General features: G+C 63.0%; 46 protein-coding genes, 1 tRNA gene and 1 pseudogene (1 of these 48 running past the window's edge). 21 read left to right on the top strand and 27 right to left on the bottom strand.

Going from position 1 to position 57,671, the window contains the following annotated elements:
• Both A477_RS22305 and A477_RS0112460 read left to right on the top strand, forming a co-directional pair.
• Positions 1-1,547: the 3' portion of a glycoside hydrolase family 32 protein gene (locus tag A477_RS22305; RefSeq protein ID WP_017199320.1), read on the top strand. The gene continues 76 nt to the left of window position 1, outside the view; only the last 1,547 of its 1,623 coding nucleotides appear in the window; the start codon falls outside the window, past its left edge; its stop codon occupies positions 1,545-1,547.
• Between the two features lie 102 nt (positions 1,548-1,649).
• Positions 1,650-3,395: a phospho-sugar mutase gene (locus A477_RS0112460; RefSeq protein WP_017199319.1), complete on the top strand. Its 1,746-nt coding sequence runs from the start codon at positions 1,650-1,652 to the stop codon at positions 3,393-3,395.
• Between the two features lie 5 nt (positions 3,396-3,400).
• On the opposite strand, the gene nirD is transcribed toward A477_RS0112460, so the two are convergent.
• Complete coding sequence (nirD, locus tag A477_RS0112455) at positions 3,401-3,763, bottom strand: nitrite reductase small subunit NirD (protein WP_017199318.1); 363 nt, start codon at positions 3,761-3,763, stop codon at positions 3,401-3,403.
• Positions 3,764-4,044: 281 nt separating this feature from the next.
• Here nirD and nirB point away from each other — a divergent pair, with 281 nt between their 5' ends.
• From nirB to A477_RS0112435, 4 genes are all read left to right on the top strand, one after another.
• Positions 4,045-6,675, top strand: coding sequence for a nitrite reductase large subunit NirB (nirB, locus tag A477_RS0112450; RefSeq protein WP_017199317.1), 2,631 nt, complete (start codon positions 4,045-4,047; stop codon positions 6,673-6,675).
• Between the two features lie 9 nt (positions 6,676-6,684).
• Entirely contained in the window at positions 6,685-7,719 is a 1,035-nt protein-coding gene (gene cobA, locus A477_RS0112445) for a uroporphyrinogen-III C-methyltransferase (protein ID WP_017199316.1), read from the top strand.
• 12 nt (positions 7,720-7,731) lie between these two features.
• A complete protein-coding gene (locus tag A477_RS0112440) occupies positions 7,732-8,889 on the top strand; it encodes a uroporphyrinogen-III synthase (protein WP_017199315.1) in 1,158 nt (385 codons plus the stop codon).
• A 260-nt stretch (positions 8,890-9,149) separates the two neighbouring features.
• Positions 9,150-9,938 carry a hypothetical protein gene (locus A477_RS0112435; protein ID WP_017199314.1) on the top strand — a complete coding sequence of 263 codons (789 nt, stop codon included), beginning with the start codon at positions 9,150-9,152 and terminating at the stop codon, positions 9,936-9,938.
• Positions 9,939-9,975: 37 nt separating this feature from the next.
• Here the strand turns inward: A477_RS0112435 and A477_RS0112430 are convergent, their stop codons facing one another.
• Both A477_RS0112430 and A477_RS0112425 read right to left on the bottom strand, forming a co-directional pair.
• Positions 9,976-11,274 carry a Y-family DNA polymerase gene (locus A477_RS0112430; protein ID WP_017199313.1) on the bottom strand — a complete coding sequence of 433 codons (1,299 nt, stop codon included), beginning with the start codon at positions 11,272-11,274 and terminating at the stop codon, positions 9,976-9,978.
• Between the two features lie 738 nt (positions 11,275-12,012).
• A complete protein-coding gene (locus A477_RS0112425) occupies positions 12,013-12,537 on the bottom strand; it encodes a barstar family protein (RefSeq protein WP_017199312.1) in 525 nt (174 codons plus the stop codon).
• 136 nt (positions 12,538-12,673) lie between these two features.
• Here A477_RS0112425 and A477_RS0112420 point away from each other — a divergent pair, with 136 nt between their 5' ends.
• The gene (locus A477_RS0112420) at positions 12,674-13,087 is read left to right on the top strand and encodes a hypothetical protein (RefSeq protein ID WP_026005582.1); all 414 of its coding nucleotides are present in this window, start codon (positions 12,674-12,676) and stop codon (positions 13,085-13,087) included.
• A 35-nt stretch (positions 13,088-13,122) separates the two neighbouring features.
• On the opposite strand, the gene A477_RS23320 is transcribed toward A477_RS0112420, so the two are convergent.
• The 4 genes from A477_RS23320 to A477_RS0112405 form a co-directional block, all read right to left on the bottom strand.
• Positions 13,123-13,347, bottom strand: a complete 225-nt coding sequence (locus A477_RS23320; protein ID WP_157367092.1) for a hypothetical protein — start codon at positions 13,345-13,347, stop codon at positions 13,123-13,125.
• A gap of 306 nt (positions 13,348-13,653) precedes the next feature.
• Positions 13,654-14,070 carry a hypothetical protein gene (locus A477_RS23315; protein ID WP_157367091.1) on the bottom strand — a complete coding sequence of 139 codons (417 nt, stop codon included), beginning with the start codon at positions 14,068-14,070 and terminating at the stop codon, positions 13,654-13,656.
• A 135-nt stretch (positions 14,071-14,205) separates the two neighbouring features.
• Entirely contained in the window at positions 14,206-14,562 is a 357-nt protein-coding gene (locus tag A477_RS0112410) for a DUF6984 family protein (RefSeq protein ID WP_017199309.1), read from the bottom strand.
• 285 nt (positions 14,563-14,847) lie between these two features.
• Complete coding sequence (locus A477_RS0112405; RefSeq protein WP_017199308.1) at positions 14,848-15,390, bottom strand: GNAT family N-acetyltransferase; 543 nt, start codon at positions 15,388-15,390, stop codon at positions 14,848-14,850.
• A gap of 119 nt (positions 15,391-15,509) precedes the next feature.
• Between A477_RS0112405 and A477_RS0112400 the strand changes: the two genes are divergently transcribed.
• A complete protein-coding gene (locus A477_RS0112400; protein WP_017199307.1) occupies positions 15,510-15,851 on the top strand; it encodes a hypothetical protein in 342 nt (113 codons plus the stop codon).
• 427 nt (positions 15,852-16,278) lie between these two features.
• Here A477_RS0112400 and A477_RS22300 read toward each other — a convergent pair whose 3' ends face one another.
• From A477_RS22300 to A477_RS0112385, 3 genes are all read right to left on the bottom strand, one after another.
• Positions 16,279-16,833 carry a site-specific integrase gene (locus tag A477_RS22300; protein WP_157367089.1) on the bottom strand — a complete coding sequence of 185 codons (555 nt, stop codon included), beginning with the start codon at positions 16,831-16,833 and terminating at the stop codon, positions 16,279-16,281.
• Positions 16,834-17,073: 240 nt separating this feature from the next.
• Entirely contained in the window at positions 17,074-17,505 is a 432-nt protein-coding gene (locus A477_RS0112390) for a LexA family protein (RefSeq protein ID WP_017199306.1), read from the bottom strand.
• Positions 17,506-17,568: 63 nt separating this feature from the next.
• Complete coding sequence (locus A477_RS0112385; protein ID WP_026005581.1) at positions 17,569-18,165, bottom strand: dihydrofolate reductase family protein; 597 nt, start codon at positions 18,163-18,165, stop codon at positions 17,569-17,571.
• Between the two features lie 189 nt (positions 18,166-18,354).
• Between A477_RS0112385 and A477_RS0112380 the strand changes: the two genes are divergently transcribed.
• The 4 genes from A477_RS0112380 (at position 18,355) to A477_RS0112365 (ending at position 21,476) form a co-directional block, all read left to right on the top strand.
• Positions 18,355-19,242 carry an FAD-dependent oxidoreductase gene (locus A477_RS0112380; protein WP_017199304.1) on the top strand — a complete coding sequence of 296 codons (888 nt, stop codon included), beginning with the start codon at positions 18,355-18,357 and terminating at the stop codon, positions 19,240-19,242.
• 115 nt (positions 19,243-19,357) lie between these two features.
• Positions 19,358-20,050, top strand: coding sequence for a deoxyribose-phosphate aldolase (gene deoC, locus A477_RS0112375; protein WP_017199303.1), 693 nt, complete (start codon positions 19,358-19,360; stop codon positions 20,048-20,050).
• 52 nt (positions 20,051-20,102) lie between these two features.
• Positions 20,103-20,330, top strand: coding sequence for a hypothetical protein (locus tag A477_RS0112370; RefSeq protein ID WP_017199302.1), 228 nt, complete (start codon positions 20,103-20,105; stop codon positions 20,328-20,330).
• A 9-nt stretch (positions 20,331-20,339) separates the two neighbouring features.
• Complete coding sequence (locus A477_RS0112365; RefSeq protein WP_017199301.1) at positions 20,340-21,476, top strand: right-handed parallel beta-helix repeat-containing protein; 1,137 nt, start codon at positions 20,340-20,342, stop codon at positions 21,474-21,476.
• Positions 21,477-21,488: 12 nt separating this feature from the next.
• Here the strand turns inward: A477_RS0112365 and A477_RS0112360 are convergent, their stop codons facing one another.
• Both A477_RS0112360 and mfd read right to left on the bottom strand, forming a co-directional pair.
• Positions 21,489-22,298, bottom strand: a complete 810-nt coding sequence (locus tag A477_RS0112360) for a metal-dependent hydrolase (protein WP_014921147.1) — start codon at positions 22,296-22,298, stop codon at positions 21,489-21,491.
• Between the two features lie 4 nt (positions 22,299-22,302).
• Positions 22,303-25,935, bottom strand: coding sequence for a transcription-repair coupling factor (gene mfd, locus A477_RS0112355; RefSeq protein WP_026005580.1), 3,633 nt, complete (start codon positions 25,933-25,935; stop codon positions 22,303-22,305).
• Between the two features lie 109 nt (positions 25,936-26,044).
• On the opposite strand from mfd, the gene A477_RS0112350 reads away from it, so the two are divergent.
• From A477_RS0112350 to nhaA, 4 genes are all read left to right on the top strand, one after another.
• On the top strand, positions 26,045-27,571 hold the full coding sequence (locus tag A477_RS0112350; RefSeq protein ID WP_026005579.1) for an SDR family oxidoreductase: 1,527 nt from the start codon (positions 26,045-26,047) through the stop codon (positions 27,569-27,571).
• 47 nt (positions 27,572-27,618) lie between these two features.
• On the top strand, positions 27,619-28,116 hold the full coding sequence (locus A477_RS0112345) for a DUF2505 domain-containing protein (RefSeq protein WP_017199299.1): 498 nt from the start codon (positions 27,619-27,621) through the stop codon (positions 28,114-28,116).
• Between the two features lies 1 nt (position 28,117).
• Positions 28,118-28,339, top strand: a complete 222-nt coding sequence (locus tag A477_RS0112340; RefSeq protein WP_017199298.1) for an SCO4848 family membrane protein — start codon at positions 28,118-28,120, stop codon at positions 28,337-28,339.
• 143 nt (positions 28,340-28,482) lie between these two features.
• Complete coding sequence (gene nhaA / locus A477_RS0112335; RefSeq protein WP_017199297.1) at positions 28,483-29,808, top strand: Na+/H+ antiporter NhaA; 1,326 nt, start codon at positions 28,483-28,485, stop codon at positions 29,806-29,808.
• A gap of 22 nt (positions 29,809-29,830) precedes the next feature.
• Here the strand turns inward: nhaA and sufU are convergent, their stop codons facing one another.
• The 10 genes from sufU to A477_RS0112285 all read right to left on the bottom strand — a co-directional run bounded on the left by sufU (position 29,831) and on the right by A477_RS0112285 (position 44,565).
• The gene (gene sufU / locus A477_RS0112330; RefSeq protein ID WP_017199296.1) at positions 29,831-30,283 is read right to left on the bottom strand and encodes a Fe-S cluster assembly sulfur transfer protein SufU; all 453 of its coding nucleotides are present in this window, start codon (positions 30,281-30,283) and stop codon (positions 29,831-29,833) included.
• A 68-nt stretch (positions 30,284-30,351) separates the two neighbouring features.
• On the bottom strand, positions 30,352-31,677 hold the full coding sequence (locus tag A477_RS0112325; protein WP_017199295.1) for a cysteine desulfurase: 1,326 nt from the start codon (positions 31,675-31,677) through the stop codon (positions 30,352-30,354).
• 79 nt (positions 31,678-31,756) lie between these two features.
• Complete coding sequence (locus A477_RS0112320; RefSeq protein ID WP_017199294.1) at positions 31,757-34,255, bottom strand: ATP-binding protein; 2,499 nt, start codon at positions 34,253-34,255, stop codon at positions 31,757-31,759.
• A gap of 472 nt (positions 34,256-34,727) precedes the next feature.
• Positions 34,728-37,379: a helix-turn-helix transcriptional regulator gene (locus tag A477_RS0112315; protein WP_017199293.1), complete on the bottom strand. Its 2,652-nt coding sequence runs from the start codon at positions 37,377-37,379 to the stop codon at positions 34,728-34,730.
• Positions 37,380-37,420: 41 nt separating this feature from the next.
• Positions 37,421-40,153, bottom strand: coding sequence for a helix-turn-helix transcriptional regulator (locus tag A477_RS0112310; RefSeq protein ID WP_026005577.1), 2,733 nt, complete (start codon positions 40,151-40,153; stop codon positions 37,421-37,423).
• 141 nt (positions 40,154-40,294) lie between these two features.
• Positions 40,295-40,879 (bottom strand): aminoacyl-tRNA hydrolase, encoded by a 585-nt coding sequence (pth, locus tag A477_RS0112305; RefSeq protein WP_017199291.1) that lies wholly within the window; start codon positions 40,877-40,879, stop codon positions 40,295-40,297.
• 120 nt (positions 40,880-40,999) lie between these two features.
• Complete coding sequence (locus A477_RS0112300) at positions 41,000-41,575, bottom strand: 50S ribosomal protein L25/general stress protein Ctc (protein WP_017199290.1); 576 nt, start codon at positions 41,573-41,575, stop codon at positions 41,000-41,002.
• 318 nt (positions 41,576-41,893) lie between these two features.
• The gene (locus A477_RS0112295) at positions 41,894-42,874 is read right to left on the bottom strand and encodes a ribose-phosphate diphosphokinase (protein ID WP_011774071.1); all 981 of its coding nucleotides are present in this window, start codon (positions 42,872-42,874) and stop codon (positions 41,894-41,896) included.
• Positions 42,871-44,370, bottom strand: coding sequence for a bifunctional UDP-N-acetylglucosamine diphosphorylase/glucosamine-1-phosphate N-acetyltransferase GlmU (gene glmU / locus A477_RS0112290; RefSeq protein ID WP_026005576.1), 1,500 nt, complete (start codon positions 44,368-44,370; stop codon positions 42,871-42,873). The genes A477_RS0112295 and glmU overlap by 4 nt, the downstream gene beginning before the upstream one ends.
• Positions 44,371-44,493: 123 nt before the next feature.
• Positions 44,494-44,565: transfer RNA gene (locus tag A477_RS0112285), tRNA-Gln, on the bottom strand.
• A 288-nt stretch (positions 44,566-44,853) separates the two neighbouring features.
• On the opposite strand from A477_RS0112285, the gene A477_RS0112280 reads away from it, so the two are divergent.
• Entirely contained in the window at positions 44,854-45,453 is a 600-nt protein-coding gene (locus A477_RS0112280) for a TetR/AcrR family transcriptional regulator (RefSeq protein ID WP_026005575.1), read from the top strand.
• A 144-nt stretch (positions 45,454-45,597) separates the two neighbouring features.
• Positions 45,598-45,995: pseudogene (locus A477_RS22295) on the top strand (VOC family protein).
• A 238-nt stretch (positions 45,996-46,233) separates the two neighbouring features.
• On the opposite strand, the gene A477_RS0112270 reads toward A477_RS22295, so the two are convergent.
• From A477_RS0112270 to A477_RS0112250, 5 genes are all read right to left on the bottom strand, one after another.
• A complete protein-coding gene (locus tag A477_RS0112270; RefSeq protein ID WP_017199287.1) occupies positions 46,234-48,066 on the bottom strand; it encodes an ABC-F family ATP-binding cassette domain-containing protein in 1,833 nt (610 codons plus the stop codon).
• 34 nt (positions 48,067-48,100) lie between these two features.
• On the bottom strand, positions 48,101-49,093 hold the full coding sequence (locus tag A477_RS0112265; RefSeq protein WP_017199286.1) for a 4-(cytidine 5'-diphospho)-2-C-methyl-D-erythritol kinase: 993 nt from the start codon (positions 49,091-49,093) through the stop codon (positions 48,101-48,103).
• Positions 49,090-49,971: a 16S rRNA (adenine(1518)-N(6)/adenine(1519)-N(6))-dimethyltransferase RsmA gene (gene rsmA, locus A477_RS0112260; protein ID WP_017199285.1), complete on the bottom strand. Its 882-nt coding sequence runs from the start codon at positions 49,969-49,971 to the stop codon at positions 49,090-49,092. Before rsmA ends, A477_RS0112265 begins: the two co-directional genes overlap by 4 nt.
• A gap of 26 nt (positions 49,972-49,997) precedes the next feature.
• On the bottom strand, positions 49,998-51,167 hold the full coding sequence (locus A477_RS0112255) for a resuscitation-promoting factor (RefSeq protein WP_017199284.1): 1,170 nt from the start codon (positions 51,165-51,167) through the stop codon (positions 49,998-50,000).
• Between the two features lie 291 nt (positions 51,168-51,458).
• Positions 51,459-52,355 carry a TatD family hydrolase gene (locus A477_RS0112250; protein WP_017199283.1) on the bottom strand — a complete coding sequence of 299 codons (897 nt, stop codon included), beginning with the start codon at positions 52,353-52,355 and terminating at the stop codon, positions 51,459-51,461.
• Between the two features lie 196 nt (positions 52,356-52,551).
• Between A477_RS0112250 and A477_RS0112245 the strand changes: the two genes are divergently transcribed.
• The 3 genes from A477_RS0112245 to A477_RS0112235 are packed head-to-tail and all read left to right on the top strand — an operon-like array spanning position 52,552 to position 57,594.
• Positions 52,552-53,640: an AAA family ATPase gene (locus tag A477_RS0112245; RefSeq protein ID WP_017199282.1), complete on the top strand. Its 1,089-nt coding sequence runs from the start codon at positions 52,552-52,554 to the stop codon at positions 53,638-53,640.
• A gap of 13 nt (positions 53,641-53,653) precedes the next feature.
• A complete protein-coding gene (locus A477_RS0112240; RefSeq protein WP_017199281.1) occupies positions 53,654-55,102 on the top strand; it encodes a DUF58 domain-containing protein in 1,449 nt (482 codons plus the stop codon).
• Positions 55,099-57,594, top strand: coding sequence for a transglutaminaseTgpA domain-containing protein (locus A477_RS0112235; RefSeq protein ID WP_017199280.1), 2,496 nt, complete (start codon positions 55,099-55,101; stop codon positions 57,592-57,594). Before A477_RS0112240 ends, A477_RS0112235 begins: the two co-directional genes overlap by 4 nt.
• Positions 57,595-57,671: the final 77 nt, after the last annotated feature.

The following is a 57,671-nucleotide window of genomic DNA, read 5'->3' as shown; positions in this document are numbered from 1 at the left end:
CCGCGTCCTGCACGCAAACTGACAGCCCGACGCCGGTTCCCGCCCCGGGCGGACACCGGCCGTCCCCTTCGGACCCATGGCGGCCCCTCGCGCATCTGACGGCTGAGAAAAACTGGCTCAACGATCCCAACGGTCTGGTCTACCACGACGGCACCTACCATGCCTTTTACCAGTACAACCCGCGCGGCAACTCGTGGGGCAACATGTCGTGGGGCCACTCCACCAGCAAGGATCTGGTGCATTGGGAGCAGCAGCCTGTGGCCATGGAGGCGAGCCCCGAAGAGGAAATCTTCTCCGGCTGCATTGTGATGGACAAGAACAACGCCTCCGGTCTCGGCTCGGCAGAGAACCCGCCCATGGTCGCCCTCTACACCAGCGCCTACGGGAAGAACGGCGCGCTGCCGCAAGGCGCCCAGGCACAATCCGTCGCGTTCAGCCTGGACAACGGGACCACGTGGCAGAAGTACCAGGGAAACCCGGTCCTGAACCTTGCACCCACCAACAACAACTTCCGCGACCCCAAAATCACCTGGTACGAACCCGGCCGCTACTGGGTGATGACCACCGTGGTGGCCGACGCCCAGGTAGTCAAGATGTTCAAGTCCACGGACCTGCTCCGCTGGGAATACTTGAGCGATTTCTCCGGCGTCGGCGCCCAAGGTGGCCTCTGGGAGGTGCCGGAACTCATCCACATGGACGTGGAGGACTCCACGGCAAAGAAGTGGGTCATGCTGCTGAGCATCAACCCCGGCGGCATTGCGGGCGGCTCGGGAATGCAGTATTTCGTGGGCGAATTCGATGGGACACGCTTTACCGCGGAAAATGCCGCAGCCCCCGGCGCCCCGCTCACCGAGTCCCAGTGGCTGGACCACGGCGCGGACTACTACGCCGCAAACTCCATCTCCGGCGCGCCCGGGGACAAGCCCGTTCTCCTGGGATGGATGGGCAACTGGGACTACGCCCAGGATGTGCCCACCACTCCATGGCGCGGCTCCATGGCAATTCCCCGCGAGCTGACCTTGGTTCGCGGTGAGAAGCGGCTTGAGCTCCGGTCTGCCATAGCCGGTGCGGCGCGGGAAACGCTGGACCGCTCCGGTGAAGTGCACAGTAAAAACCTCACCGTTGGCTCCTCGCCCCAGGACCTTGGCCAGGAGTTCAGAGGACGCACCCAGCTGATCGAACTGGACATGGACCTGAAGTCGGCGCGTGAAGCTGGTGTTCTCCTCCGCCACTCATCCTCCGCTTCCGAGACCGGACTGCGGATCTCGTATAACAGGGAAACGGGAAGTGTCAGGGTGGACCGGGCAAAAGCCGGAACCAGCAACTTCTCCGAAAAGTTCAGCCCGTTTCACGAAGTAGCCCTGCCTTCCCCCGGCAGCAAGGTCCATCTCACGATCCTCCTCGATTCGTCCTCGGTGGAAGTCTTCGCTGCGCGAGGAACTGCGGTCATTTCGGACACGTTCTTCCCTGACTGGGACAACACCGGCGCCTCGGCCTTCAGCATGGAGGGCGACACGGACTTCACTGTCACGTCCCGGGTTCTTTAAGGGCCGCCCACGCGCGGGATCTCACCCTTTACAACCGCTCTTGAGGCATGGATCTCACTCCTCGTTGCCCGGGAGGGACGCATTGAGGATAGTTTTGTCCCTATGACATCCAGCGATGCCGCATTTGAACAGCTGCTCACCGACGCCCGCCACTGGGCTTCCCAAGACCCGGACCCGGCGACGTCGGCTGCTCTCCTTGAGTTGGCCGAGCTTGCCAGCGGCGGTGATGCGGGAGCAGCCCAGGAATTGGGCGACAGCTTTAGCGGCACCCTGCAATTCGGCACAGCAGGCCTCCGCGCAGCGCTCGGCCCGGGCCCCAACCGAATGAACCGCGTTGTTGTCCGTCGGGCAGCTGCAGGCCTGGCGGCCTTCCTCACCGAATCGGTAGCCGCAGCTGCGCCGGGCACCCGGCCGCGCGCCGTCGTCGGCTTCGATGCCCGGTACAACTCGGACATCTTCGCCCAGGAAACCGCTGCGATCTTTACGGCAGCGGGCATCGAAACCTTCCTGATGCCGGCAGCCCTTCCGACGCCGTTGCTCGCCTACGCGGTCAGGTCACTGGATTGCGACGGCGGTGTCATGGTCACAGCCAGCCACAACCCGCCGCAGGACAACGGTTACAAGGTCTACCTTGGACGCCATGCAGTATCCGAGAGCGGGCGCGGTTCTCAGATCGTGGCGCCGTACGACGCTGAGATCGCGGCAAAGATTGAGGCCGTAGGGGCGCTGGATTCGATTGAACTGGCAGAAAACGGCTGGACTGTGCTGCCTACGTCCATCGCCGCAGAATATGAAGCTGCCATGGCGGGACTGGTGGATAGGGAGCACTTCCCGGCGCGGGACCTCAAGATCGTCCTAACGCCCATGCACGGTGTCGGCGGTGAAACGGCGGTCTCCGTCCTGAACGCCGCCGGTTTCGCCGATGTCACGCTCGTGGCCGAACAGGCCGAGCCCGATCCGGACTTCCCCACCGTCGCTTTCCCTAATCCGGAGGAGCCCGGGGCGCTGGACCTGGCCCTTGCCGCTGCTGCGGACTCGGATGCGGACATCGTTTTGGCGAATGACCCCGACGCCGATCGGGCCGCGGTGGCTGCGTTGGATCCAGCAACGGGAAGCTGGCGGATGCTCCGCGGTGACGAAGTGGGGGCGCTGCTGGGTGCTCACGTAGTGGCGCGTATGGCTGCCGGTGCCGGGGATGAGCCGCAGACCGGAGTCTTCGCCAACTCCATCGTGTCCTCCCGACTGCTCTCACGCATCGCTGCCGCAGCGGGTTACGCCCACGAAGAAACACTCACTGGCTTCAAATGGATTTCGCGGGTTCCCGGCCTCACCTACGGGTACGAGGAAGCACTGGGTTACTGTGTCGCGCCTGACCTGGTGCGCGACAAGGATGGCATTTCGGCGGCTGTGCTGATCGCGGAACTCGCCGCAACGGCCAAGGCCGAAGGCAAGACGATCTTCGACACCCTGGATGACCTGTATCTGGTGCACGGACTGCATGCGAGTGACCAACTCAGTATCCGGGTAGCCGATTTGGGACTGCTCGATGCCATGATGAACCGCCTGCGGGTCAACCCGCCCGAAGCGTTCGGAGGCTCCGCCGTCGAGGTTTCAACCGATCTCGCACAAGGAAGCGAAACCCTGCCTCCCACGGACGGCCTGCTGTACCTGACCCGGGACCAAAGCCGCGTCATCATCCGTCCCAGTGGCACCGAGCCCAAGCTCAAGTGCTACCTGGAAGTCATCCAGGCCGTGGAATCCGCGGCCGAACTTCCAGCGGCACGCCAGGCAGCGCGGACGTCCCTGGACGATGTCCTCAGGGACGTCCGCGAAGCCTTGGGCTTGTAGGACTCTTAAAGTTCAACTTCGATGAAGCCATCCACCAAACGGGTGGCAAACGCGTCGAGTTTGAGTTCCGGATTGGTGAAGCATTCACCGGTTTCGAGGTCGTAGACCTCTTTGTGCAGCGGCGATGCGATGGTCGGCCGGCTTCCCCGGGATCCAATGATTCCCCGGGCCATAACGTTGGCGAGCGTCGCCGGGTCCTGCTGTGCCACGGCGAAGACCTCGGTGGGCGCTGTGCGGAACAGCGCAACCTGACGGCCGGCGATCAGTGCAGCCTCGCCCCAAGCCAGTTCGAGTTCGTCTACCGGGCAAACACGATGCCACGTGGCGGTTGTGGTCAGGTCCTCGGCACGGTCCAGAATTACGGTCATTTCAGCCCCTCTCACTGTGTCCGGGTGCTGGCTTTTCCACCGTCACTCCCCCGGACCGGGCCACACTTGCGGCCACTACTCCAAGCTAGGACCCGGGTGTTTCATCGGGTGTCCGTGTTTGTGTCGAACGCGTAAAAGAGACCTCACACCTCACGAAATGCGTTCGTGATGCAGAAGTTAAGATCACGAAACATAAGGGAAACTGAAGCGAAACTGCCCGTCCCTAGGCTGGAACCACAAGTTGCGGAGATCCGTCTGCAACATCTGCGAAAGGCCCACCAGTGACCGGACACACTTCAAGTACAGAGAACCCGCGCCGCATCGTCGTCGTCGGCGGCGGCCCCGCTGCCCACCGTTTCGCCGATGCCATGTTCAATCGCGGACTTGAAGGTTGGCAGGTTACGGTGCTGACCGAAGAGGCGCACCTCCCCTACGACCGTGTTGCGCTGAGCAAGGCCCTCACGGAAACCGGCGTGGACCTCACCTTGGGCGATGCGTCCATGTGGGACCACGAAGCCCTGACTTTGGTCACCGGCGAGCGCGCCGTTAAGATCGACTCCGTTGCCAAGAGCGTCCTCACCGCCGCCGGCAACAAGTACGAATACGACCACCTGGTGGTGGCTTCGGGTTCCGACGCGGCCCGACTCCCCATCCCCGGTTCCGAGCACACCCACGTTTACCGCACGCTCGAGGACGTCTGGGCCATCAACAAGGCCATCGCCGAGCTGCGCGAAAAGCTCGGCCGCAAAGTCAACGCGGTCACCATTGGTGGTGGCTTGCTTGGACTTGAGTCTGCTGCCGGTACCGAACAGCTGGGCGCCACACCGATCGTCATCAATGGCGCACCATGGCTGATGAACACCCAGCTGGATGAGGGTGCCGGCCAAGCCCTCGGCCGCCTGATTGAGGCCAAGGGCTTCGAAGTCCACGGTGGCGTCTTCCCCTCCGAGGTAGTCACGGACGACGACGGCAACGTCACCGGTGTCCTGATGGCTGACGGCCGCACCATCGACGCAGACCTCGTCATCGTGGCTATCGGCGTCAAGCCCCGTGACGACCTCTTCCGCGCGGCAGAAGGCGAAGAGCAGCTGTTTAGCCTGGGCCAGCGCGGCGGCGTTGTCATCAACGATTTCTGCGCCACGGAAGTGGAGGGCATCTGGGCTATCGGCGAAGTAGCCAACTTCGAGGGCATGTGCCTGGGGCTCGTGGCTCCTGCCAACACGATGGCCGAGATCGTTGCTGACCGCCTGCACGGTGGAGCAGCGACGTTCCCGGGCTTCGACACTGCCACCAAGCTCAAGTTGTCCGGCGTTGACGTGGCAAGCTTCGGCGACGCGTTTGCCCGCACCGAGCACTCCCTGGAAATTGTCTACGCCGACCCGGCTCGTGGCGTTTACCAGAAGATTGTCACCACAGATGATGCCAAGACCCTCCTGGGCGGCATCTTCGTGGGCGACGCTTCCCCGTACATGAGCCTCCGCCCGCTTCTGGGCCGCGAACTGTCCGCCGAACCGGGCGCCTACTTGAGCGCGGCGGGCGGTGGCGAGGCTCCTGAAACCGAGCTTCCGGACGATGCCATCCTGTGCTCCTGCAACAACGTAGCCGCAGGAACCATCCGTGACACCATCAACGGTTGTGGTGCCTGCGAGGGCAACTCCCCCGTGCAGGAGCTCGGCGAGCTGAAGGGCTGCACCAGGGCCGGCACCCAGTGTGGTTCGTGCGTTCCCATGCTCAAGAAGCTCCTAGAAGGCGAACTGAAGAAGTCCGGCATTGAGGTCTCCAAGGCACTGTGCGAGCACATCAGCCTTTCCCGGCAGGAACTCTTCGATGCCATCCGCGTCCTTGAGCTCACTTCCTTCGAAGACATCATGGCCAAGTACGGCACCGGCGCGGGTTGCGATATCTGCAAGCCGACCATTGCTTCCATCCTGGCCAGCCAGCACTCCGCCTACGTTCTGGATGCTGGTCGCGGCGCGCTGCAGGACACCAACGACCGCGCCTTGGCGAACATGCAGAAGGACGGTACCTATTCGGTGGTTCCCCGCATCGCGGGTGGTGAAATCACGCCCAAGGGCCTCGGCGTCATCGCCGCAGTAGCTGAGAAGTACAACCTGTACACCAAGATCACCGGCGGACAGCGCATCGATATGTTCGGTGCGCGCCTGGAGCAGCTGCCGGACATCTGGAAGGAACTGGTGGACGCCGGTTTCGAATCCGGACAGGCCTACGGCAAGAGCCTTCGTACCGTGAAGTCCTGCGTTGGTTCCACGTGGTGCCGCTTCGGTGTGCAGGATTCGGTGGCCATGGCCATCGCCTTGGAGCTGCGCTACCGCGGCCTCCGCAGCCCCCACAAGCTGAAAATGGGTGTCTCCGGTTGCGCCCGCGAGTGCGCCGAAGCCCGTGGCAAGGATGTTGGCGTGATCGCCACGGCCGACGGTTGGAACCTCTACGTAGGCGGTAACGGCGGCGCCACCCCGGCGCACGCCCAGCTGCTGGCCAAGGACCTGGACGACGAAACCCTGCTGAAGTACATCGACCGATACCTCATGTACTACATCCGCACCGCTGACCGCCTTCAGCGCACCGCGCGCTGGCAGGAAGAGCTCGACGGCGGCATCAAGCACGTCGAGGAAGTAGTGGTCAACGACTCCTTGGGCATTGCCGAAGAGCTTGAAGCCGCCATGGCCAAGCACATCGACACCTACGAGGACGAGTGGGCCGAGACCCTGAAGGACCCGGAGCGCCTTCGCCGATTCCGTTCGTTCGTCAACGCCCCCAACCAGAAGGACGAATCCATTTCCTTTGTTCCCGAGCGCGGCCAGATCCGTCCGGCCACCAACGAGGAAAAGGGCGGCGTACTCATCGCTTCCACTATCCCGGTCCGCAGCGAAACCGTCGGCGCAGAAAACTAGGGGTTCACCATGCAGCTCACCATTGATCTCACCGGCCGCGACGTCCTTGTCACGGGATCTGAACAGTCCGCCCGCCAAGCGGTCCGCCGCTACCAGAGCGCCGGTGCCAACGTGTACCGGCTCAGCGCCCCGGAAGGTATGCCGGGCGACGGCCAGCTTCCCGAGCGCCCGTTCCTGGTGGCGGTAGTGGACGACGGCGGGTCCGGCTGGCTGCCGCTGGTGGAACGCTGCCGCGACGCCGGGATTCCCGTTGCCTTCGAGCCTGCACCGGGCGCCGAAGGCCACGTGACCCTGGTGGGTGGAGGCCCGGGAGCCCTGGATCTGCTCACGGTGGGTGCTGTGGACGCCCTGCGGGATGCCGATGTGGTGTTTTACGATCGGCTTGCTCCCTATCAGGAACTGGCTGATCTGACCTCTGCGGAGCTCGTGGACGTTGGAAAGCAGCCCGGGCTTCACAAGGTGACTCAGCGGGACATCGAGAAGTTGATGGTGGAGGCTGCCCTGCTGGGCAAGAATGTGGTCCGGCTCAAGGGCGGCGATCCGTACGTGTTTGGCCGCGGCGGAGAAGAAGTGGCTGCGTGTGTTGCTGCCGGCGTCCCGGTGAGGGTCATCTCCGGTGTCACCAGTGCCATTTCCGTTCCCGCTGCAGCCGGAATCCCGGTGACGCACCGCGAGGTCAGCCACATGTTCACCGTGGTATCGGGCCATGCCCCGTTGACGGAGAAGGAACACACCCACCTTGCCGGACTTGGCGGAACTATCGTGGTCCTCATGGGCATCGGCACCCTGCCCCAGCTGGCGGCCGGGCTCCGCCGAGCGGGGATGACCTCGGACATGCCAATGGCCGTGGTGGAACGTGGGTACCGCCCGGGACAGCGCACCACCATCGCTGACCTCGGTACCATCGAAACGGCAGCCACCGGCTGCAGCAACCCGGCCGTGTTGGTCATCGGCGAGGTGGTCCGGGTTGCTGAAGCCAACCGGAATCATGCCGAAGCATCCGCTGAACTGAGCCGACTCGCGGCTTCGCTCCTTGAAGCCTGAAGGTAAGAACACATGACTGTTGCACGTGCCCTCGAAGTCCAGGACGCTACTGCCGCGCCGGAAATTGCCGAAACCGTAGAAGCGCCGTTGGACGGATTCCGCATTGGCGTCACCTCGCACCGCCGCTCCCGCGACCTCATTGAGGCACTGGAGCGCCGCGGTGCGAGCGTGTTGCACGCCCCCGCCTTGAAGATCGCCCCGGTGCAGGAGGATATGGTCCTCATCGAGGACACCCGCACCATCATCGAGGCCAAGCCGGACATCTGCATCGCCACCACCGCCTACGGCATGCGCCGCTGGTGTGAGGCCGCTGATTCCTTTGGAATAGGCGAGCAACTGCTGGACACGCTGTCCGCCTGCCGCATGTTCGTCCGTGGCCCCAAAGCCCGCGGCGCCGTTCGGGCAGCCGGTCTTGCCGACGTCGGAATCAGCAGTGACGAAACCACCGCCACACTGGTGGACATGCTCCTGGCTGAGGGCGTGCGCGGCAAGACTGTGGCCGTCCAGTTGCACGGCTACACGGACGTCCGCCAGCTGGAACGGCTCCGTATGTCCGGAGCTACTGTCCTGACCGTGACGCCGTATCGCTGGGTGAAGCCCGACGGCGAAGACAAACTGCCGCGCCTGATCGAAGCCGTGGTCAGCGGAAACCTCGATGTCCTGACGTTCACCAGTGCCCCGGCAGTGGACGCCATGTGGAGCACCGCACACGAAATGGGCCTCTACCGCCAGCTCATCGAAGCACTCAAGGGCCCGGTAACTGTTGCGGCCGTCGGTCCGGTCACCGCTCAACCGCTGGTCGACGCCGGGCTTACCCCGTTGATCCCTGATCGCTACCGCATGGGTGCGCTCATCAGGCTGGTTACCGAACATCTTTCGCTGAACCACGTGCGGCGCTTGGAAACCAAGAGCGCCACCATCGAACTGCGTGGACGCTGCTTGCGGATCAACGGTGAGGTGGTGGACCTTGCACCGGCTCCCCTCCTGCTGCTGCGAGCGCTGCTCGGCGCGGGCGGGGCTGTCCTGTCCAGGGAAGCTCTCTCCGACCTGCTGGACCTCCGCGGTTCCGTACACGCTTTGGACATGACTGTCAGCAGGCTCAGGTCTTCCCTTCCCGATGGCAAACTTGTGGAAACTGTGGTGAAGCGCGGCTACCGGCTGCGGGCTTAGGTGTGAATGTTGGCGATAAACATCGGTCTTTTGCGGAGCTAAATGTCGCCCTGCTGATCCCCAAGCGCTCCTGACCGCCTGTAGAACGTCGCTCGGGACTTCCCGGGATCCCGCCGAGTCGAACTTTTCTCGGTCGAACTCTTCATTGTCACGGGTTCTCTGCCGGAGGAGACTTGAGGCGACGGCATCCAATCTGGGGCCGCCCGCGGGGCCACCCGGCTGCGGGGCCTCACAGTAGCTTGTAGTGGCCTGGTGGATCAATGAGTTCCATGACACCCATCGAGAAGTCCGCTCAACGGTCACGGCATCTCTTGCCCTTGGTGGCTATCGCACTGATTGGATGTCTCGGCGGGTGCGAGTATGAGTCCGACGACGCATCCCTGCCGTCTGCCAGTTCTCCGATGACGGAGGCTCGCACGGTCCCACCGCTGCCTGAGAGCCGCGACCCTCGCACGGTCCCGCCGCTGCCGAAGAGTGGCGATATCGACGCCGGCACATATCTAGTCCCCGTCGACGGCTACAAGGAGCCTTTCGAGATCACCGTTCCAGGCGGCTGGTCTGCTCTCGACGGCAACAGCCTGGGCAAGGATGACCCGGATCACCCGGCCGAATGGGCCGTCCACCTGACCCTTGGGTCCGCGTTCTATGTGTCGATGGACGCATGCAACTGGAGGGGCGCCCTTGCCGATGTCGGTCCTGCGGACTGGGCCTTCTCTAGGGCTATGGCGGCGCAATCGTCAACGGCAAGCACTCCTCCTGTCAAGATCATGGTGGGCGATTACACCGGCTTCGAGTTCGACCACTCCGTCGAGGGCGACGTGGACATCCCGGCCTGCGACAGCGGCAAGTTCTGCATCCACTCAGAAATGATGTACCACTGCACACACTGGTACTCGACTCAGAATGAACACGAGACCTACCGGGTGGTCGACTTGGAGGGCCGGCGGGCTGTTGTTGCGGTGGGCTATATCGACGAATCGATCAATCCGGAGCTGATAAGAGAGGCGCGCGCCGTTTTCGACTCAATCGTGTTCAAGTCCTTCAAATGACCAGCTGATCCGATGACCGATCCCGCCCGCTGACACGCTAGGCCGCCTTCACCAGGGGAAGCTCGTCCCAGTTGGTGGTGTAGCGGGGGCTGAGCATATCTCGTTTCATGGACCAATCCGGGCCGCCTTTGATGCCTGCATGGCCCAGACCGATGGCACCCCGACCATACCGTTTGCTGACCTGCTCCAGCAAAGGGCCTATGCCCCGTTCCTCATGCCGGTTTTCGAAGATTTCCAGCGGCTTCTGGTTGCCGCTGGGTCGGAGGTCCGTGACCATGATTCCGGCTTTGGCGTACCTCACGCCTTCCTGGATTCTTGGAACCAGCGCGTGCGCGGCCTTGGTCAACAGCACCGGATCCGAGGTGGGCATGGGCAGCTTGACGTTGACAGTGGGGAACGATTTGTCGTTCGGGTTGTAAACCGATGTTGCGGCAAAAGCAGTCAGCAGCTTGGCTTGCAGGTCATGCTTGGCCAGCCTGGCACTGGCCATCTGGCCATAGACACTCAGTACCTGCCGCAGCTCGGCCGCTGAGGTGATGGGTGTGGAGAAGGACCGGGAGAAGATCAGTTGATCGCGTCCGATCCGTTCCTCCTCCATGGGAATGCAGGGGGTGCCTTGAAGTTCCAGCACAGTCCGCATCATGACGATGGAGAACTTGTCCCGCAATGCCACGGGGTCGGCACGGACCAGATCCAGGATGGAGAAGATGCCCATGGCATTCAGGCGTTTCGTGAGCCTGGTGGCGACGCCCCAGATTTCGATCACGGAGAGCCGTGCCATGAGTGCTTCGCGTTGGGGCTCCGGGATGGAGTCCCAACGGCACACGCCGTTGAAGGCCGGGTTGTGCTTTGCCCACTTGTTGGCCAGCTTGGCAAGCGTCTTGGTGCGCGCGATTCCCACGCAAACGGGAACCCCCACGTGTCGTTGGCAGGCAGCTTTGATGGTGCGCCCTAGCTCCAGCAGATCGTCGGGTTGCCCTTTGACTCCGAGGAACGCTTCATCAATGGAGTACACCTCCTGCCATGCTGAGTACCGGGCCAGGAGCTCCATCACCCGCGAGCTGATGTCTCCATACAGTTCATAGTTGCTTGAGAGTGCAATGAGTCCCCATTCCTTGGCACGTGGAGCAAGCTTGAACCAAGGCTCCCCGAGTCCGATGCCCAGTCTTTTGGCCTCCGGCGACCTGGTCACGGCGCAGCCATCGTTGTTGGACAGGACGATCAGCGGCTTGCCCTCCAACGCAGGATTGAAGGCACGTTCCGCCGACGCATAGAAGCAGTTGATATCCACGTGGGCGATCTCCTGCATGCGGTGCATGAGCGCTGGCTTGGACATTCCCCTCCTTGGCTCGCACTAGCATGCGTGCCCGCATCCGAGAGTGCGACACGCCCTGCATTCGAATATATATTCGAATGCCTTCACTGTACCGCCAGCCTCCGACAAGAAGACACCCCAACCGCCGGACTGTGGAAAAGTCCGGCCAGCAGCAGCGACTCAGGCATGCGCAGCACACCGAAGAACAGGGCCATGGCGGGCAGTGCTGCGACTGCAAGCATGGTGCGCCAGACTCAGCCCCGCCTACGACGGCCATACGGTCCGCAGGGAGACCTACGCACAAACCATGCGTGACCCACAACGACCGCCTCACACCGCAGCTCGTGGTGCGAAACTCGACAGCCCCGCCCACTGGAAACAGTCATGTCGGTAGTACGCGTTTATCGATCGTGCACTATTCCCCGCTTTCAACGCGATCGCGGGAGGTTGATGGCTTATCATATGAAGGTTCGTCTCAGCACACATGACACACCCTTAATCGAATATATGTTCGATACCTGAGTCTACGGTCATGCTCCGACAATTTCAGCTGAAGCAGAATCTGCGGTTCTGGAAACTCGGGAGGTACCTCTAGCAGGAGGGAGCGGTGGACGGAACGCCCTCGGTCGACGACCTCTGACCCCAGTCATCGACCAGCGCTATGCGGCCGAACCGTCTCAAAACTCTATGGAGACGAGGCACCTAGGTTATGACCCTTATGACTCAGGTCCCGGAGATAGTTGCCCGTAAGGGGATCCTTCACCGGGCGCTGAGGAATTCACGGTGATTCCAAGCAACGGAAAGGCCACCAACCAGAGGGAGCTCCAGACGCGGATCTCCAGTTCTAACCAGACACATCATGCGATGGCCGAATAGCGCGGCATAAGTTGCCTGCCTCGCGAAGATGTCTAAGACGTGGTGGGCTGTTGACGCGTCCTTGCTTTCGAAGGCTTCAAACCCGTCAATCACGAGAACTAGCCCGGCTTCCGCTGCTTTCCATCCATAAGCTCGAACGGCTACTTCGCCGAGGCAATCGTTGAGAGCATCCAAGTTGGAGCCGTAGTAATCAGGGAAATCCAGAGCCCGGGCAACGTCTTGGTGGAGGTCAGCCTGAGATTGCCAGGCACCGGCGTCAACCTTAACGACCTTGTAGCCGTGGTTTCGCAGCCACGACGTTGCTTCGTCGAGGATCGCTTGCTGATGGAAAAGACTGATGAAGCCGTTCTGGATCAAGAGAAAGTCCAGCGGATGATTCAGCTCGTCAGCCAGGTCCCAAATTGCCATGAGTGAAACTGTATTGCCCTTCGGTTCTCTTCATGCGGATGCCGGCTTGTGCTGTTTTCCGGCGGTGCGTGCGGAAGAGAATCCTTCGCCGGGACGTGTGATCTGACAGTAGCCCGTGACTGAGTATCCTCATTTCATGGGTGACTTCATTCGCTATCAAAGTGCCGTCCCTAACCGTCGCGGGCGATTTCCAGGTGTTTTCGCGATGGCCAACGGGCTCAGAGATGAGGGGCTTTTGCGCGAAGAAGAAAAGCAATGGCTCCACGTTGCCAACGCCCACGCCTCTGCGGCATATGCCGACCCGACGACTGTTGTGGCGGACTGCTATGACTTGGAACTTAATCCTGGTGCCAGGTCGTGGTTCAAGGCCGAGTCCACGCCACTTCTTGAGATGACGGCGGCATACCTCGACCTACTCGACCGGCACAGCATCCCCTGGATGACGCTTCGCACCCGCAACCCCGGCCGACTTGTCTATGAGGACGCTGTGCAAGTCGTCGCAGTTCCTCATACCTATCCGGACCATTGGCCGTTCCGACCGGCACGGTAGAGGATCCTTCACCGGGCTCCCTGCGCAATCCTGCGCTACGGAGGGATCACGTGAGCGCCTGTGCGCCGACCACCCCGGGAAGGGCGGCCCGACCCGATCGGAATGGAGGAGAAGTGGAAGGCAACCGACTTGAGATGCAATTTCTGGACGCCATGACCGCGGTAGCCCGGCTGGTACTTCAGCCCGACAGCGGGCGTACCTATGACGTCACCATGGATAACGCCGGTCAGTTCATTGCTGAGTTCTTCGATTGCTCTCATGGTGGTGCCGCGTACGCCATCTGGATGAAGGTCAGCGACTACTTGGACGACCCAAGGGGCCCGATGACGGAGGAAGCGTGCGAGCAGGTCGGACGCAAAGTGGCTACTGAATGGCTGTCCGTCGACCAGTCATCTCCCGAGGCCGTCAGCACGTTTTTGCCCGGTGGCGCAGCCCGGAGCCTTGGCCAGCTTAAGAGCTGGGAGAGGATCTGCAATCGGAGGCCAGTTGGCGATGCTTCCTATATGCCCCTGACAAGTCTGACCGCCGCAACAGCGCCCGGTGAAGGGTCCTTCACCGGACGCGTGCTACAGGTCAGCAGCGGGGCCGGGCGAAGAGAGGATCGTGCCGTCCGATACCAGTGCCACGCGGATGGACGCAGCATGGAGGTCGATTATGCCGAGCCCCCCTTCAGCGATGTAACGATCACCCTCGATAGTGAGTGAGTCGATATTGCCGTAGTCAACGGACCCGTCCGGGTCACGCGAAGGCCGGGAACTGAGCTGACCCGTCCAGGTCAAATCTGTTACACCTTCGAACACCAGCACCCCCTTGCGGTAGCAGTATTGCTCCCCGGGGCGTGCCGGGGCATATGAGGGGTGTTCCTCGGTCAGTACGAACTCTGCGGTGATGACAAACTGTCCTCGGCTTGCATTGATGTCCAAGACCCAGCTGTCTTCCAGGTAAAAGCTCCTAAGAACTTCATGCTCAAAGTACTTTCCCAACGTCGGCCTCCCTACCTACATTTCGGATGAATTGCGCGGTCCGGTGAACTGTAGCGCTGGGTGCAAAGCCGAGCACACGTAAGGCGGTTCTCCGCCGAGCGGGGTTGGATTAGCTGACTGCCGGCAAGTCGTTGGTTAGTTGCCACTGGGAGGGCCTTCCCGAACTTCGGCCTCATCATGCGGCAGCCTCAACCGCGACGTGAAGTCGACTTTCCAGCTGTCGAGCTCAAAGAGGTCGTCTTCCCGGTCAACATACAAGGCCAGCGCGACTGGTATGCCGTCTATGTCTTTGAACCACCCTTCCGCGATGGTTCGTCCATAGCGAGGATGGCTCTTTCTCGAAGCGAAGCGAAGGCTGCCCATTCCCCCGTCATCCATGTCGGATACTCTCAGCGCTTCAAGATCAACAGGACCACGGTTCCATTCGGTCGCCCTGCTCAAAAGCACCGACAGTATTAGGACCTCACCGTCCTCTAGTCGTCGCTCCTTCATTCGATGATCCTACTGCTCAGAACCTTGGATATTTCCCGAGAACGATCGCCCGTAAGCTGTGACTTTCAGCGGTAAATGGCGGTGTTGTCACACCGCTATTTGGCGCAAGGGGTAGCCCGCAAGGGGATCCCCCTACGGGCACCCGCGCGGCATCGAGGGGCAGTTGAGAGTCTTGGTTGACAATCAATTTCGCGGTGGGGAGTGTGCCTGTCAATGAGGTCCCACTTTCAAGGAAGTGGAACACCGAAACCGCGGCAGAGCAGCGAGGTCCGCGAAGCGTGATCCCTAGCGAGCAGGAAGGCGCGAGTACATGTACATGTCCTTGCGCTGGCCGCCAATCTCTAGCCAGCTCCTCATCGTCCCTTCACGTACGAACCCGCTGCGCTCGGCTGCGCGCCAGGAGCCCTCATTCCAAGGCTCGACGTAGAGTTCCAGTCGATGAATCCCAGGTTGCGCAAGACCCCAGGCGGCGAGGGCACCTAAAGCAGAAGAAGCAGCTCCCTTCCCCCGATGGGCTGGTGCCACCCAGTAGCCAATGCTCGCTCGGCCTTGGCTGACGTTATTTAGCCACAGTCCGATTTGGCCAACCGCCTGATCAGAGGAGGAATCAGCAATAGCGAAGGAGTACCCGGTGCCATCAACTAAGCGCTGGTGCTGTCTTTCGATGAAGGCCAGAGCTGCCTGGCGTGAATCGCTGGTGGGAACCGTCGTGATGGCAGGAATTAGTGGATCGCTGGAGGCTTCCTGGACCACAGGAACATCGGCTGCCGTAAACGGGCGGAGCCTGTAAGGGGACGCAAGGAGTACAGGCTGTACCAGGGTATTCATTCTCAGACTCTACGCGGAGCCCCCGGGCAGCATGGGAGATACCGAAACTGCCACCGTCCCACTCACAAGGAAGTGGAACATCCCTCAACGGAGCATGGTTAGCTTTATGGGTGACCAGAGTGTTGACAAACCCTACTGATGACCTATGCCATTTCCTGCTGACGGCGCTCCGTGTTTGGAGCGGCCCAGCGTCGTCGTCGGACCACTTCGCTCGAAAGCTGGACTTTGCGGATAACACCGCCTTCCACTCGATGCGCCACAGCCTTATCGATGCACTGGATAGCGGAGAAGGTTTGGACATCAGTGACTTGCCAGTAGCAATCCGTATCGCTCGTATTGCTGTGACCGATGATTACTACGGCGCCGGGTGGGAGTGGCCTCTTGTCACGCGCTTCTCGGTTGAGGAAGCCCACGCGATGCTCCTTGCCCTGGAAGCCATCTCCGAAGATACGAATGGCTGAACATTCCGGCCCGCGTCCCCTCCCTGTTCCAATTCCAATTCCAATTCCAATTCCAAGGAAATGGGATACCAGTGACGGCGAAGGCATCCCTTGCGGTGATGAGGGTTTTGGCGCTGCTTTAATGAGCCAATGAACGAGTCGTCCATAATGGATCCACTTCTCCTCGGCGCCGTGCCCTTGGAGTTTCGCGTAGACGCCAACGCCGCACTCCGTGCTCTGGCATGTCCAAACCATCCAACTATGTCGCTACTCATCCAAGACACAAACGGCCGGTCTCCGTCCCCCATCAAAATTCACATCTCGGGTGAGTTGGTTCAGATCCCGTACAGGACCTACTACGAGTGGCCGGAGGTTAGTCGCACTCAAAATTCCCGTTCCGGACGTGCAGGATCCCGTACTGGCCGAACTCCGGGGCATGCGGGTTCCTCTAGAAGTCCGTCACATCCAGCTGCACCGCTTCATTGATCCGCAGGCCCCACCCGTACGTCACCTTCAAGAGCGTCGCGTCCCGATAAGCCGGTAGTGCCCCTTTCCGCCGCGACTGCAGGCACTCGTCCACCAGCGAGTCCACCCGGTCGAGCAGACGCTGCAGCTCATTCCGGGTCAGCGGCCGTCGGCCCGGCTGCCCCTCGTAGTTCTGAAGATGGGCCGTGGTGTTCCACTCATGACAGACCTGGATCGGGTGCGTGCCGAACCGCTGCATGCACTCATTCGCCCAGCCATAATGCTCAGAGCAAAGAAAGTCGCAGAAAGCCTTGATCGCGTACTGGTAAACCCGGATCGTCGATGGCCTCAGGTGCTTCACGGCGACCAGATGCGACGTCCACTCATCCATGCTCCCGGCCGTCCACTCCCACGGCCACTCACCACAGAACCTCTGGAAATCGCGAACCCTCAGGACGGCGCTGCGGATGCTCTTCTCGCGCAGATTCCTGCCGCCGCGCTGCTGCATTGACCAACCATCCAGCATCGCCTCAAACACGGAGTTCCCCTCGTCAAGAAACGCCACCCCCGCTGCAATGTGTAGCGACGACGCTCCTTGCGGAATCTCGCGTCGACTCACGACATTCTCCCGTCTGATGCACTAATAATGCATTAAACGGGAAATTTGGCCTTCTGGGCAGAACGAAAACCAAGCTGGTCAAGGGTTCGCAACGGTACCCTGAGGGCAATAACGCAGGCATGGGGGCGGGGGCGTTCCCGTTTACCGGAAAAGCGCGCATTAAATGTGATGCAGGCACGTGGTAGCGACACCCCAAATGGTCAGCTCCGACATTGCAGGGACGCGAATGTCCGGGTACTTGGGATTATCGGCCTGCAGGACTACGCCTGAGGACGTGACCCGCAGCCTTTTGATGGTCAGCTCGCCATCAAGGACAGCCACGACGACGGACCCGTCCTTGGGCTCCAGCGCGCGGTTGACAATCAACTCGTCACCGTCGCTTATTCCGGCGCCCTCCATGGACTCACCGGTCACCCTCACTACGAAAGTGCTGGTGACATCCTTGATCAGGTGCTCGTTGAGATCAATCCGACCATCAAAATAGTCCTGGGCGGGCGACGGATAGCCCGCCGCCACCGGGATAGGCGCCAGCAATACAGACATAAGGGAAAAGCCCGCATCTATCACGCGGGGGCCGACTATCACGCCCACAACACACCTTTATTCGAATATATGTTCGATAATTCAGTGTACAGCGGGTGGCTGACATTTGGGCTAGCGCATCACCCGATACCGCACATGCGTCACCAAGCCAGTCCCGCGTACCTCGGCCTGTTCAAGCTTCAGGTCCCCCACGCCGTCGAGCAGTCGCTCGCCACCACCCAGGACCATGGGTGAAATGTGGAGCCGCAGCTCGTCCATGAGTCCGGCCGAAAGATACTGGCGGGCGGTCTGGGCTCCCCCGGCAATAGCTACATCTTTGTCCCCGGCAGCTTGGCGGGCCTGCGCCAATGCCGATTCGATGCCGTCGGTGACGAAGTTGAATGTTGTCCCGCCTTCCATCTCCAACGGCTCACGGCGATGGTGGGTGAGCACAAAAACGGGTGCGTGATATGGCGGTTCCCCGCCCCACCAACCACGCCATTCCGTGTCCCACGCCCCGGTTCCGGGCCCTGCAAACATGTTGCGTCCCATGATGAAGGCACCGGCCGCGAGAATCCCTTCAATCTCAGGCGCATTCGCCTCCGGCTCTTCGAACATCCACCTGTGCAGGAGCTCTCCGCCGTCCCCCAACGGCTCCTCCACGCGCTGGTTGGGCCCGGCAACAAATCCATCCAGGGAAACAGTTAGGTCGCACGTGACTCGGCTCATGCGCCCATCATGCCACCACGGCGGCCGCGGCAGAACGGTCCGCGCGCGCAATGTGATCCACGTTATTACCGGCCGGTAAACAGCACGCTACGGATCGGCTAAAGATGGCAACAGCGGCGAAACACCCGCGAAAAGCCGGCCCCCTACGCTGATGATCAACAGCAGGTCACCTGAGCGAAAGGGCCAAACATGTCCGCCATCCCGTCCGCACCTTCCCTCCACATCGTCATTGCAGGCGCCGGTCCAGCGGCCCAGGCTCTGGTGCGGCGACTTGCCGGAGCGCCCGACTCCCGGCAGCGCGCTTTCCACGGAACCATCACCGTGCTCAGCAACCGCGACCAGTGCCCGGACGCCCTGTTGGAACTCGCCGAACTTCCCCAGGTCTCGGTCCGCTTCGGGCAGGCGGCCAGCTTCGTTGACGCTGATGCCAGGATCGTCACGACTGTGGATGGCATGGAGTTCTCCTACGACCAGTTGGTCATCGCCACTGGCTCGGCCCCGGCCCTTCCGCCGGTGGCAGGCGCCGATTCCAGCCTGAGCTACTCCACCATCGACGACGCCGCGAACATCGGCGAAGCGGTCAAGGACGTCACCCGCCTAGTGGGCCGCCGTCCCCTGGGAATCCTCGTCGGGAACGGACCGGCGGCGGGCCAAGCCGAGGCTGTGCTGCGTGCCCGCGGGGTCCGCCCCGTCCGCACAACCCTCCGCCCCACCGCCGTCGTGCCTTCCGCCAGCACCGGCACGGGTGCGCAGGGTTCCATGCTGCCGGCCACCGGCATCCTCTTCGAAGACGGCAGCAGCATGAAAGGCGACCTGGTGGTATTGGCCGAGGAGCGCACTGCCCGCAACGACCTCGCCGAAAGCGCCGGGCTCACAACCGCTCCCGACGGCGGCATTTCAGTGGGTCGCGACCTCGCCACGTCCGTACCAGGCATCTGGGCGATTGGCGATGCCGCATCCTGCGACGGACTACGACTGGGCCTGCTTCTGTCCGCCGAGTCCTCTGCGATGCTGTGCGCCTCAGGCCTGCTCTTGAGTGCGGGCAAAGACGATCAGCAGGCGTTGATCGCGGCCTGACGCCCCGTTGGCGGCGGCCCCAGTGACCTCCGATGCATGTGGCAAGATGGTCCTTTGACGGGCAGTGACAACCCTGCGGCCACCGGGCCGGCCACGCCCTGCACGGAAGGATCCCATGAGCAACGAAGCCGTCGCGCCAGCAAATATTGCCTCCTACATTGACCACACACTGTTGAAGCCGGAGGCCAGCGAGGCTGACGTCCTCAAGGTGTGCGCCGAGGCAGTCGAGTACAAGTTCAAGTCGGTGTGCGTGAACCCGGTTTGGGTCAAGACCGTCACCAAGGCCCTCAAAGGTTCGGGCGTGCTCACGTGCTCGGTCATCGGCTTCCCCTTGGGCGCCACCCCGAGCGACGTCAAGGCTTTCGAGGCCCGCGGAGCCGTGCTGGACGGCGCGGATGAAATCGACATGGTGATCAACATGGCCTCAGCCCGCGCCAACGACAAAGGTGCACTGGTGGACGACATCAGGGCCGTGTCCGAGGTAGTCCACGCCGGGGATGCCATCCTGAAGGTCATCATTGAGACCTCCATGCTGACCGATGAGCAGAAGGTCATTGCCTGCGAAGCGGCCGTGGAAGCTGGTGCGGACTTCGTCAAAACGTCCACCGGATTCAACGGCGGCGGTGCCACTGTTGAAGACATCGCCTTGATGCGCAAGACCGTGGGACCGGAGCTGGGGGTGAAGGCCTCAGGTGGAGTGCGCTCCCTCGCCGATGCACAGGCTATGATTGCTGCTGGTGCAACACGTATCGGAGCGAGCTCCGGAATTGCCATTGTCAAGGGTGAACAGGGTTCATCCGCCTACTAAGGCTTCCGCTGCCGTCAGAGATTTTTGAGCCCTGCGGGGCGAGGAGGAATGAATGTCCAAGAACGCCACAAGCGCCCCCATTGAAAAAGAGAACAGCCTGGGCACCAGCATTGTGCTGTTCCTTGTCATGATCGTGCTCTTCCTGGGTGCCATCTACTCCCTGTCCTTCCTCACGCTCGATAACCCGTGGCCGATGGCCGTCTGCCTCGGCCTGTTCGCGCTGGCGTTTTGGATCCCGCAGACCGTTTTTGGCCGCTCTGATTCTGCCGGCGAAAGCTAAACCCCGCTGATGACGTTGAATGGCCCGGGCTCCCGCCTGGGCCATTCCTTTTTGTTGGGCGTGTCCTTGGTGACCACCCTGCTTCTCACCGGCTGCGGTTCAGCAAGGGCCCTCAGTCAGCCGGCTGCACCGGAACGCGTGGAGTCAGCCTCCTGCGATGTGTTGGGAAGCAAGGCCGTCACCGTCAAAGAATGGACGGTGGAGGGGTATCTCGACCCCGAGGACACCTCAAAATCCCTGCAACGGGCCATAGATTCCGCCTCCAGGAGTGGTGGCGCGATCGTGCAGTTGCCCGAGGGCGTCTTCACCCTGGAACGCCCCTTGGTTATCAAGAGCAATGTTTTCCTCAGGGGAGCCGGGCCAAGCACCGTCCTGAAAGCAGGCCCGGACTTCCTTGAATTCGAGGGGCCTTTCGGCGGCCACCCCCTGATCACCACCAACGGCGCACAAAATGTCACCATCTCACAACTCACAGCGAACCAAAATGGCGACGAGTTGGATGGGAACCTGCCAGGACGCCTGCATGAGTATCTAATAGACGTCCGCCACTCCAGCAATGCCTTGGTGGAGGGTGTCAGCACCCGCAATCCTTACACGTACTCCATCGCCGTGGTGGCCAGCAGCAATTTCTGCGTCCGTGATAACCACACATTGGTGACCAGCAGCAACCGATACGATCAGTTGGACGGCATCCACATCACTGACTCCCATAAAGGGTTGGTGGAGGGCAACACCGTCGACCAGCGTCAGGGAGACGACGGAGACGACGGCCTTGTGGCCCAAGCCCTCGGCGCGTCAGTGTATGACGTGATCTACAGAAACAATGTGGTGCGGGGCGGATCCCACGGCTCGGGACTGCAGCTGGCCGTCGGCGAGCATGAAATCTACAACATCACTGTGGATGGCAATCGGTTCTGGGGTTCTCCCGATGGCATCAAAACCGGTTACTACGACGGCGGCAGGGCGGCGGTTCACGATGTAGCGGTCATTAACAACGAATTCTTCGACCTTCAAGGCCCATGGCTCAACTTTCACGGCGACCTGGAAAACATCGTTGTGACCCACAACGTCACCTGCCAGGCCGGCACCATCATGCTCGAGGACGCACCCGGAAACATTGTGGCCAACAACGGCACGAACTGCTGATGTGGACTCCCATCAGGGCAGTTGCACTACGCCGCCCAAGGCCGCTAGAACGCCGGGCCAATGCTGTTGCGCCAACGTCCACGCGGCGGCACCCATGCCCACCATGGCGTAACCGCTGACAGGGATAAGGACCAGCCATTCACGTCGGGAACCGGCCCGCCCCAGCAACGGGATGGAGAAAGCGCCATTGGGACGCCAGATTCCCCGGATCATGGATTTTCGCAGGAATTTTGGTGGTTTGATGACGATGGGCCATAGAAGCGGCACCCCGCCGACGGTAATCATGTCCCCCACGATGTGCACCACTACCCCGGTGAGCATGGACAGTGGCAACCAACCCCATTGATCCGGCGCAAACCACGTCACCAGGCCGGCCATCACCAAAGCGAACAGCCAGTTGGTAATCCACCCCGACTTTGGAAACAGATTCAAGGCCTTGGCCGCCAGATTGATCATGAACATGCACAGCAACCCGGCTCCGATCGAGAGCTTGCCTACCGGCGTGACCATCTGGAACTGGGCTGCCATGGCTGCCAGCACCACAAACGCGGAAGCCCCCAACAGCGAGTGCGTCCCTTGGCGGTGCCCTCCGCTGGCTTTTTCGATCCCCACGGCAATCACGTTGGACAGCGGCGGCAGTGAATTCGCGATGGTGCTGTGGCGGTGGTCCCAGTCGACCACCAAAGCAGTTCCCGCCGTCGCCATGGCGCCGATCAGGATTCCGGTGGAATCCAACGGATACCAACCCAAGGCGTAAGGGCCGGTCGAGGCAATAGCAATCCACGCCGCGGCTCCCGACGCGGCGTGATGTCCTCCCATCATGCAGTTAGCCAGCCTTTACAGGTACTTCAGCGAAAATCGCTTCAATGACGTTATTGGCCCATTGCAGGATCTCGGCATCCTGTAGGTCGCGTCCGCCGATCCTGGCCGTCTTGGGCTTGGGAATCAGCACAGCGTCCAAGGCAGGCTTGACCTGCGAACCGGGATACATGCGGTTCAGGCGCATGGTTTTGGACTCGGGCAGTTGGGCCGGCGAGAAGCGGATGAAGTTGCCTTGGAGTGCGACGTCGGACAGGCCGGCTTCGCGGGCACCCACCCGGAAGCGGGCCACGGCGATGAGGTTTTGGGCGGGCAGCGGCGGTTCGCCGTAGCGGTCCACGAGTTCGGCCAGGACTTCATCGATGGCCTCGTAGGTGATGGCGGAGGCCAGTTTCCGGTACGCTTCCAGGCGCAACCTTTCACCGGGCACGTAGTCGTGGGGAAGGTGGGCGTTGACTGGCAGCTCGATCTTCATCTCGGCTGCCTTCTCTTCAGCCTCGCCACGGTATTCGGCAACAGCCTCGCCCACCAGCCGGATGTAGAGGTCGAAGCCGACGCCTTGGATATGGCCGGATTGCTCGCCGCCCAGCAGGTTGCCGGCACCACGGATTTCCAGGTCTTTCATGGCCAACTGCATGCCGGCGCCCAGCTCGTTGTGGGCCGCCACGGCCTTGAGCCGCTCCAACGCCACCTCGCCCAAGGGTTTCTCCGAGGGGTAGAGGAAGTAGGCGTAGGCACGTTCCCGGCCACGGCCAACACGGCCGCGGAGCTGATGGAGCTGCGAAAGGCCGTACTTGTCGGCCCCGTCCACGATCAGGGTGTTGGCGTTGGAGATATCCAGACCGGTCTCGATGATGGTGGTGCAGACAAGAACGTCGAAACGCTTCTCCCAGAAGTCCACGATGATCTTCTCAAGGCGGCTTTCGGACATTTGCCCGTGGGCTACTTCAACCCGGGCTTCGGGGACCAGCTCCCGGATCTGCGCGGCGATGCGTTCGATGGACGAGACACGGTTGTGTACAAAGAACACCTGTCCCTCGCGCATGAGTTCGCGGCGGATCGCGGCGGAGGTCTGCTTATTGGTATATGGGCCCACGTAGGTCAGCACAGGGTGGCGTTCCTCGGGCGGCGTCGCCAGGGTGGACGTTTCCCGGATGCCCGTCAGCGACATTTCCAAGGTTCGCGGAATCGGCGTGGCACTCATGGCCAACACATCCACGTTGGTACGCATCTTCTTGAGCGCTTCCTTGTGCTCCACGCCAAAGCGCTGCTCCTCGTCAACGATCACCAGGCCCAGGTCCTTGAACTGGAAATCCTTGGACAGAAGCCGGTGCGTACCGATCACCACGTCCACGGCGCCGCTCTTAACGCCCTCAGCCGTTTCCTTGGCTTCCTTGCTGCTCTGGAACCGTGACAACGGCTTTACGCGCAAGGGGAAGCCGCTGAAGCGCTCGGTAAACGTTTCGTAGTGCTGTTGCGCAAGGAGCGTGGTGGGCACCAGAACCGCCACCTGCTTGCCGTCCTGAACGGCTTTGAAGGCAGCACGGACGGCGATTTCGGTCTTGCCGTAGCCCACGTCGCCGGACACCAGCCGGTCCATGGGGATCTCCCGCTCCATGTCAGCTTTGACCTCGTTGATGGTGGTTAGCTGATCGGGCGTTTCCACATAGGGGAATGCTTCCTCAAGCTCACGCTGCCACGGGGTGTCGGGCGCAAAAGCATGCCCCCTGGAGGCCATGCGGGCAGAATACAACCGGATCAGCTCACCCGCGATTTCCTTGACGGCCTTGCGGGCCTTGGACTTGGTGCTGGCCCAGTCTGCGCCGCCCATCTTGCTCAGGGCCGGCGCATCTCCGCCCACGTAGCGGGTCACCTGGTCCAGTTGGTCGGTTGGTACAAAGAGCCGGTCCCCCGGCGCGCCACGCTTGGACGGCGCGTACTCGAGCACCAGATACTCACGCAGACCGGCATCGGACGACGACGTTCCCGTTACCTTCCGCTGAATCAGCTCCACGAACCGGCCGATTCCGTGCTGCTCGTGCACCACGAAATCGCCGGCGTGCAGCTGCAGCGGGTCAACGGCGTTGCGGCGCTTGGACGGCATGCGCCGCATGTCCTTGGTGGAGCTCGCTGTTGCACGGCCCAGCAAATCGGCTTCAGTCAGCAAGCCAAGTTTGAGGCCGTCCAGGACAAAACCACGTCCGACGGCGGCAGTGGTCACCTCGATGATGCCCGGCTGGGGCTCCTTATCCAGGGACTCCACGCGGGAACAAGGAATGTCTGCGTCATGGAACAGTTCGGCCAGGCGCTGGGCGGGTCCGGGACCATCGGTCACCACCACCACACGCCACTGCTCGCGTACTCGGGAGCCAATGAACTCCAGCATTTCGGCCACGTCACCCTGGTAGCCACGAGGTTCGCGGGCGCGCATGTTGAGGACATCGATGTCCAGGACCAGGTCTTCATCTGAGGCGAGCGAGGTGATGGACCACCAGGACACGCCATGTTCCAGGGCGGCAGAGCGGGTGTCGGTGAGCGAACGGAAACTGGCGGCATGCAGGTCCGCGGATGCCTGGGACGAAAGGTCAAGGGGCGCCGCACCTCCGTCGGACGCCGTTGACCAAGCAGCTTCCAGGAACTCCTCGTTGGTCGCTGCGAGGTCGTGCGCGCGGGTGCGCACTTTCTCCGGTTCGATGACCACTGAAAGCGAGCCGGCCGGGAGCTGGTCCACGAACGGGACCATGGCATCCACCAGCACGGGGGCCAATGATTCCATACCTTCAACAGCGATGCCGCCCGCGATCTTCTCCAGCATGTCGGCCGCGGCAGGCATGTCGGCCTTGAGCTTGGCTGCACGGGACATCACGGAAGCGGTGATCAGGATTTCCCGGCACGGCGGGGCGTGCAGCTCGGTGGGGTGGTGGATTCCGGGTGCGGACAGCGAGCGCTGGTCGGCCACGGCGAACCAGCGCATCTGGTCCACTTCGTCGCCGAAGAATTCCACGCGGATGGGGTGGTCCTCGGTGGGTGGAAAAACGTCAAGGATGCCGCCACGGACCGCAAACTCGCCACGGTGGGTCACCATGTCCACACGGGCATACGCGGCGTCGGACAGGGCCCTGACAACTTCGGTGAAGGAACGCTCCTGCCCTACCTGTAGCGTCACCGGAACCAGGTCGCCCAAGCCGGCCACAATGGGCTGGACCACGGCGCGAACCGGAGCCACCACCACGCGCAAGGGGGCCGACGTCGAGCTTTCAGGGTGTGTCAGGCGGCGCAGGACGGAGAGTCGGCGGCCCACGGTATCGGAACGGGGCGAGAGCCGCTCATGCGGAAGGGTCTCCCAGCTGGGGAAGGTGGCCACGGACTCCGCGGGGAGGTAGGAAGCGAGCGCCGCGGTGAGGTCCTCGGCTTCCCGGCCGGTGGCGGTGACAGCGAGGACCACGGGAGCGCCCGCGCCATCGGCAGCAGCGTCAGCCAGCGCATCGGCCATTTCGGCGAGCAACACGGCACGCATGCCAGTGGGAGCGCTGATCTGGTAGTCGGCGTTCCGGTCGCTGAAGGACCGCTGTGCCTCCGTACGAACGCGCGCAAAAGTCTTGTCCTCCGCCAGTACGCGGCGCAGACCGTTGAGGCTCATGGCAGAAACTCCTAGGGTGGGTCCAAGGGCAGGCAACACAAATGCCCGGAAATTCAGATGAATGCCGGGTCATTCCAGCCTACCTCTACCCCCAGCCACAGGAGTTCCTTTGCAGCCTTCGGAAGCTACGCATTCCAATACCCCGCAGAACACTAAGACGGTGCTGGTCACCGGTGCCACGGGCTACATCGGCGGGCGGTTGGTCCCCCGGCTCCTCGAAGCCGGCCACACGGTCAAGGTCTTGGTCCGCACTCCACAGAAGATCGCCGACGTTCCGTGGCACGATCAGGTTGAGATCATCCAGGACAGCCTGTCCGATGCCCGAAGCTTGTCGGACGCACTGAGCGGGGTGGATGTCCTCTACTACTTGGTCCACTCGATGGCTTCCGGCAGCGGATTTGAAGCCAAGGAAGAAGCGATGGCCAGGCTCGTGGCGCGTGCAGCCACGGATGCGGGTGTGGAAAGGATCGTCTACCTCGGCGGCCTGCACCCGGAAAATGCGGAGCTCTCCATCCATATGCGGTCCCGGGAGACCGTGGGCCGGGTGTTCCTCGAGTCTGCAGTTGACTCCATCGTGTTCCAAGCCGGCGTGGTGATCGGTTCGGGTTCGGCCTCGTTCGAAATGATCCGACACCTCGCTGAGACCCTGCCGGTCATGCCCGCGCCCAGCTGGGTCAATAACCGCGTGGAGGCCATCGCCGTCCGTGATGTCCTCCATTACCTCGTGGCCGCAGCCGCACTCCCGGAGAAGCTGAACCGTTCCTTCGACGTCGGTTCCAGGGATGTCCTGAAGTACAAGGACATGATGAACGAGTACGCCGTGGAGCGTGGGCTCCCCCGGCGGCTGGTGGTCGCGCTTCCGGTGCCTGCTCCCAAGCTCGCGGGCTTGTGGGTCGCCCTGGTGACTCCCATTCCGTTGTCCATGTCCCTCCCCTTGGTGCAGTCCCTGCAACACGACGCGGTGTCGCGGGAGCACGACGTCGACGAGTACATTCCTCAGCCCGACGGCGGCCTGACGCCTTACCGGCGCGCCGTCGCCTTGGCGCTGGGCAAGGAACGGGACGGGCAGGTTGAGACGACGTGGGCGAACGCGGGCATAGACGCCGATCCCCTGCCGAGCGACCCCGACTGGGCCGGATACAAGGTGTTCCTTGACGAACGGACCTTCCACAGCGAGGCCAAGCCGGAGCACGTATGGACAATCATTGAGGGCATTGGCGGCAAGAACGGCTGGTACTCCCTTCCTTTGGCTTGGCGGGTCCGGGGTTGGCTGGACAAGTTGCAGGGCGGTGCTGGGCTCTTGAGGGGTCGCCGGCACCCGAAGACCCTGAATACAGGTGAGGTGGTGGATTGGTGGCGAGTGGAGGCCATCGACCGCGGACACCTGCTGCGGTTGCGCGCCGAAATGCGGGCCCCCGGCGGTGCCTGGCTTGAGCTGGCAGTGGAGCCCGATGGTGACGGCAGCCTTTACAAGCAACGCGCTATCTTCTTCCCGCGCGGGTTGGCTGGAAGGCTTTACTGGCTTGGCGTGTACCCCTTCCACGGGTTCATTTTTCCCTCAATGGCCCGCAATATTTCGGCCGCGGCCACTAGCCTCCAGGAGGCCGGTTCAAGCGCCTCCACCCGGACCCCGTAGGATGTTGGGAGCTAAAAAGCTTCACCACAACCATCCACGGAGGACCCATGGCCCTGAGTGCATCCACCACCCTGCCCCACAGCGTTGACCGCGTAGCCGCCGTCTTCGTGAACGAAGATTTCCTGCGTCACACCAGCGAATACGTGGGCGGCTCCTTGGAATCGTTCACCGTTGACGGCGACACTGCCGGCGCTTTCACCACCACCACGGTCCGCACGCTGCCCACCACGCGCCTGCCGGACATCGCCCGCAAGTTCGTTGGCGAGACCCTCAAGGTGACCCAGACCGAGAAGTGGGAAGCTCCCGCTGCCGACGGTTCACGTTCCAGCACGATTGCCCTGAAGATCTCGGGCGCTCCGCTTGATGTCACCGCGGTCCAGCGCCTGGTGGCCGAGGGCGGCAGCACCCGGATCGAACTCGAAGGCAATGTGACCTCCTCCGTTCCGTTCCTCGGCGGCAAGATCGCCGACGCTGCCGAGCCCATGGTGGGCAAGGCTTTGGGCATTCAGTCGCAGCAGGCGCAGGCCTGGCTCGAAAGCCACTAGCGTGGAGATCCCCGCAATATTGGCGGTTGTCCTGATCGTTGCCGGTGTCTGGTCCTTGGTGGTGTGGCCGCAGTTCCTGAAGCGCGTCATGAAGGACCCACGCGCCCGCGATGCTGCCGGGAAAGCCACCAAGTTCCTCACGGTCCACGTTGTGCTGGTCTCCATCTCCATGGTGCTCGGACTCGCGACGGCGGCCATCGGGATCGCGGGTCTGGTCGCCTAGGCTTCACCCAACTGAGTAGCAGATCAGGTTCAGAACGGCCCGATCTGCTACTCAGTTGAGTAAGATGGGTAGTGGTGTGCCGGGAAGTCTGGTCGGCGTTTTTTTGGAGTACCCGCAAATGCCCGCACACTTTGAGGAGCCCCGTGCCCCAGCCGACAAACCAGCCCCAGCCCTCGAGCCAGCCCTCGCACGGCAAAGTTTTCTCCCGCTCAAGCTACCCCGAGTACCGCAGGATCCTCTCGATCCTCCGCACGGAGACAGTTGGCGGCGCCCTCCTCCTGGCCGCCACCGTGGTGGCGCTCATCTGGGCGAACTCCCCGGCAGCAGACGGGTATTTCGCACTCCGCGACGTCAAGATCGGCTACGAACCCTGGCATCTTGATCTGAGCTTGGGCCATTGGGCTTCGGATGGCTTGCTGGCCGTGTTCTTCTTCCTCGCGGGCCTTGAGCTCAAGCGGGAATTCGTCGCCGGGGAACTCCGCAAACCTGCCCGTGCAGTTGTCCCCGTGGCCGCTGCCGTTGGTGGAGTAGTGGTTCCGGCGTTGATCTACGTTCTCTTCAACCTGGGAACAGCCGGAGAAACACTCAAAGGCTGGGCCATTCCCACCGCCACGGACATCGCCTTCGCCCTTGCAGTGCTGGCCGTCATCAACACCCATTTGCCCGCCGCGCTCCGGACATTCCTGTTGACGCTCGCAGTGGTGGACGACCTGATCGCCATCGGCATCATCGCTTTCTTCTACTCCGCCGGGCTCCAGCCCCTCATGCTTTTGGCTGCCCTGGTTCCACTGGCACTCTTCACGTTCCTTGTCCAGAAGCGGATCCGCAGCTGGTACCTCCTACTGCCGCTCGCCTTGGCCACGTGGGGCTTCGTCCATGCCTCCGGTATTCATGCCACCGTGGCCGGAGTGCTGTTGGGCTTCGCCGTGCCGGTCCTGGCCAGCGGCAAAAAGGGAGAACCGGCCGAGGGCCTGGCCGAGCACCTCGAACACAAGCTACGCCCATTCTCGGCAGGCTTCGCCGTGCCTGTCTTCGCGTTCTTCTCCGCGGGCGTGGCCTTGGGAGGGTTCGACGGCATGGGGGCCGCCCTGAGGGATCCGGTTGCCTTGGGCATCGTGGCAGCATTGGTGGTAGGCAAGGCCGTGGGTGTCTTCGGCACCACGTTCCTGGTCACCAAAACCACCCGCGCAAGCCTGGATTCCAGCATCGCCTGGATTGACCTCTTCGGGCTGGCTCTGCTGGCCGGCATCGGATTCACTGTCTCATTGCTGATCGGCGAGTTGAGCTTCGGCGCCGGCTCTGCCCATAACGACCACGCCAAAGTGGCCATCCTGGCAGGTTCCCTGATCTCGGCGCTGCTGGCCGCCGTCGTGCTCAAGGCCCGCAACCGGCGCTACCGCCAGGTGCAGGCAGATGAAGAACGGGACGACGACGGCGACGGGGTTCCTGACGTTTTTGCCCGCGCCTGACGCGGACCTACTGCGGTGGCCCCTAGGCGGTGGCTTGGTTGAGCGCGTCCTCGGCGGCAACCCAGGAAATCATGGCACATTTCACCCGGGCGGCGTAGCGGGCCACTCCTTCGAAGGCGGCGGCATCGCCCAGAATTTCGGGGTCGGCCTGGATCTTTCCACGTGAACGGAGAACCTCGCGGAAGTTATCGATGACGGAGTGCAATTCCGCCACGGACATGCCCTCACCCAGTTCGCTGAGCACCGAGGCGGAAGCCATGGAGATGGAACAGCCCGCGCCGTCCCAGCTGATCTGTTGGACGGTTCCATCGGACACCGCAAGCCGCAGCGTCACTTCATCCCCGCACACGGGGTTCAGCTGGTGCGATTGACCGGTGGAGGTACCGTCCGGAGCATCGGTTTCCGCCAGGCCGCTGCCGTGCCGCTGCTTGGAATGGTCCAGGATGATCTGCTGGTACAACTGGTCAAGACTCATGATGCTTTTTGCCTCTTCTGGGGAGATCGTCGGATGCGGGTGTGCGGCCGAAAGGCCCCTGCCGCGTGTCAGGCCTGGAAGTAGGCCCGGACACCCGAAACGGCGTCGAGGAAAGCATCGACATCGTCCGTGGTGTTGTAGAGGTACGTGCTCGCGCGGGTTGTTGCCGTCAGTCCGAGCCGGCGGTGCAGCGGCTGGGCGCAGTGGTGGCCCACGCGAACGGCGATGCCGCGGTCATCAAGAAACTGTCCGACGTCGTGGGCGTGGACCCCGGCGACGTCGAAGGCCGCCAGTCCGATTCGTTCAAGACCGGACGCCGGACCCACCACGCGAATTCCGTCGATGCTTTCCAGCCCCTTCACCAGGCGCTGGCCAAGCTCCGTTTCCCAGGCGTGGATGCGGTCAATACCTGTCTCGGTGAGGTAGTTCACGGCGGTTGCGAGCGCAACAGCCTGGGAGATCCGTTGGGTTCCGGCCTCGAACCGCTGCGGTGCCGGCAAGTACTCGGCCCGTTCCATGGTGACCGTGGTGATCATGGACCCGCCCGTCAGGAAAGGCGGCATGACATCCAGGAGCTCCTGCTTCCCGTACATCACGCCCACACCGGTGGGTGCCAACATTTTGTGGCCGGAGAAAACGGCGAAGTCGACGTCCAGTTCCTTGACGTCAACGGCCATGTGAGGAACGGACTGGCAAGCGTCCAGGACCACCAAAGCACCCACACGGCGGGCCATAGCCACCAGTTCCGGTACCGGGTTGATGGTGCCCAGGACGTTCGATGCGTGGGTGAAGGCCAGGAGCTTGGTCCGCTCTCCCACGATGTCGCCGGCTGCATCCAGCCGCAGGATCCCCTCGTCCGTCACGGGGATGTACTTGAGCGTGGCACCGGTCCGGAAGGCCAGTTCCTGCCAGGGGATGAGGTTGGCGTGGTGCTCCATTTCGGTGACTACGATCTCGTCGCCCGGACCGATCGCCAGGTCCTTCAGACCGGAACCACCACGGCCCTGCGCAGCCCACAGGGCGGCGTTGGATAGCGCGTAGCTGATGAGGTTGAGGCCCTCCGTGGCATTGGAGGTCCAGACGGTTTCCTCGTACCGCGCGCCAATAAAGTCCGCCACGGTCTGGCGTGCGTCCTCAAATACCTCCGTGGCTTCCACTGCGAGGTGGTGCGCGCCGCGGTGAACGGCGGCGTTGCGTTGCTCGTAGTACTCCTGCTCAGCCTCGATGACGCTGAGCGGGTTCTGCGACGTAGCGCCGGAATCGAGGTAGATCAAAGGCTTGCCGTTGACCAGCTGGTCCAGCACCGGGAAATCATTCCGGATCCGCAACACTTCCGCGTTATCCATGGCGTGCATGGACCGCTGCAGTGAGGCGGGAGTTGATACGGCAGTCAAGGGACGCTCCTTGGAAATCCTTCAGGGACTCCTCATTATCCCACGCTGGCCCCTACCCGGCGGTGTGCCGTACAGCACGTTAGCTGCCGGCCCGACCCGGCACCCATCCCAGTGGTGGAACCATCCCGCTGTCGAAGGCACTCCGGAGCCGCTCCACGAGCACCGAGGCCCGACGACTCGCAGCGGCGCGCGTCCTGGCCTCGTAACCGCTGGCTGCCCGGGAATAGCAGAGGGCTGCATGGGCAAACTGCCGGTCTGCAGACAAGCTCCGCCCCGCCGACTCCAGGGCCTTGGGGTCGTTGTCCGTCAAGGCCGATGCGAATGTCCCCAGCGACGCACCGGCCGGGCCGTGAAGGGTCGCGGCCAGAGCGCCCAGGCGGCGCAGGATCCCAAGATCGTCGACGGCGGCACTGCCCGCGTTAAGTGTCAGGAGCGAGAACACCTCCGCCTCCATCAAAGTGCTTCCCTGCGAGTGCAACTTTTCCGCCAAAGCCAACAGATGAGTTGACGTGCCTGAGGCTTGGTCCTGCGCTGCCGCGATATACAAGGCGCTGAGTTGCAGCAAGAGGCCATCAGTGGTCGGAGCGGTTTCCTTGGCGGCCTCCACGGCGGCTTCCTGCGCGGCCATGGCCTGCCGGACCCGCGCCATGGCCGGCCGCGGGTTCCCGCACAACGCCTCGCAGTAGGCCAGCAGGCCCGCAGCCAGAGCGAGTACCGGCGGTAGGCCGGCGTCGTGCAGTTCAGCGAGGACGGGCTCCAAGGTGGCGCGGGCTGCACGCGGCAGCCCCTGGCTGAGCTGGACGTAACCGCGGGCGACGTCCAAGCATGCCGAAAGGTGCATCGGCATGGCGTAGTCGGCGGGACAGCCCAAAAGCGGGTCCACCAGCTCCCATGCCAGGTTGTACCGGAGACTCATGACATGCCGGAGCATCGTCCCCGGCAGGAACATCTCCATGGCCGGGTCAGCGCTGATGGCTTCCATCGCAGCAGACGAGCTCCGCAGCGCTTCCGGCGCCGCCCCGGAAAGAAGCAGGCGCTCCGATTCCCGCACATTCCACATGATCATGGCGGCAGGGTCAGCGGGTTCCTCGGAGCCTTGGCCGGCAGGCGCCTGCCCCACGTGCTCCACCTCAACAGGCTCCGCTTCAAGAGGCCCGGGACCAGGCGCGGCACCCAGCAAGCCGAGGGCCATGAGTCGATGCGCGGCGTCGAGCTTCACCCCAAGGGACCCACCCGCGGCCGCCAAGCGCCGAAGTTCCGGAGCTGCTTCCGCAAGCTGGCCCTCGGCGATCAGCGCCCGCGCGCCAAGCAGTCGGGCCTCGTCAGCATGATCCTTCCCCGTCACTGCCGAGGCGGCCTTCCGGGCGAGTTCGGCAGTGGACGGCCGGTCAGCGGCAGGAGCGGCGGCCAAGAGAAGCTCGTCGGAGAGGGTCAGGCCGCAGTCGAGGGTCCATGTCATCCATCGCAGCATGGCCGGGGCCGTCTCCGTAGTCAGCACCGGCTCCTCCAAGCCCAGTCGCAGCACCATGCTCCGGGACCGCGGCACAGACAAACGGGTTCCTTCCCCGCGCAGCCAGGAACTCGTGCGGACCAGCAAGGGCCGGCCCGGTAGCAACCTGATGTCATGGTTCGTGAAGAGATGCTCCATGGCTTTCTGCCCGAAGTGGCGCTCCACCACCTCCAAAGCCACGGGCTCGGCCAGCGCGATGAGTTCCAAGGCTTGGCGTTCTTCCGGCGGGCGGGAAACGTTCTCCGCCCGGATATGCTCAACGACGCTGGGCCAGTCGCAGTGCGCCCGGACGTCGATGGTCCAGAAACCATCCATCTGTACCAGGAACCCGGCGCGGCGGGCGTCATTCACCGCGAGGCAAAGCAATCCAACGTTGAAGCCACTCATGGCAGCAAGGAGGCTGCTTGCGCGTCGCTGGACCTGCCCGCCCAGGACTGTCTCGCACAGAGCATGAGCTTCCGTGAAGCTGAAGGGAGGCAGGAAGTACTGCTCCAGGAAGCCGTCTTCCCAGAGCTGGTAGAGGTCCTGCGGGAGCGGGTAGCGGCTTTCCGCCGTAGCCACCAACGTTGCACCGAAGCCCGGGATGAGTTGCAGCAGGACCGCCAGTGAGGCGGGATCGATGTAGTGGATGTCGTCCACCAACAGAACCAGCTGAGGCCGCACCGGTTGAGCGTGCCGCTTGTTTCGGCGTCGTCCAAGCGGGGGTGTGTACAAGTAGTCGGCTGGCCCCAGGGTATTGGTGAGAGCCCGTAGAACGTGGAGGCCCGGAGCTGCAGCGTCCTCCACTTCGGCTGTGGATACGGCTCCCAATGCGCCGAAGTGGAGTGCCCTGAGTTCCGGCTTTCCGGTGAAGGTGCGGACATCCATGGTTTTTGGGAGTCCCTCTTTGAGGGAGAGCAAAAGGTGGCTCTTTCCTGAGCCCCGCTCCCCCACAACCACGATGCCACTGGTGGAGGCCGAAGGAACGGCGGAAAGGATGAGGTCGAGCAGCTGCGCCCTGTCCGGGAATGTTGATGGCCTCAGCCCTGCTGTGACGGTGTCTTCGTCCAGCCAGGGGTCCGGCAACATGCACACTCCAATAGCAGCAGTCCCATGATGCGGGAGGGGGTTTGGGGGTCCGCGGTTCGCGGGTCCCTGGCCTAGAAGCCGGCGGCGGCTGGGGGGAGAGTCTCGGTCTCAGAAGACTCTGTCGCCGCCGGCTTCGTACAGGGCCGGACCACCTTTCGGCGGCCGGAGCATCGGCTCAAGAGACCTCCGATGCGGGTGATGCGACTTTCGGAATCCCGGTGATGCTTGGGGCTGAACCGTTCTTCCAAGATCAATATTGCCGGGGTGCAACATCGCGTACATCAGTAGTTGGTACTCGAAAAGTGGCCAGCTTTTGGTGCCGCGATACTCTGTTGTACTCAGTCCCGGAACGGGGCACTACTTGGTTTCGACACGGAACACACGCGCATTACTCCATTGATTGGGTAAATTCCGCGGGATTGCGGGGGCAGGTGGGCCGGGAGGCCCTGAAGCGGGTACTTAGCAGCGCGCGTCAGTGACGGACGGCCGAGCCCAGATCTTCGCGCCGCCGGATGCCCAACTTGGCGTAGCTCCGGTACAAATGACCTTCCACGGTCCGGACCGACACCATGAGCTTCTCGGCGATCTGGCGGTCGGTCAGTCCTGAGACGGCCAATGCCACGATGTCCTGCTCGCGCCGGGTCAGTGGCACGGATCGGTCCGCCTCAGTGTGCGGGTCATGGACCAGGGCATCGCCCAGGCTGGCCTCGCTGACATCGCGCAGTACAGCTGCTTGCCGCGCCTCGGGCCGTTTGCCTTCAGCGTCGAAGGTCTCAGCAGCTTTGTCGAACGCCACCGCGGCGGGTCCCGGCATTCCGGAAGCAGCCAAAAGATTGCCCGCATTCACCAACCCTTGGCCCTCACCGCGCAACTGTGCCACCGCCATGGACTGCCAGCCGGCCGCCCAGCCTCCGTCCATCGACGACGCCGTTTCCTGGATGGACTCCATGGCCTGAACGTCCCCGAGCTCGGCCCTGAGCACCAGGTTTTGCATCAAAATGCCCGGCAATCGGTGCAGATCTCCGGATTCCGGAAGTCGGCTCAATTTCTGCAGGCCTGTGCCTTTGCTGAGAAGTTCCTGACCTGCAAGCCTGAACAGTTCCGCGAGGGCTTCCACGAAGGCCCCGGCTGCCGCTCCTTGTTCGCTTTCCAAGCGCCGGGCGGGCACTGTGTTGCCGGACTTCGCTGCGGCGTAGAACGCCAAGGCGTTTCCCAGGCTTCGCAACTGCAGCGGGTCCCTGACCCGCAGCGCTTCGACAGCGGGCGTCAGCAGCTCCGTGGCCTGTTCCAGGCGGCCCTGGCGCAACAGAGACATGCCTTTGAGCGCTTCGATGCCTCCACCAAAATAGATGAGTCCCATGGCCGAACCGGCGGCGTAGCGGTCAAGGGCTGTAGCGGCCGCTTCCCAGTCTCCGGATTCCAAGGCCGCCAAGGTATAACGCAGCAGAACAAAGTCGCTGAAGTACAGGAGGTCATTGTCGTTTTCCAACAGCAGCAAGGCTTCCCGGCCAGCCTCCAAAGCCTGCACGGGGTGTCCCTCCACCGTCAGGAGCTCACACTGCATCGCCAGCAGGAAAATCCGGTCCATGGCACGGTTGGGCCCATCATGCCGTATCGCTTCCTCGAACCGGCCCAGGCCATCATGGAGTTCCTCATAGCGGCCGTCATTGGCAAGTACTGCCAATTCCAGCGCCCGCGCCTGCCTTTCGACATGCTGGACAACAGGGTCGGAGGTCTCCCGTTCACCTATCAGGGCTTTGGCAGCGGTCCGTGCATCAGCCACGATGTCCGCCGACTGATCGCCCGCGGCAGTGCGCGAGGCAGCCCACAGAAGGCCTGCGCCCAAAGGTCGCGACGGATCATCGTCCAGAAACCCGGAGCCTTCCTCCAACAACCGGATGGCACTGCGGTAGTCGCCGTCGTTGTAGTGGACCATGGCCATGACCGCGCGCGCCCGCGGACGCAGCGCCTCCGATCGAACTTTGCCCGCTGCCGCTATCGCCAAGGGATTCTGAAGCAGCTTGGCGGCCAGGAATGCTGCCCGCAGCAGCCGTTCATCATCGACGTCGGCGCCACAGTCCAGGGCCCAGCTCACTTGCCGAAGCAGTCCCTCGGCTGTGGACGGTTCCGTGGGCAATTGTTGCTCCATGCGCTGGCGGATCTGGAGGCTGCGGGCAGGCGAAACGATCTTGCGGAGCGCCTCACTGTACATGGGGTGCCACATTCTGAGGGGCCCGCCGGCTCCATTGGCGGAGAGTACAAGCCTGCTGTCCATCAATGCCCGTATAGTGTCCCTGCCCACCTGCGTATCCAGCACAGCGGCAGGGACGGGCTCAGACAGGGCAATGATGTACATCGCCTCCCTTTCAGCTTCGCTGGTCCGGAGTACCCTGTTTCGGACTACCTCGGCCAGGCTTTCCCCGCTGCCGGAGAGTGCCCGGGTCAAAAGCCAGACCCCGTTCCGGCGTACCAGGTTACCCTCAGACTTTGAGTCCTCAAGGAGGCAGTGAAGCAGCAACGGGTTGCCTTCGGACGCAGAGTGCAGGACCTCAGCGGCGCTGGACATGAGGGGGCCGCCGAGCGTCTTTTCTGCCAACTCAGTGACTGTTTGCTTGTCCAGCGGGTGGAGCTCCAGCCGCTCTGCCAGTCCGTCGTACCAGAGTTGAAGCAGGGCCGCGGGCAAACCCGGCCTGGGCCTGCTGGTGGCTACGAGCCGAGCCCATCCCGCAGTGACCAGTTCGGCGAGAATCTGCGTACTGCCTTCATCGAGGTCGTGTGCGTCGTCCACGATCAACAGCAGGCGCGCCCCTTCGCCGCCACGCCGTTTCTCGAACTGGGACCAGAACTCACGCAGGATCGCCACAGGTGACGTCGCTTGCTCAACAGGAAGATCCAACAAGTACGGGGCAAGGACGCCGTAGGGCACGGCGGACAGCGCGGGACTCCCATGAACCCGCATCACCACCATTTCCCCGGCCAGGCGCGCTGCGATTTCGGCTGCCAAGGCGGTCTTTCCGATGCCGGGATCCGCAACCAGGAGCACGGCCCCGGCGCCTTCCTGGCGCAGAATCTCCATGGCCAGGTCCAATTCGGCGTCCCGCCCTACAAGGTACTCAGCCTGCATGGGCAACCCACGCCATGTCTAGGGAAATTCCGCCGCTTGCCTCACAGCAGTCCATTGAGCTCGCCCCGAGACGATACGCCGAGCTTGGTGAATACCTGGTACAGATGACCTTCTACAGTTCGCACAGACACCCCAATATCCATCGCGATTTCACGGTTGCTGACACCCTTTCCCGCGAGTTTAGCAATTTGGCGTTCCCGTTCAGTCAACACCGGCGCGTCGCTGCGTGGCTGGATCGGCAATGCAGGGACCGAATGTTCCAGCCGTTCAAGCCTCAGCTGAGCCGTTCGGGCTGCCGTTGTTTCCCCGGCGTCCCTGGCGTAATCAAGTGCCATGGCCACGCACCGGGCTTCCACCACCAACAGGTCAAGCGATGCTGCGGCATCAGCGGCCGCCAGCAACGAGCGGGAGCTCTTGGTCAGGGCACCGCGCGCAAGATCGCCTGAAATCTTGGCCAAGGGCCCTTGGCGACGGCCGGCAATATCCTCCAGCAACCGGTATTCCTCGTCTGTGCCTTCCACGGTGGCGCCAAAAAGGTAGATGCCGGCAGTGGTGAAGCGCTGCTGCTCGATGTCCGTGCGTACCCGGGCCAGGAGCCGCTGCTTCACATCAGGGTCACCCATCCACCGCCCGGCCATCTCGGCGCAGAACTCAGCGACTGATTCGGAGAAATACGTCCCAACGCCCCTGCAGGTTCTATAGAGGTCCAGGTATCGGCCGGCCTCCACTGAATTGCCTAGTTGAGCGTAGGCAAAAGCGGTGGCTGCATAGGCAACCTTGTTCATGTTCATGCTGGGCCGGAGCTCCAGTTGGGCAACTGCCGAGCGCAGGGGTTCGATTGCGCTGGCGGGCTTACCGGCATACGCGAACGCAAGCCCGACGCCCAACTCGGTGAGCGCACCCCGGTATTGAAGGCGGGAGGACCCTGAGGGTGTGCGGCGCATGAGTTCGATGCACTTCCGCCATTGCCCGGACAACAGCAGGACCAGGAACGCGTGCCTGGCGAAGGATTCCTCCAGCTGTGCGGGGCGGTCCGTGTCCCCCAAGTGCCGTGAAACGGTTCGCGCGAGTTGTTGTGCCTCCAGCTCCCTGCCCAGCATGCAGCGGGCCTCGATCAGGAAGAAGGATGACTTGAGCCAGTGTTCGCGGTCCTCCGCGGGATCCTTGGCCTGTTCCTCTTCCAAGGCGTCAATCATGGCGGCGTATTCGCCCATGTAGGTTTGGTACTCGTAGCTGCAGAGCCGGAGTCGGTTGCGTGCCGCGGCCATGGCCTGGGCCGGATACTCCCCGGCCTTGGCTTCAAGCGTCTCCAGGCCGGCGGCGATGACTCCCGGCACCATTCCTGACCGACCGTCGATCCACGTCATCGCCTGGCATTTTGCTGCGATGACTTCAGCGAACTCCAATGGCTCCAAAGCAGCGATGTGCGACTCGGACACCTCATCCAACGCCTGGGCCGCGTGCAACGGCAGGTCCAACAAGAGGTAGGCCGCAGCTTTGAGCCGCTGTCCGGGCACCCATTCGCTGTCCTTCGGGTCCAGTGAGAGCGTGCATTGTATGGCGAAGTTGGGGTCATAGTCATCCAAAGCGGCGCGCCCGGCCGCAAGTGCATGCGCGGGCGATGGCGCGGGCTCATCCTCGGAGGCATGCATCCATGCCGCATAGCTTAGGAGGTCCTGCGGTGCCAAGGCCTGGAGTTCAGGCTCTTTGGGACCGTGCAGCATCAACCGGAGCTCGCGCATACGGCGGGTACTCAACCAGCCGCGCACTACCTCGCCCACGTACGGGTCCCGGAGCGAAACCCAGTGGTCCCCGTCCTTTTCAATGGTCAGCAGGGCTGACTCTTCCATCTCCACCAGAACTTCTGTGCCGAAGATGTCTGCCAGATCCAAGAGTGTTGCGCGCTGCGCGCAAGCCAGAATTTCGACGACGGTCCTGCTGGCTTGCGGTTCGCGCGCCAGTCTGGAGCGGACAAAGTCCTCCACAACCGTGGCGCCCTCAAGTTTGATTCGGTCGCGGAGCGTCCACACTGAGTCGTTGAGGACCAGGTTGCCCGTGTGTCGCTGCTCCGCGAGAAGCGCATGCAGGAGCATGGGGTTGCCGCCCACGGCGGAGTGCAGTGAACCTACCAGTGTTGAAGAGACATAGTGCCCCAGGACCGAGCCGAGGACTTGCTTGGTCTGTTCCTCGCTGAGCGTGTTCAGATGCACCTCGCCCAGCGTTCCTTCAAGGACCAACCGATGGAAATCAGCTGGGAGGTCGCTGGCGCGTTGCGCGGTGGCAATGACCTTCGCGGTGCCGGTAGCCATGAGGTTCAACAGCACGCCTGTGCTCATGGGGTCCATGCCACCGGCGTTGTCCACGATGAAAACGGTCTCCCGTCCCGCCGCTTCTGTTCTGATGAGGTTCGTGACCGCGTGCAGGATGCCCGTGGGCGAGCCCACGGCACCCGAAGGCAACCGGGCCAGCAGGAAACCAAGGCATCCATAGGGGGTCTGGCCGCTTGCCACTGTGTTGCGCAGCTGGAGGCTGTGGACTTTGGGGCCGAGAGACGACACTACTGCCCTTGCCAGGCCTGATTTGCCGATTCCCCGTTCCCCGGTGAGGACCACACCGTAGGAGTCGGGCGAGTCGAGGTGTTTGCCCGCCTTGGACAAATCGTGGCTCCGGGCCAACAGCGACCATGTTTGACGGTCTGTTGGGCCGCCCACAAGATCGGGAGCCGCAGCTCTCGCTACGCCTCCACCGCTCCTGTTTAGCAACTCCGCCGACATCCGCATCCTTAGCTACACATCCGCGACAGTCCCCCACCGCTTACTTGCGTAACATGCACACTACCGCCGGGCGCCCACAGTTTGTAGGCCTTAAGGTCCTCGGGACCGTCAGGCTTTCCTCAGGCTTTCCTCAAGATTTGCTCAAGCTTTGGCAGGGTGGTGCTTCTGTTGCGCGGCGAGCAAGCCCTGGTCCATGAGCAGCTCCACTGCGTCAGCCGCTTCGTCCACGAGGAACGGCAGTTCCTTCTTCTCCGCGGTGGAGAAATCCCGGAGGACGTAGTCGGCCGTCTCCATGCGCCCCGGCGGCCGGCCCACCCCTACACGGACGCGCAGGTAGTCCTTGGTAGCAAGCGCCCTGGAGATGTCCCGCAGACCGTTGTGCCCGCCCTCACCGCCACCTATTTTTAACTTGACTGTGTTAAAAGGGATGTCGATCTCATCGTGGACGGCTATGACATGGTCCGGTGCGATGTCGAAAAAATTGCACAGCCCTGCCACGGGACCACCAGAGACGTTCATGTACGTCATGGGCTTCGCGAGCACCACACGGGGACCCCCGATGCCCAGCCGACCCTCCACTACCTGGGCCCTCGCCTTGTGGACCTTAAACCTCCCACCCATGCGGGAAGCCAGTTCGTCCAGCACCATCTGGCCAACATTGTGCCTGTTGTTGCTGTACTCGCTGCCGGGGTTGCCGAGGCCGACAATCAGCCAGGTGTCAGTCATGGTCTCATCCTAGGGAGGGTTCGGTTGATCAGCAGGGATGGTGGGTGGCAAAGAAGAAGTGGCCGGGACCCCCAAGGGTGCCCGGCCACTCAACGGCGTAAACCTCAAGCAGTCAGAAGACTACTCAGCGGCAGCTTCCGTGCTCTCTTCTTCTTCAGCACCAGCAGCTTCAGCGATGCGGACCACCAGGGTGTCGCCTTCGGTGAGCAGGATGGAACCCTTCGGAAGGTCCAGGTCGGAAGCGTGGATGCTCTCGCCGGCCTTGAGGCCGTCGATGTTGACCTCGACGGCGGTGGGAACGTGGGTTGCCTCAGCTTCGAGGGAAACCGTGGTGGCTTCGAGGCTGGCGACAGCACCCGGAGCAACTTCACCGGATACGTGGATGGCGATGTCGACGGTAACCTTCTCGCCAGCCTTCACGGTCTGGAGGTCAACGTGCTCGATGATCTGCTTAACGGGATCGCGCTGGATGTCCTTGACGAGCGTCAGGTGCTGCTCGCCGTCGACGTCGATTGCAAGCAGGGCGTTGGAAACGCGTACTGCCAGCGTGGTGGCGCGGCCCGGCAGGTTGATGTGGATGGGCTCTGCACCGTGGCCGTAGATGACAGCCGGGATCTGGCCGGCCATACGTGCACGGCGGGCGAAACCCTTGCCGAATTCGGTGCGCAGTTCTGCGGTGAGCTTCTGCTCAGACATGTGTACTCCTTGATTACTGTGGCACCCGGAAAATCCGGGCTGGTCTATCAGCAAGGGCGGAGGTCTGGAGACCTTCTACGCCCGGCTGAGATCGGCCGCCGAGCAGCCGTTCCGCCTGTGTTGAAGGAGATGCAGACCCAGTCGATAACGGAGACCCGCAACCCTGGTCCACAAATGCGGACCGGATGTGCTCTCCCTCGCCAAGGTATCCCCAAGAGTTTAGCAGCGGTTCGCGCCCTTTCTGAAAACGGCAAGGAAAACGGGCCACCCGCACGCCCGAAGGCGGCGGATGACCCGCTCAAATTCAGCAGTCCGGCGTTATGCTTTGCCGTCGAACAGGCTGGTGACCGAACCGTCGTCGAACACTTCACGAATGGCGCGGGCAATCAACGGTGCGATCGACAACACCGTCAGTGACGGGAAGCGCTTCTCTGCCGGGATGGGCAGCGTGTTGGTGACCACGACTTCGCGGGCACCGGAATCAGCGAGGCGCTGCGCGGCGGGATCGGAGAAGACCGCGTGCGTGCAGGCAATGATGACGTCCTTGGCCCCGGCGTTCTTCAGGACCTGGACGGCACCGGAGATGGTTCCACCGGTGTCGATCATGTCGTCGATGAGGACGCAGGTGCGGCCTTCAACCTGGCCAACAACAGTCTTGGAGACTGCCTGGTTGGGGACGGTGAGGTCGCGGCTCTTGTGGACGAACGCGAGCGGGGCACCGCCCAGGCGCTCAGCCCACTGCTCGGCAACCCGGACGCGGCCGGTGTCAGGCGAAACAACCGTGATGTTGTCAGCCTCCACCTTGGTGCGGATGTAGTCGGCCAGCAGCGGGATGGCCATCAGGTGGTCAACGGGGCCGTCGAAGAAGCCCTGGATCTGCGAGGTGTGCAGGTCGACGGACATGATGCGGTCCGCGCCGGCAGTCTTGTAAAGGTCGGCAACCAAGCGGGCGGAGATGGGCTCGCGGCCGCGGCCCTTCTTGTCCTGGCGGGAGTAGGGGTAGAACGGGGAAACAACCGTGATCCTCTTGGCAGAGGCGCGCTTGAGGGAGTCAATCATGATCAACTGCTCCATGAGCCAGTTGTTCAGCGGAGCCGGGTGGGCCTGGATGACGAAGGCGTCAGTGCCTCGCACGCTCTCGGCCGAACGGACGTAGATTTCTCCGTTCGCGAAGTCGTAGGCATCGATGGGCAGGAGCTCGGTCTCCAGCTCCTTCGCGATTTCCTGCGCCAGCTCCGGATGCGCCCTTCCGGCGGCGAGAATCAGTTTCTTCTCGCCGTGTGCGGTAATTTCGCTCATGCCTGTTTGCCTTCTTCTATGGTTGCCGGGGATGGTGAAGATGTGGATGCGGATGCCGGCTCCTGCGCGGCCTCGGCCAGTTTTGCGGAGGCAGTGCCCGGCCGGTTGGCTGCTACCCAGCCTTCGGCATTCCGCTGCGCGGCCAGGCTGAGCGCGAGGGCGCCCGCGGGAACATCCTTGCGAATGACCGCGCCGGCGCCACTGTAAGCGCCGTCGCCAACTGTCACAGGTGCCACGAAGACCGTGTTTGAACCCGTGCGGACGCCCGAGCCGATCACCGTGCGGTGCTTCTTCTCGCCGTCGTAGTTGGCGGTGATGTTGCCGCAACCGATGTTGGTGTCTTCGCCGATCTCAGCATCACCGGCGTAGCCCAGGTGGGACAGTTTGGAACCGCGGCCGATGGTGACGTTCTTGGTTTCGTAGAACGCGCCGATCTTGCCGGTCTCGCCCAGGACCGTGCCGGGGCGGAGGTACGTGAACGGCCCAACGCTCGCCTTGGCGCCGATGGTGGAACCCGAACCGTGCGTACGGATCACCTTTGCACCCTCGCCAACCTTGACGTCGGTCAGGGTCGTGTCAGGACCTACGACGGCGTCGCGTGCCACCGTGGTGGATCCGTGCAATTGGGTGTTGGGCAGCAACCGGACGTCTTCATCGAGCGTGACGGTGGAATCGATCCAGGTGGTGGCGGGATCCACCACGGTCACGCCGGCACGCATCCAGGACTCGATGATGCGGCGGTTGTGCTCGGCACCAAGCGCCGACAGCTGGATGCGGTCGTTGGCACCTTCAACCTGCCAGCGGTCCTCAGTCACGACGGCGGCAACCCGGCCGCCTGCGTCACGGGCCAACCCGAGGACGTCGGTCAGGTACATCTCGCCCTGGGCGTTGTCAGTGGTGACTTTCGCCAATGCGGTGCGCAAAACCGCGGCGTCGAATGCGTAGATACCGGAGTTGACCTCGCGGATGGTGCGCTCGGTCTCGCTGGCATCCTTGTGTTCGCGAATACCGGTGACGGTGCCGTCTTCGGCGCGCAGGATCCGGCCGTAGCCGGTTGCGTCGTCCAGCACCGCGGTGAGGACCGTGACGGCGTTGCCCTCGGACTCGTGCGTTGCAACAAGTTCGCCGAGCAGTTGACCGGTCAGCAGCGGGACGTCGCCGTAAGTGACCACCACAGTGCCGGAAAGTTCGGCGTCGGTGTCCAGCGCGTTGAGAGCCACTTCCACTGCGCGGCCCGTGCCGGGAATGTCGTCCTGGTCAACAATGAGTGCTTCCGGATCCAGCCCGGTCACGTGCTCTGCCACGCGGTCACGCTCGTGGCGGACAACCAGGGCCAGCTTCAACGGGTTGATGGCACGAGCGGCGAGGAGAGCGTGGCCCACCATGGAGCGGCCGCCGATTTCGTGGAGGATCTTGGGAGTCCGCGACTTCATGCGCGTTCCGGCACCTGCGGCCAAAACGATCACCGCTGCGGGACCGGTGGTTTCGGGGCTCACGTACTGGCTCTCCTTGCTCGGTATGTCCCGGGTAACCCGGCTTCGGAATGCTGCCATCCAGCAATGGACCCAGGCACCGTGAGAGCCGCTACAGGTACAGAGAAGGAGCGCATTTTCCGACCGTTCCGCCCATAGGATTCGAACCTATACTCCACGGCTCCAAAGGCCGGGGTGCTGCCATTACACCAGAGCGGACCGTGCATGATTCATCCCCCGGATCTTGCGGCCCGGAGGGTTTCCCGGATCACCGGGATGCACACACAAGAATCTAGTTTGCCATGACCAATGCGTGCTTCGCGACTTGACCACCCCGAGGCCACTCCGGGATGCACAATTCCGCCCCCGCAAGACCCGCCCTGCGCCCGTTCCAGCAGTCACTTAGGGCATGATGGACACGTGAGCAACCGCACTGAACTCCCCCGGCCGGCGGCCGCCTCCGAGCCCGCAGAGCACGTCGCCAGCGGCCCGGCAGTGCGCGTACGAATGACGGGGCAGCAGCGGAAATCACAACTCGTCGGTATCGGTCGTGCCCTCTTCGCCGCCCGAGGACTGGATGGCACCACCATCGAGGAAATCGCTGCGGCCGCCGGAGTCTCCAAGCCCGTGATCTACGAACACTTCGGTTCCAAGGAAGGCCTGTACCGCCAGGTTGTGGAGACCGAATTCCGGATCCTCCTGGACTCCATCACCGAGGCCCTCAGCACCGAAGCCAAACCCCGCGTACTGGTCGAACGCGCCGCGTTGGCACTTCTTGGCTACATCGAAGACCGCACCGACGGCTTCCGGATCCTCGTGCGCGACGCCCCGCCTTCACAACCCGAGGGCGCCTTCTCCACGCTGCTCACCCATGTGACGGCCCGGGTGGAACACCTGCTCTCCGACGAATTCGCGCGGCGTGGATTCAGCGCCGCGGACGGAGCCATGTACGCGCAGATGCTCGTGGGAATGGTGGCCATGACAGGCCAGTGGTGGTTGGACAGCCGCACCCCCGACAAACGGGCTGTTGCCGCTCACCTGGTGAACCTGGCCTGGAACGGCCTGACCGGGCTGCAAAAAGAGCCCGGGCTCCGCTCCGAGGGCTAACGCACCCTCTCTCACCTCCCGGCGCCTCCCGGGCATCCCCCGCTCACCTCCCACCTGCTTGAGCCCCACCCTCTCTCACCTCCCGGCGCCTTCCGGGCATCCCCCGCTCACCTCCCAGTGCTTGGTACTTTGTAGGATGTGCTCATGACCGCACCGCAGATCTATGTGAGTTTCCCGGGAACGGCTCGTGACCCGCTTGGTTTCTAGGCGGAGATCTTCGGCGGGGTGGTTTCAGTGGGCGGATCTGACACTTCAAACGGCGAAAAGAGCATCCGCGCCGAAGGAGTCATGCTCTCACTGCTGGGAACAGCCGAACCAGTAGTCCTTCACGAATGGTTCAACAAGCTCGCCGACGGGGGCCGAATCGTGACCCACTTGCGCCGAAACCATGGGGCGCATCAGACGGCCAGGTAGTGGACCGCCACGGCCTGCACTGGCTCATAGGCTACGAACAAGCGCAAAAACCCTCGGGACGTGAGAGAGGGTCCACCCCAAACCCTCGGGACGTGAGAGAGGGTCCACCCCAAACCCTCGGGACGTGAGAGAGGGTCCACCCCAAACCCTAGAGACGTGAGAGACGGCCCACCCCAAACCCTCGGGACGTGAGAGAGGGTCCACCCCAAACCCTCGGGACGTGAGAGACGGCCCACCCCAAACCCTCGGGACGTGAGAGACGGCCCACCCCAAACCCTCGGGACGTGAGAGAGGGTGGTAATCGGCGGCTAAGGACGCATCGCGAAGGAGCAGCACACAGGGGATGTCTGCGGCCGGCCGCGCGCCTTACTCGCCGAGGATTTCGGCGGCCTCCAGCCACTCGAGTTCCAGGCCTTCCTTCTCTTCGAGGAGTTCCTGCAGCTTGGCATTGAGTTCGCCCAAGGCATCGAAGTCACCGGATTCGGACTTGGCTGCCATCTGGGTGTGGAGCTTTTCTTCCTGCTGGGAGATCTTGCCGAGTTGGCGGTCGATCCTGTTGAGATCCTTGCGGGCTTCGCGCTTTTCGGCTTCGCTGGCACCGGCCGGAGCGGCACTCGACGACGTACCACCACTCGCAGAAGTGGGAGCACCTGAGCCGCCGCCAACAGCGCCCGAAGCCAGTGCAGCTTCGCGCAATTCGAGGTACTGGTCCACACCGCCGGGCAGGCCTCGGAGCTTGCCGTCTCCCAGCAGTGCCATTTGGTTGTCGGTGACGCGTTCCAGGAGGTAACGGTCGTGGCTCACCACAACCAAGGTCCCGGGCCAGCCATCCAGGACGTCTTCGACGGCGGCAAGGGTGTCGGTGTCGAGGTCGTTGGTGGGTTCGTCGAGCATCAGGACGTTGGGCTCCCCTACCAGCAGGCGCAGGAGCTGAAGACGACGACGCTCACCGCCTGAGAGGTCGCTGACGGGTGTCCACTGCTTTTCCTTGGTGAATCCCAGTTGCTCCACGAGCTGGCCGGCGGTGAATTCCTTGCCGCCCACGCTGAAGGATCGCTTTTCGCGTTCGATGACCTCAATGACGCGCAGGTCCGAGACTTCGTCGAGCTCTTTGACGTCCTGGGTGAGCACTGCGGTGACAACGGTCTTGCCGCGCTTGACCTTGCCGGAGCTCGGCTGGATTTCTCCGTTCAGCAGCTTCAGGAGCGTGGACTTGCCGGCACCGTTGACGCCCACCAGGCCCAGTCTTTCGCCCGGCGCCAAGCGGAGGGTGATGTTGTCGAAAAGTTTCTGCCCGTCCTCCCCGCCGAGAAAATCGAGGCTCACGTTCTCGAGGTCCAACACGTCCTTGCCCAGGCGCGCGGTGGCCATTTTGCTGAGGGCCACGGAGTCGCGGGGATCGGGTACGTCGGCGATGAGATCGTTGGCAGCTTCGATCCGGAACTTCGGCTTGGCCGTTCGGGCAGGCGCACCACGCCGAAGCCACGCCAGTTCCTTCTTGACGAGCTGCTGCCGTTTACCTTCGACGACGGCGGCCATGCGGTCGCGCTCGGCGCGCGCCAAAACGTAGGCTGCGTACCCGCCGTCGAACATGTCCACCATGGCATCGTGGACTTCCCAGGTGTAGTTGCAGACTTCGTCGAGGAACCAGCGGTCGTGGGTGACCACCAGGAACGCACCCTGGTTGGCGCGCCACCGTGTCTTGAGGTGCCGGGCGAGCCACGCCACGCCTTCGACGTCGAGATGGTTGGTTGGTTCGTCCAACATGATGACGTCGTGGTCTTCGATGAGGAGCTTGGCCAACGCAACACGGCGCTTTTGGCCACCGGATAGGGCATGGACGTTGGCGTGCCAGTCGACGTCGCCCACCAGCCCGCCCATGACTTCGCGGATCTTCGCGTTGGCGGCCCATTCGTGGTCCGCACGGTCGCCGACGATCGCAGCGCCTACTGTGAGGTCGCCGTCGAGAACGTCGCCTTGATCCAGATAGCCGACGTTCACGTCTCCCCGCTTGGTAACACGGCCGGAGTCGGGCGTCGAGCGCAAAGCGAGCAGGCGCATGAGCGTCGATTTACCGTCGCCGTTGCGCCCCACCATGCCGATGCGGTCGCCATCCTCCAAACCGAGGGTGACGCCGTCGAGGACAGTGCGGGTCGCGAACGAAACGGTGAGGTTTTCGCCGCCAAGCAGGTGGGCCAATGGGTACTACTTTCTACTGCTGGAATGCGGGGTACTAAAGGAGGGTATCGGAGATGATCCGTGCACCGGGCACGGGACCGTGAACGGCCAAGGCATTGTGTCCACGGTGGCCCAGCTCTTCTGCAAGGACCGTGGCTGAGACGGAATCCCGGGCAAGCAGGGCGATGGTGGGTCCCGAGCCGGACACCATTCCGGCAAGGGCACCACGCGCCTCACCCAGTCCAATGGTGTCGCGAAGCCGGGGTGCGAGCGTAATGGAGGCCCGCTGCAGGTCGTTGATCAGCACGCGGCTGAGGGTTTCGGGGTCGCCGTTCCGCAAGGCTTGAAGGATGGTGGGGTCAACGTCAACGGGCTCTGGAATCTCGATGCCTTCTGAGTCCCGAAGCCCGTCAAGGGTGCGGAACACGTCAGGGGTGGACAGTCCGTAGTCGGCAAAAACCAGTACCCAATCCATTTGCGCCTTGGCCAGTGCGGGCGAGAGTTTATCTCCCACGCCAAGCCCGACGGCGGTGCCCCCCAGGAGCGAGAACGGCACGTCTGCGCCTAATTCGGCTGCCAAGTGCGCGAGTTCCTCGCGTGAAAGGCCGCTGTTCCAGAGCGCATCGCAGGCCAGCAGTGTGGCGGCAGCGTCTGCAGAGCCACCGCCCATGCCACCGGCCACCGGAACACGCTTGGTGATTTCCAGGTGCACGCCGGTTGGCTTCTCGGACATTTCGGCCATGATGGCCGCAGCCTTGTAGGCGAGATTGCGCTCATCCAAGGGGATGTCCACGCCGTCCAAGTCCAGCGTGCTGTCCGGGCTGATGCTGACGGTAATCCCTTCAGCCTCAGTACTTGTGGCCGCCACTTCCTCGTAGAGGGAGACGGCGAGGTAGACGCTGGCCACCGAATGGTATCCGTCCGGCCGCAACGGTCCTACGCTCAGTGAGACGTTGATCTTGCCCGGGGCTTTGACGCGAACCGTGCGGGCATGAAAGCGATCCCCCACGAACGGGAGGCTGCTTGGCTTGCGGTTACCCGGGTTCATGCGTCCGCGGGGTGGCGGGCTTCGGCGATCTTGACGTAGGCATGAATGTCCAGGACCTCACCGCGCGCCGTGGGGTCAACTCCGGCGGCCACGAGGCACCGCTCAGCTTCGGAGGCGCTCCCTGCCCAACCGGCGAGTGCCGCGCGCAGCGTTTTCCGCCGCTGTGCGAAGGCGGCGTCGATGACAGCGAATACCTGTTCACGAGTGGCGTGCGTTTCCGGCGGGTTATGCCGGGTGAACGCAACCAAGCCTGAATGGATCTTCGGCGCGGGCCAGAAGACGTTCATCCCGATGACGCCGGCCTTGCGCATGTTGCCATACCAGGCCGCCTTGACCGACGGGACACCGTAGATCTTGGAGCCCGGCCTGGCGGCCAGGCGATCCGCAACCTCATCCTGAACCATGACCAAGCCGTGCTGGAGGCTGGGAAAATGTTGCAGCAGGTGAAGCACCACCGGAACGGCCACGTTGTAAGGCAGGTTGGCCACCAATGCGGTGGGCGGCACAGGCAGTTCGGTGACCTTCATAGCGTCCGACAGCACCAGGTGGAAGTTGTCCTCCGCGCCGGGCCGCCATGCGCGTACAGTCGCGGGCAGCTTTTCCGCCAACACGGGGTCGATTTCGACGGCGACCACAGCCTTGGCCGCGTCCAGCAGACCAAGGGTCAGGGAGCCAAGCCCGGGGCCTACCTCCAGCACGGTTTCGTCGTCGCCAATGTTGGCTGCGGCCACGATCCTGCGGATCGTGTTGCCGTCGATCACAAAGTTCTGCCCCAGGGTTTTCGTGGGGCGTACACCGATTTCCTCGGCGAGCCGTCGGATATCTGTGGCGCCCATCAGAGGCGCGACGGCGGCGGGTTCGGAATTCGGTTCAGTCACCTAGGTATCGTATCGCCTGTGCGGGGTCAGGCTGCGTGGGCGCAGCCCCAGTCGCTGAGGCCGTTCTTGGCGTAGAGGCGGTTGGCGATGTCAATTTGCTGGGCCTTGGTGGCAAGGCTGGCGTTGGGAGCGTAGGCTCCACCACCATTGGCAAGCCAGGTGGGGCTGGAGAACTGCAGGCCCCCGTAGTAGCCGTTGCCGGTGTTGATGGACCAGTTTCCGCCCGATTCACACTGGGCAATCCGGTCCCACATGGCCTCGTTCGGAGCACCGGTGGGGCCACTGGCTGCGGGTGCTGCAGTTGCGGCTGCTGCCTGCGGGGCCGGGGTCGGGACGGGGCGGGCTTTGGTGCCGACGCTGATCTTTTCGGTCACCGGCTCGGTGGCGACGTTGCTGGAAACCAGGGTGCGGGAAGCTTCACGGCCGTCCACGAGGACCAGCTTGAACGTCTTGACCAAGGACCCTGCCACGCCTTCCTGGGTCACTTTCTCTTCGCCCTTGAAGAGTTCAGCACTATCACTCTTCACGCTTTCGAACGGTACTTCTTCGGTGGCTTCGGCGGTCTTGCTGGTGTCCACGCGGGAGACCTTAATCACCATGTCCTGGACGATGGGGGCATTGCCCGGCTGGGAGATGCGGTCGTTGGCACCGAGGGTGATTCCAGTGTCCTTGAGCACGGTGGCGACGTCGTCCGCCGTCGTGGTGGTACTGGTGTCCTTGCCGTCAGCTACCACGCTGATGGTCTTGGGAGTGGAGATGGAAACGAAGGAGCCGGTGACTTCCAAGGACGCTTCCTTGGGCTGCGAAATTTCGGAGGAGCTTGCTACACCGAGTTCGCTCACCAAGCCTGCGACGTCGGGGGCCGTAGTGTTCACGGTCTTGCGGGCGCCGTCCAGTTCGATGGACACGGCCTTGGCCAGGTTGACGTTGACTACGGATCCGTTGTCGACCCGCGCATCAAGGGCCGGGGAAACGCGGTCGGCGTCCTTCAACTCGACCTTGGCTGCTTTGACCACCTGGTCAACAGTGCCGCCGAAGGTCTGGATGGAGCTCACTTTGCCGTCCACATTGAGGGTGACGGTCTTGTTGTTGCCGACAAAAGCGACGACACCAACCACCAGCGCTGCAACCACCAGCAACTGGGTACCTACTTTGAGGAAACTGAACTTGCCATCCGTTGTGAAGAACTTGATCACGATCGCCCATTACTCTCAGACCATCCGGGCACGGGGAAAAGCGCAAAAGTAATGCCGACCGCAAAAACGGAGGGCCAGGCAAAAAGCCTGGTCCTACACTTGCTGCCGGCATCTGCGCCGCCACAAAACATTCAACTTATTGCTCCGGAATCAACCGGAGCCGTTGTCCGAAGGCCTTCCCCGACCCCGGCTATTTGTTTAACACAGTAACCGATCCGTTATAAACGAACCAAGAATCGTGCATACCGGGTATCCAGACCGTGGACCCGCTTCCTTGTCAAAGAAGGCAGTTTAGGCCCATGAACCGTAGGCATTGAGGGTGTTTTCGGCTAACCGCGAACAAAGCCCGGCCAAGTCATCTCCTGTCACGTCAGCCATGGATCGGACTGTGTATGGAACCATGTAGCTCGCATTCGGCCTCCCACGGTGGGGATGCGGCGTGAGGAACGGCGCATCGGTTTCCACCAGAATCCTGCCAGGTTCGGCAATAGCCAGGGCTGCGCGGAGATTCCCGGCGTTCTTGAACGTCATGGTGCCGGCGAAGGACATGTACCAGCCGTTCTCGTTGCAGATCCGGGCCAGTTCCTCGTCCCCGGAGAAGCAGTGAAACACCACACGATCCGGCGCGCCTTCCTCCCGGAGGACCTGCACTACGTCGTCGTGGGCATCGCGGTCGTGAATCTGCAGTGTCAAACCGAGCCTCTTGGCGATGTCGATGTGTCGCCGGAAGGAGTACCGCTGATGCGCCAGTCCCTCACCGTGGGTTCGGAAGAAGTCCAGCCCGGTCTCCCCGATGGCCCGGATCCGCGGGTGGCCGGCCAGCGCTTCAATCTCGGCGAGCGCCGATTCGAGCTCACCACGGGCCGCGTATTCGGGAGCATCGTTCGGGTGAATTGCCACGGCACCGAGGAGCCGGGGATCAGCTTCCACCGCTTGCACCGTGAATCGCGACGATTCGAGGTCGCAGCCCACTTGAACGGCGCCCTGCACACCAACGGCTTCCGCTGAGTCCATCGCGTCCCGGACCGAGACCTCAATCAAGCCGTGCCTGAAGTCCAGATGCGTGTGATTGTCCATCACGGGAACGGGCAGGGGTTCGGGCGCTGGCGGGTACTCCCGGCGTGAGTCTTTTTCGTCTGCTGCGTCGGAAGGCGCCCGGTAAGGTGCCGGAGCGAGGGAATTGCACATGCTTCCACCTTAATCGGACTGCGGTCCTCCTTGGGCGCCCAGGAGGAGCGAGCCATGAATTCCCTTTGGCACATAAATTCCGGAGCACTATGTTAGCGCGGGCCAATGTCTGGGTAGTCTGGAACGGACAAGCGGCCAACACCAGCAGCACTCAGCGAAGACAGCTGCTGCGGAGGCCACGGCTGAAGGGCAATCCATGGAGTCCAAGCGACAAGTCACCGTTGAACCTTCTCCTGTTCAGGGCGAGGCTTACAGTCCCCTGCCGCGTGACGGCGCAGGGCTCAACGGGCACAGGCCGCACGTCATGGACGCGGAACGGTTCCACGATGCCAGCGAGCGCATCCTTGGTTCCATCAACAAAGTCATCGATGGAAAAGCAGACGCCGCCAAGCTCGCCCTCACTGTGCTGCTGGCCCAAGGTCATCTTCTGCTGGAGGATGTGCCGGGGGTGGGCAAGACCCTGCTCGCGAAGACACTGGCCCGCACTGTGGACTGCACGGTGTCCCGCATCCAATTCACCCCGGACCTGCTCCCTTCCGACGTCACCGGGGTGTCCATCTACAACCAGTCGTCCCGACAGTTCGAGTTCCGGCCGGGTGCCGTGTTCGCAAACATCGTAATCGGCGACGAAATCAACCGCGCTTCGGCCAAAACCCAGTCCGCCTTGCTTGAGTGCATGGAAGAGCACCAGGTGACTGTGGACGGCCATTCGTATCAGCTGGGATTGCCTTTCATGGTGGTAGCCACACAGAACCCCATCGAAATGGAAGGCACATACCCGCTACCGGAGGCACAACGTGACCGCTTTATGGCCAGGATCTCCATGGGGTACCCGGACAAGGATGCAGAGATCGAAATGCTGGAGACGCACCAGGCGTCCTCGCCCCTGATTAAGGTGACTCCCGTGGTCACGGCAGCCGAGGTGGCAGCCATGATCGCCACCGTCCAGCAGGTTTATGTCTCCACTGCCATCAAGGAGTACACCGTGGCCATTGGACGGGCGACCCGCGACAGTGCCCGGCTCCGCCTTGGTGCCAGCCCACGGTCCTTGCTGCAACTGCTCCGTGCCGCCAAGGCCACGGCGGCACTGGATGGCCGCGATTTTGTCCTGCCCGACGACGTCGTGGACGTGGCCGAATCAGTGCTCGCCCACCGCATCATCCTGGACCGTAAAGCTGCGAGCTCGGGCGATACGCCGCAGAGCATTCTCCGGGGCATCTTCGCTGCCCTGCCCGTAGTCCAGGAACCGCCCGGCGCGTGGCGCAGGGACAGGCACAGCGTTTAGGAGAGATGCCGGTATGGCGCTCATGGATCGGCTTCCCAAGCACCTGTTCACCAACCGTGGCTGGGGGCTTCTGGCCGCCGGAGCCCTTTCTCTGGGGTGCGCCTATGTCATGGGCAGGCGCGATCTCCTGACGCTGGCGGTCCTGTTGATTCTCCTTCCCTTGGTGGCGCTTGCCGGCGTTCGGGTGCTCAAACCCAAGTTCCAGGTGTACCGGGAGTTCAATCCGTCCACGGTGGAGACGTCCGGCACCACAACCGTTCGCCTCGCTGTTGCCCGGTCGTCATATTCCACGGGGCACGTCATCATGGAAGAACAGTTGCCGCCCCGCTTCGGCGAGCCTCCGGCTTTCCGCTTTCCTGCCCGATCAGCTTCCGGCGGGACCAGCCGCTACGAATATCACCTGCGCTCGGGCAAACGGGGACAGTTCAGGATTGGTCCGGTCACTGCCGAGTTCAGTGACCCGTTCGGCTTGTCACTGCGGCGGCATGCAATTGACGACGGCGACATCCTCACCGTGACCCCTGCCGCCGTCGAACTTCCCGTCACGGGCCTGGCCGGCGCGAGGGGCAACGATGGAGTGACGGCGACCCGTATCCGGGCCAATCCCAGTGACGACGACATCATGACCCGTGAGTACAGGCACGGTGATCCCATGCGCCGCGTTCACTGGGCGGCTACTGCCCGCCATGGCCAGCTCATGGTGCGTCAGGAGGAGTCGGTGACCACCCCGGAGGCCACACTCATCCTTGACCAGAGATTCACCGCCTTTGCCGCCGGAACCGGTTCTGTCTTCGGGAGCCATGACGAGGACTCGGACCTTGTCACCAGTACGAACTTCGAGTGGATGGTCACGGCGGCGATGTCCATTACCGCGCACTTGGCGGAACGGAACTATTCGCTGCGGCTCCTCGACGCATTTGGCAGCCCTGCGTTCCATCGTTCGCGGTCGGCGCCGGATCCGGAGGCGGAGGAGTTCGCGGGTGTCGGCGGCCTTCAGGCCATCGCAGAAAGTCTTGCGGCACTGGAGCTAAGCGGCCCGAGGCACACCAGGCTGGAGCACCACAGGACCGAGCACAGCTCCGAACATCAGGAGGGCTCCCCCGGCCTGGCAAGCACGGAGAATGCCGATTCTCCTTTCAACGACCGTCTCATGGACAAACTCTCAGCACACCGGTTGCGCGGTCCACTGCTTGCCTTGGTGGGCAACCTGACGCTTGCCGAGGCAAGGACACTTGCCCCGGCGGCCGGATATGGTGCCAACGCCTTTGCCTTGGTAATGACCGATGCCTCACGGACAAATGACGACGTACTTGAGATCTTGCGCCTTGCTGGTTGGAAGGCAGCAGCTGTGACATCGAAGACGCAGTTGACGGCTGCCTGGTCAGCCTTCGATGCCGGCGGCATCGTAGCAGCCGCCGATGCGGCCATGGATGTCCGGCGTGGGGCGGCGGTGCCGCGATGACTGCTACATCCCACCAAGGCTCCCCCAGCGCTCCAACCCAACCGGGCGGAACGGCCAGCACGCCTGCGTCCGGCAAGCGGCCCCGGCCGCAGGTCCCCGGTCCAGGGCCCTATCCATGGGCCATGGCCGGTTCTGTGGCGGTGGCTGTCCTTGGTGCTGGACTGTCCTTGAACGGTGTCCTCAGGGGCTGGGCCTGGTTCATGCCGCTGATCACCACGGTGGTAGTGGTCGCACTGGCGCTTGCTGTCCTCCGGGCACTCCGGGCCCAGCCGCTGGTGGCCACTTTGGGCTCCTTTGCCGCGTTGGCGGCTGTGCTCAGTTTCATCTTCTGCCGCAAGGAGAGCCTGGCGGGGTTCATCCCCACCACCGAAACCTTCACCGCCGTCGGACGCCTTGTTAAGCGGGCCGCCGAGACAGTGGTGTCCGAAAGCGCGCCAGTGGCACCCAACGCCGGGATCGTCTTCGTCATGTGTGCTTGCCTTGGGCTCCTGGTGATCCTCATCGATGCCCTGGCCGTTCCGCTTTCCATGCCTGCGGCCAGCGGCATCGGCCTGCTGGCGGTCATGGTGGTTCCGGCCACCATCAAACCGCAGAGCGTGGGGGTAGCCGGATTCATCGGCGCGGCCGTGGGCTACCTGCTCATCCTCGGGTGCAGCCACTGGTTCGCCCCCGATGCCAGGCTCCAGTCCGGTTCGGGGCGCGGCGCCGGCCAGTTTAAGCGATCAGTTGTCACTGGTGGCTTGGCGCTGGCATTGACCATGACCGTGCCCTTGGCTATACCCGGTTTCGAGACCGGCACCTTTCCGCAGGGCTCAAGGCTCAGCCCTTGGGGCATCTCCAATGGGCTCAACCCTATGATCACCCTGGGCAACAGCCTCAGGAGTCCTACCGGTTCGGGCCGCATCACGTATGCCACGAGCGCCGACGCACCCGTGTATTTGAGGTCAGTCACCGTTGACCATTTCGACGGCGAAACCTGGGCTCCGGATGATCGTGCAGCCGAGCGCCGCGTAGGTGCGGACAGGATCGAGACCGGGTACGCCGTCAGGGGCGAGGTGGTCAACGCCGTGACATCGGTCAACGCAGGCCTGTTCACCAGCCCTTACCTCCCTGCCCCGTATGCTCCGGCTTCCGTGAACGGCCTCAACGGACGCTGGACCTGGGATCCGGCTACTTTGAGCATCATGAGCACGGAGTCCACCACCCGCGCGCAACGGTACGTCGTCTTCTCCGCAGCCCCCAAGATCACATCAGAATCCCTGTCCCAAGCCACTTCCGTCCCGCAGGGCATTTCAGATGACTTCCTGAGGATCCCGGGCAACCTTCCAGACATTGTGCGACAAACAGCCGATACCGTCACAGCATCCGCGGGCAGCAAGTACGCCAAGGCGCTCGCCCTCCAGAAGTACCTGCGTTCCGGCGAGTTCACGTATTCCCTGCAGGCTCCCGTGCAGAACGGCTATGACGGCAACGGGCTCTCGGTCCTGGCTGACTTCCTTGCCGTCAAGAGCGGCTACTGTGTTCATTTCTCCTCAGCCATGGCCGTCATGGCGCGGGCCGAAGGCATTCCGAGCCGCATCGCCGTAGGCTACGCTCCGGGCCGGCTCACGGGTGAGTCGGTGGCGCTGGTGGGCCAGGGTTCCTTCCCTGAGTACGAGGTTGACGCCCGGGATGCCCATGCGTGGCCCGAGCTGTACTTCGAGGGCCTGGGCTGGGTCCCCTTCGAGCCGACACCGTCCCGTGGCGTCCCTCCCGAGTACGCGATGGAAAGTTCAGTACCCGGGAACCTCAGCACCAACGCGGATGAGAAGGACGTCCTCACTACCCCTGCACCGCCGGCGGCAGCGCCGATACCGATACCCGGAGTGGAGACTCCCGCCGGAGGGTCGGCCACCGCTAACCCGCTTCCCACGATCGGCGCGGCAGCGGCCGGGGTACTGCTGCTTGCTGGATTCCTATGGTCACCGAGGCTGAGCCGGACGGTCCTCCGGCGGCGTCGACTGAACCGAAAGCCTCCGGATGATGCCGACGTCCCGGGCTATAAGGATCCCGCCCCTGAACTCGCGTGGGCGGAATTGCAGGACCTGGCCACCGATTACGGTGTGCCTTCAACGCCCAGCGAAACGCCCAGGCATTTCTCCGCCCGGCTGCGTTCCAGCACCGCACTGGGTGATACGGGGGGACTCGACGACGCCGCACATACAGCAGTCGCATCCCTCACCTCGGACTTCGAACGGCAACGCTACGGTCGCCCGGCGGCGGCAGCGCCGGCAGCGGCCGGCCGCATCGCCGTCGTCCGTGAGGCGTTGCGAAACAACGCCCGCTGGTTGGTGCGCTTCCGCGCCGACTGGCTGCCGCCGTCGATGATGCAGCGTTGGGTCCATGCGCTCGGCGCACCGTTCCGGGCAGTGGGAAGGCTGGGCAAGGCCATGGGCCGGGCGGTTGCCCGGTGGTGGCACCGGCTCAGGGGTCTGCTCCCCCAGCGCCGCTAGGTTCACTCGCGCTACAGACAGTCGCTCCATAGACAGCAAGGGGCCCGGCCCCGGAACTTGTGGTTCCGGGGCCGGGC

The sequence above is a fragment of the Arthrobacter sp. M2012083 genome (assembly GCF_000281065.1).
GTDB lineage: Bacteria > Actinomycetota > Actinomycetes > Actinomycetales > Micrococcaceae > Arthrobacter.
This window is presented reverse-complemented; position numbering and strand designations above follow the sequence as displayed.

Excerpts from the sequence above, each read along its gene's own strand:
- A477_RS0112460 (WP_017199319.1), top strand. The coding sequence starts at position 1,650 with ATGACATCCAGCGATGCCGCATTTGAACAGCTGCTCACCGACGCCCGC.
- cobA (WP_017199316.1), top strand. The coding sequence starts at position 6,685 with ATGCAGCTCACCATTGATCTCACCGGCCGCGACGTCCTTGTCACGGGA.
- mfd (WP_026005580.1), bottom strand. The coding sequence starts at position 25,935 with ATGAGCCTCAACGGTCTGCGCCGCGTACTGGCGGAGGACAAGACTTTT.
- nirD (WP_017199318.1), bottom strand. The coding sequence starts at position 3,763 with ATGACCGTAATTCTGGACCGTGCCGAGGACCTGACCACAACCGCCACG.
- A477_RS23320 (WP_157367092.1), bottom strand. The coding sequence starts at position 13,347 with ATGAGAGCAATCGAAGAACTCAGCAATGAACTGACCGGCGTTATCCAT.
- A477_RS0112280 (WP_026005575.1), top strand. The coding sequence starts at position 44,854 with ATGACGGGGCAGCAGCGGAAATCACAACTCGTCGGTATCGGTCGTGCC.
- A477_RS0112265 (WP_017199286.1), bottom strand. The coding sequence starts at position 49,093 with ATGAACCCGGGTAACCGCAAGCCAAGCAGCCTCCCGTTCGTGGGGGAT.
- A477_RS0112405 (WP_017199308.1), bottom strand. The coding sequence starts at position 15,390 with ATGAATACCCTGGTACAGCCTGTACTCCTTGCGTCCCCTTACAGGCTC.
- A477_RS0112420 (WP_026005582.1), top strand. The coding sequence starts at position 12,674 with ATGGGTGACTTCATTCGCTATCAAAGTGCCGTCCCTAACCGTCGCGGG.
- A477_RS0112320 (WP_017199294.1), bottom strand. The coding sequence starts at position 34,255 with ATGTTGCCGGACCCCTGGCTGGACGAAGACACCGTCACAGCAGGGCTG.
- A477_RS0112250 (WP_017199283.1), bottom strand. The coding sequence starts at position 52,355 with ATGTGCAATTCCCTCGCTCCGGCACCTTACCGGGCGCCTTCCGACGCA.
- A477_RS0112380 (WP_017199304.1), top strand. The coding sequence starts at position 18,355 with ATGTCCGCCATCCCGTCCGCACCTTCCCTCCACATCGTCATTGCAGGC.
- A477_RS0112385 (WP_026005581.1), bottom strand. The coding sequence starts at position 18,165 with ATGAGCCGAGTCACGTGCGACCTAACTGTTTCCCTGGATGGATTTGTT.
- A477_RS0112310 (WP_026005577.1), bottom strand. The coding sequence starts at position 40,153 with ATGTCGGCGGAGTTGCTAAACAGGAGCGGTGGAGGCGTAGCGAGAGCT.
- A477_RS0112365 (WP_017199301.1), top strand. The coding sequence starts at position 20,340 with ATGACGTTGAATGGCCCGGGCTCCCGCCTGGGCCATTCCTTTTTGTTG.
- A477_RS0112410 (WP_017199309.1), bottom strand. The coding sequence starts at position 14,562 with ATGAAGGAGCGACGACTAGAGGACGGTGAGGTCCTAATACTGTCGGTG.
- A477_RS0112235 (WP_017199280.1), top strand. The coding sequence starts at position 55,099 with ATGACTGCTACATCCCACCAAGGCTCCCCCAGCGCTCCAACCCAACCG.
- A477_RS0112345 (WP_017199299.1), top strand. The coding sequence starts at position 27,619 with ATGGCCCTGAGTGCATCCACCACCCTGCCCCACAGCGTTGACCGCGTA.
- A477_RS0112440 (WP_017199315.1), top strand. The coding sequence starts at position 7,732 with ATGACTGTTGCACGTGCCCTCGAAGTCCAGGACGCTACTGCCGCGCCG.
- A477_RS0112240 (WP_017199281.1), top strand. The coding sequence starts at position 53,654 with ATGGCGCTCATGGATCGGCTTCCCAAGCACCTGTTCACCAACCGTGGC.
- A477_RS0112360 (WP_014921147.1), bottom strand. The coding sequence starts at position 22,298 with ATGATGGGAGGACATCACGCCGCGTCGGGAGCCGCGGCGTGGATTGCT.
- A477_RS0112295 (WP_011774071.1), bottom strand. The coding sequence starts at position 42,874 with ATGAGCGAAATTACCGCACACGGCGAGAAGAAACTGATTCTCGCCGCC.
- A477_RS0112370 (WP_017199302.1), top strand. The coding sequence starts at position 20,103 with ATGTCCAAGAACGCCACAAGCGCCCCCATTGAAAAAGAGAACAGCCTG.
- deoC (WP_017199303.1), top strand. The coding sequence starts at position 19,358 with ATGAGCAACGAAGCCGTCGCGCCAGCAAATATTGCCTCCTACATTGAC.
- A477_RS0112425 (WP_017199312.1), bottom strand. The coding sequence starts at position 12,537 with ATGGCAATTTGGGACCTGGCTGACGAGCTGAATCATCCGCTGGACTTT.
- A477_RS0112245 (WP_017199282.1), top strand. The coding sequence starts at position 52,552 with ATGGAGTCCAAGCGACAAGTCACCGTTGAACCTTCTCCTGTTCAGGGC.
- A477_RS0112315 (WP_017199293.1), bottom strand. The coding sequence starts at position 37,379 with ATGCAGGCTGAGTACCTTGTAGGGCGGGACGCCGAATTGGACCTGGCC.
- pth (WP_017199291.1), bottom strand. The coding sequence starts at position 40,879 with ATGACTGACACCTGGCTGATTGTCGGCCTCGGCAACCCCGGCAGCGAG.
- A477_RS0112435 (WP_017199314.1), top strand. The coding sequence starts at position 9,150 with ATGAGTTCCATGACACCCATCGAGAAGTCCGCTCAACGGTCACGGCAT.
- A477_RS0112430 (WP_017199313.1), bottom strand. The coding sequence starts at position 11,274 with ATGTCCAAGCCAGCGCTCATGCACCGCATGCAGGAGATCGCCCACGTG.
- sufU (WP_017199296.1), bottom strand. The coding sequence starts at position 30,283 with ATGAGTCTTGACCAGTTGTACCAGCAGATCATCCTGGACCATTCCAAG.
- A477_RS0112300 (WP_017199290.1), bottom strand. The coding sequence starts at position 41,575 with ATGTCTGAGCAGAAGCTCACCGCAGAACTGCGCACCGAATTCGGCAAG.